Annotated in this window: 51 protein-coding genes, 2 tRNA genes and 1 pseudogene; 39 read left to right on the top strand and 15 right to left on the bottom strand. The window is 66.4% G+C overall.

The annotated features are described in order from the left end of the window. The first annotated feature begins 162 nt into the window (after positions 1-162). From rpoD to AOZ53_RS34945, 3 genes are all read left to right on the top strand, one after another. On the top strand, positions 163-2430 hold the full coding sequence (gene rpoD / locus AOZ53_RS06745; RefSeq protein ID WP_054434301.1) for an RNA polymerase sigma factor RpoD: 2268 nt from the start codon (positions 163-165) through the stop codon (positions 2428-2430). Between the two features lie 7 nt (positions 2431-2437). Further along, positions 2438-2516, top strand: a tRNA-Ile gene (locus AOZ53_RS06740). Between the two features lie 676 nt (positions 2517-3192). After that, the gene (locus tag AOZ53_RS34945; protein ID WP_306670182.1) at positions 3193-3846 is read left to right on the top strand and encodes a tyrosine-type recombinase/integrase; all 654 of its coding nucleotides are present in this window, start codon (positions 3193-3195) and stop codon (positions 3844-3846) included. Here AOZ53_RS34945 and AOZ53_RS34100 read toward each other — a convergent pair. After that, on the bottom strand, positions 3830-4144 hold the full coding sequence (locus AOZ53_RS34100) for a phage tail protein (protein WP_156333294.1): 315 nt from the start codon (positions 4142-4144) through the stop codon (positions 3830-3832). The two genes, AOZ53_RS34945 and AOZ53_RS34100, sit on opposite strands and share 17 nt — an antisense overlap. A 95-nt stretch (positions 4145-4239) precedes the next feature. Here AOZ53_RS34100 and AOZ53_RS33285 point away from each other — a divergent pair, with 95 nt between their 5' ends. The 5 genes from AOZ53_RS33285 to AOZ53_RS06720 all read left to right on the top strand — a co-directional run bounded on the left by AOZ53_RS33285 (position 4240) and on the right by AOZ53_RS06720 (position 8442). After that, positions 4240-4701: a GNAT family N-acetyltransferase gene (locus tag AOZ53_RS33285; protein ID WP_082380608.1), complete on the top strand. Its 462-nt coding sequence runs from the start codon at positions 4240-4242 to the stop codon at positions 4699-4701. Positions 4702-5022: 321 nt separating this feature from the next. Beyond that, positions 5023-5331: a hypothetical protein gene (locus AOZ53_RS06730; RefSeq protein WP_156333292.1), complete on the top strand. Its 309-nt coding sequence runs from the start codon at positions 5023-5025 to the stop codon at positions 5329-5331. Between the two features lie 450 nt (positions 5332-5781). Then, positions 5782-6336, top strand: a complete 555-nt coding sequence (locus AOZ53_RS35225; RefSeq protein ID WP_082385551.1) for a class I SAM-dependent methyltransferase — start codon at positions 5782-5784, stop codon at positions 6334-6336. 93 nt (positions 6337-6429) lie between these two features. Further along, the gene (locus AOZ53_RS06725) at positions 6430-6720 is read left to right on the top strand and encodes a hypothetical protein (protein WP_054432473.1); all 291 of its coding nucleotides are present in this window, start codon (positions 6430-6432) and stop codon (positions 6718-6720) included. 579 nt (positions 6721-7299) lie between these two features. Continuing rightward, positions 7300-8442, top strand: coding sequence for a glycosyltransferase family 4 protein (locus AOZ53_RS06720; protein ID WP_054432472.1), 1143 nt, complete (start codon positions 7300-7302; stop codon positions 8440-8442). Between the two features lie 124 nt (positions 8443-8566). On the opposite strand, the gene AOZ53_RS06715 is transcribed toward AOZ53_RS06720, so the two are convergent. Beyond that, entirely contained in the window at positions 8567-9487 is a 921-nt protein-coding gene (locus AOZ53_RS06715; protein ID WP_054432471.1) for a glycosyltransferase family 9 protein, read from the bottom strand. A gap of 121 nt (positions 9488-9608) precedes the next feature. Between AOZ53_RS06715 and mdtD the strand changes: the two genes are divergently transcribed. Then, a complete protein-coding gene (mdtD, locus tag AOZ53_RS06710; protein WP_054487339.1) occupies positions 9609-10997 on the top strand; it encodes a multidrug transporter subunit MdtD in 1389 nt (462 codons plus the stop codon). Between the two features lie 14 nt (positions 10998-11011). Here the strand turns inward: mdtD and AOZ53_RS06705 are convergent, their stop codons facing one another. Beyond that, complete coding sequence (locus tag AOZ53_RS06705) at positions 11012-12196, bottom strand: acyltransferase family protein (protein WP_054432469.1); 1185 nt, start codon at positions 12194-12196, stop codon at positions 11012-11014. 472 nt (positions 12197-12668) lie between these two features. Here AOZ53_RS06705 and AOZ53_RS06700 point away from each other — a divergent pair, with 472 nt between their 5' ends. From AOZ53_RS06700 to AOZ53_RS35220, 10 genes and pseudogenes are all read left to right on the top strand, one after another. Continuing rightward, a complete protein-coding gene (locus AOZ53_RS06700; protein ID WP_054432468.1) occupies positions 12669-12899 on the top strand; it encodes a hypothetical protein in 231 nt (76 codons plus the stop codon). Further along, positions 12896-14323 carry a hypothetical protein gene (locus AOZ53_RS06695; protein ID WP_054487337.1) on the top strand — a complete coding sequence of 476 codons (1428 nt, stop codon included), beginning with the start codon at positions 12896-12898 and terminating at the stop codon, positions 14321-14323. The genes AOZ53_RS06700 and AOZ53_RS06695 overlap by 4 nt, the downstream gene beginning before the upstream one ends. Next, positions 14320-14922, top strand: coding sequence for a pilus assembly protein (locus tag AOZ53_RS06690; protein WP_156333290.1), 603 nt, complete (start codon positions 14320-14322; stop codon positions 14920-14922). The genes AOZ53_RS06695 and AOZ53_RS06690 overlap by 4 nt, the downstream gene beginning before the upstream one ends. Before the next feature lie 86 nt (positions 14923-15008). After that, entirely contained in the window at positions 15009-15692 is a 684-nt protein-coding gene (locus AOZ53_RS06685) for a hypothetical protein (protein ID WP_231690581.1), read from the top strand. Further along, positions 15632-16507, top strand: a complete 876-nt coding sequence (gene cpaB, locus AOZ53_RS06680) for a Flp pilus assembly protein CpaB (RefSeq protein ID WP_231690580.1) — start codon at positions 15632-15634, stop codon at positions 16505-16507. Before AOZ53_RS06685 ends, cpaB begins: the two co-directional genes overlap by 61 nt. Beyond that, the gene (locus AOZ53_RS06675; RefSeq protein WP_054487331.1) at positions 16504-17865 is read left to right on the top strand and encodes a type II and III secretion system protein family protein; all 1362 of its coding nucleotides are present in this window, start codon (positions 16504-16506) and stop codon (positions 17863-17865) included. Before cpaB ends, AOZ53_RS06675 begins: the two co-directional genes overlap by 4 nt. A gap of 4 nt (positions 17866-17869) precedes the next feature. After that, entirely contained in the window at positions 17870-19525 is a 1656-nt protein-coding gene (locus tag AOZ53_RS06670) for an ATPase, T2SS/T4P/T4SS family (protein ID WP_054487329.1), read from the top strand. Beyond that, the gene (locus AOZ53_RS06665) at positions 19522-20367 is read left to right on the top strand and encodes a type II secretion system F family protein (protein WP_054432495.1); all 846 of its coding nucleotides are present in this window, start codon (positions 19522-19524) and stop codon (positions 20365-20367) included. Before AOZ53_RS06670 ends, AOZ53_RS06665 begins: the two co-directional genes overlap by 4 nt. Before the next feature lie 12 nt (positions 20368-20379). Continuing rightward, positions 20380-21123 carry a type II secretion system F family protein gene (locus AOZ53_RS06660; RefSeq protein WP_082385547.1) on the top strand — a complete coding sequence of 248 codons (744 nt, stop codon included), beginning with the start codon at positions 20380-20382 and terminating at the stop codon, positions 21121-21123. Beyond that, positions 21063-21353, top strand: a pseudogene (locus tag AOZ53_RS35220) (DUF192 domain-containing protein); the annotation flags it as partial. The gene AOZ53_RS06660 and the pseudogene AOZ53_RS35220, both read left to right, overlap by 61 nt. 6 nt (positions 21354-21359) lie before the next feature. On the opposite strand, the gene AOZ53_RS34940 reads toward AOZ53_RS35220, so the two are convergent. Together AOZ53_RS34940 and AOZ53_RS06650 are read right to left on the bottom strand one after the other, a co-directional pair. Beyond that, positions 21360-22163: a BPSS1780 family membrane protein gene (locus tag AOZ53_RS34940; RefSeq protein WP_054432462.1), complete on the bottom strand. Its 804-nt coding sequence runs from the start codon at positions 22161-22163 to the stop codon at positions 21360-21362. A gap of 65 nt (positions 22164-22228) precedes the next feature. After that, a complete protein-coding gene (locus AOZ53_RS06650) occupies positions 22229-23197 on the bottom strand; it encodes a homoserine kinase (protein ID WP_054474796.1) in 969 nt (322 codons plus the stop codon). Between the two features lie 185 nt (positions 23198-23382). Here AOZ53_RS06650 and dusA point away from each other — a divergent pair, with 185 nt between their 5' ends. Further along, on the top strand, positions 23383-24399 hold the full coding sequence (dusA, locus tag AOZ53_RS06645; RefSeq protein WP_082380353.1) for a tRNA dihydrouridine(20/20a) synthase DusA: 1017 nt from the start codon (positions 23383-23385) through the stop codon (positions 24397-24399). A gap of 118 nt (positions 24400-24517) precedes the next feature. Here the strand turns inward: dusA and AOZ53_RS06640 are convergent, their stop codons facing one another. Together AOZ53_RS06640 and AOZ53_RS06635 are read right to left on the bottom strand one after the other, a co-directional pair. Continuing rightward, positions 24518-24976, bottom strand: coding sequence for a CBS domain-containing protein (locus AOZ53_RS06640; RefSeq protein ID WP_006387928.1), 459 nt, complete (start codon positions 24974-24976; stop codon positions 24518-24520). 31 nt (positions 24977-25007) lie between these two features. Continuing rightward, a complete protein-coding gene (locus AOZ53_RS06635) occupies positions 25008-26321 on the bottom strand; it encodes a YihY family inner membrane protein (RefSeq protein ID WP_054487327.1) in 1314 nt (437 codons plus the stop codon). Between the two features lie 17 nt (positions 26322-26338). On the opposite strand from AOZ53_RS06635, the gene AOZ53_RS06630 reads away from it, so the two are divergent. Both AOZ53_RS06630 and AOZ53_RS06625 read left to right on the top strand, forming a co-directional pair. Continuing rightward, positions 26339-26710 (top strand): DUF2069 domain-containing protein, encoded by a 372-nt coding sequence (locus tag AOZ53_RS06630; RefSeq protein WP_054432458.1) that lies wholly within the window; start codon positions 26339-26341, stop codon positions 26708-26710. Continuing rightward, positions 26707-28194: a protein adenylyltransferase SelO gene (locus AOZ53_RS06625; RefSeq protein WP_054487325.1), complete on the top strand. Its 1488-nt coding sequence runs from the start codon at positions 26707-26709 to the stop codon at positions 28192-28194. Before AOZ53_RS06630 ends, AOZ53_RS06625 begins: the two co-directional genes overlap by 4 nt. On the opposite strand, the gene AOZ53_RS34935 is transcribed toward AOZ53_RS06625, so the two are convergent. Then, positions 28128-28562 (bottom strand): hypothetical protein, encoded by a 435-nt coding sequence (locus AOZ53_RS34935; protein ID WP_231689970.1) that lies wholly within the window; start codon positions 28560-28562, stop codon positions 28128-28130. The genes AOZ53_RS06625 and AOZ53_RS34935 overlap by 67 nt on opposite strands. On the opposite strand from AOZ53_RS34935, the gene AOZ53_RS06620 reads away from it, so the two are divergent. After that, the gene (locus AOZ53_RS06620) at positions 28476-29132 is read left to right on the top strand and encodes a response regulator transcription factor (protein WP_225856727.1); all 657 of its coding nucleotides are present in this window, start codon (positions 28476-28478) and stop codon (positions 29130-29132) included. The two genes, AOZ53_RS34935 and AOZ53_RS06620, sit on opposite strands and share 87 nt — an antisense overlap. On the opposite strand, the gene AOZ53_RS06615 is transcribed toward AOZ53_RS06620, so the two are convergent. Together AOZ53_RS06615 and AOZ53_RS06610 are read right to left on the bottom strand one after the other, a co-directional pair. Further along, positions 29114-30652 carry a sensor histidine kinase gene (locus AOZ53_RS06615; protein WP_054432456.1) on the bottom strand — a complete coding sequence of 513 codons (1539 nt, stop codon included), beginning with the start codon at positions 30650-30652 and terminating at the stop codon, positions 29114-29116. The two genes, AOZ53_RS06620 and AOZ53_RS06615, sit on opposite strands and share 19 nt — an antisense overlap. 8 nt (positions 30653-30660) lie before the next feature. Beyond that, on the bottom strand, positions 30661-32634 hold the full coding sequence (locus tag AOZ53_RS06610) for a bifunctional diguanylate cyclase/phosphodiesterase (protein WP_231690579.1): 1974 nt from the start codon (positions 32632-32634) through the stop codon (positions 30661-30663). 533 nt (positions 32635-33167) lie between these two features. Here AOZ53_RS06610 and AOZ53_RS06605 point away from each other — a divergent pair. The 13 genes from AOZ53_RS06605 to AOZ53_RS06545 all read left to right on the top strand — a co-directional run bounded on the left by AOZ53_RS06605 (position 33168) and on the right by AOZ53_RS06545 (position 48832). After that, positions 33168-34634 carry a putative bifunctional diguanylate cyclase/phosphodiesterase gene (locus AOZ53_RS06605; protein ID WP_054432454.1) on the top strand — a complete coding sequence of 489 codons (1467 nt, stop codon included), beginning with the start codon at positions 33168-33170 and terminating at the stop codon, positions 34632-34634. Positions 34635-34671: 37 nt separating this feature from the next. Beyond that, positions 34672-35739, top strand: coding sequence for a chorismate synthase (gene aroC, locus AOZ53_RS06600; protein WP_054432453.1), 1068 nt, complete (start codon positions 34672-34674; stop codon positions 35737-35739). Positions 35740-35781: 42 nt separating this feature from the next. Further along, positions 35782-36621, top strand: coding sequence for a M48 family metallopeptidase (locus AOZ53_RS06595; protein WP_054432452.1), 840 nt, complete (start codon positions 35782-35784; stop codon positions 36619-36621). Between the two features lie 260 nt (positions 36622-36881). After that, the gene (gene leuC / locus AOZ53_RS06590) at positions 36882-38285 is read left to right on the top strand and encodes a 3-isopropylmalate dehydratase large subunit (RefSeq protein WP_054487323.1); all 1404 of its coding nucleotides are present in this window, start codon (positions 36882-36884) and stop codon (positions 38283-38285) included. 22 nt (positions 38286-38307) lie between these two features. Beyond that, entirely contained in the window at positions 38308-38958 is a 651-nt protein-coding gene (leuD, locus tag AOZ53_RS06585; protein WP_006394018.1) for a 3-isopropylmalate dehydratase small subunit, read from the top strand. A 37-nt stretch (positions 38959-38995) separates the two neighbouring features. Next, on the top strand, positions 38996-40072 hold the full coding sequence (leuB, locus tag AOZ53_RS06580) for a 3-isopropylmalate dehydrogenase (RefSeq protein WP_054487322.1): 1077 nt from the start codon (positions 38996-38998) through the stop codon (positions 40070-40072). Between the two features lie 231 nt (positions 40073-40303). Then, positions 40304-41434, top strand: coding sequence for an aspartate-semialdehyde dehydrogenase (gene asd / locus AOZ53_RS06575; RefSeq protein ID WP_049075090.1), 1131 nt, complete (start codon positions 40304-40306; stop codon positions 41432-41434). Between the two features lie 251 nt (positions 41435-41685). Beyond that, a complete protein-coding gene (locus tag AOZ53_RS06570; protein ID WP_054487320.1) occupies positions 41686-43599 on the top strand; it encodes a type IV pilus assembly protein FimV in 1914 nt (637 codons plus the stop codon). Positions 43600-43602: 3 nt separating this feature from the next. Continuing rightward, positions 43603-44424 carry a tRNA pseudouridine(38-40) synthase TruA gene (truA, locus tag AOZ53_RS06565; RefSeq protein WP_054487318.1) on the top strand — a complete coding sequence of 274 codons (822 nt, stop codon included), beginning with the start codon at positions 43603-43605 and terminating at the stop codon, positions 44422-44424. 36 nt (positions 44425-44460) lie between these two features. Further along, positions 44461-45555: a TRAP transporter substrate-binding protein gene (locus AOZ53_RS06560; RefSeq protein ID WP_054432447.1), complete on the top strand. Its 1095-nt coding sequence runs from the start codon at positions 44461-44463 to the stop codon at positions 45553-45555. A gap of 101 nt (positions 45556-45656) precedes the next feature. Continuing rightward, positions 45657-46319, top strand: a complete 663-nt coding sequence (locus AOZ53_RS06555; RefSeq protein WP_082385546.1) for a phosphoribosylanthranilate isomerase — start codon at positions 45657-45659, stop codon at positions 46317-46319. Positions 46320-46494: 175 nt separating this feature from the next. Next, a tRNA-Val gene (locus AOZ53_RS06550) sits at positions 46495-46571 on the top strand. A 245-nt stretch (positions 46572-46816) separates the two neighbouring features. Next, positions 46817-48832: an acyltransferase family protein gene (locus tag AOZ53_RS06545; protein ID WP_054487314.1), complete on the top strand. Its 2016-nt coding sequence runs from the start codon at positions 46817-46819 to the stop codon at positions 48830-48832. 85 nt (positions 48833-48917) lie between these two features. Here the strand turns inward: AOZ53_RS06545 and AOZ53_RS06540 are convergent, their stop codons facing one another. Then, positions 48918-49451, bottom strand: coding sequence for a phosphonate degradation HD-domain oxygenase (locus AOZ53_RS06540; RefSeq protein WP_054474782.1), 534 nt, complete (start codon positions 49449-49451; stop codon positions 48918-48920). Between the two features lie 85 nt (positions 49452-49536). On the opposite strand from AOZ53_RS06540, the gene AOZ53_RS06535 reads away from it, so the two are divergent. Next, on the top strand, positions 49537-50298 hold the full coding sequence (locus tag AOZ53_RS06535; RefSeq protein ID WP_231690578.1) for a tetratricopeptide repeat protein: 762 nt from the start codon (positions 49537-49539) through the stop codon (positions 50296-50298). 123 nt (positions 50299-50421) lie between these two features. On the opposite strand, the gene AOZ53_RS06530 is transcribed toward AOZ53_RS06535, so the two are convergent. Beyond that, the gene (locus AOZ53_RS06530) at positions 50422-50628 is read right to left on the bottom strand and encodes a hypothetical protein (RefSeq protein WP_054432380.1); all 207 of its coding nucleotides are present in this window, start codon (positions 50626-50628) and stop codon (positions 50422-50424) included. 191 nt (positions 50629-50819) lie between these two features. On the opposite strand from AOZ53_RS06530, the gene AOZ53_RS06525 reads away from it, so the two are divergent. After that, on the top strand, positions 50820-51203 hold the full coding sequence (locus tag AOZ53_RS06525) for a YbaN family protein (RefSeq protein WP_231689929.1): 384 nt from the start codon (positions 50820-50822) through the stop codon (positions 51201-51203). A 158-nt stretch (positions 51204-51361) separates the two neighbouring features. Further along, positions 51362-52309, top strand: a complete 948-nt coding sequence (locus tag AOZ53_RS06520; RefSeq protein ID WP_054432379.1) for an alpha/beta hydrolase — start codon at positions 51362-51364, stop codon at positions 52307-52309. Positions 52310-52319: 10 nt separating this feature from the next. Here AOZ53_RS06520 and AOZ53_RS06515 read toward each other — a convergent pair whose 3' ends face one another. The 3 genes from AOZ53_RS06515 to AOZ53_RS06505 all read right to left on the bottom strand — a co-directional run. Further along, positions 52320-54101, bottom strand: a complete 1782-nt coding sequence (locus AOZ53_RS06515; RefSeq protein ID WP_054487309.1) for an IlvD/Edd family dehydratase — start codon at positions 54099-54101, stop codon at positions 52320-52322. A gap of 71 nt (positions 54102-54172) precedes the next feature. Then, positions 54173-55189: a TRAP transporter substrate-binding protein gene (locus AOZ53_RS06510; protein ID WP_054432377.1), complete on the bottom strand. Its 1017-nt coding sequence runs from the start codon at positions 55187-55189 to the stop codon at positions 54173-54175. A gap of 58 nt (positions 55190-55247) precedes the next feature. After that, a partial coding sequence (locus tag AOZ53_RS06505) for a TRAP transporter large permease (protein ID WP_082385544.1) occupies positions 55248-56403 on the bottom strand: 1156 nt, incomplete at its 5' end.

Genomic DNA, 56403 nt, shown 5'->3' with positions numbered 1-56403 from the left:
CCAGGCGGGCTCGCAAGAGCCGGTGCTGCGAACAACGCAGCCGCGGGGCTTCCGCCGATTCACCTGATTTACCCGTAGGGATGCCGCGAAAGGCCTTTGCCTGGCAGCGGCGTCATGCGGTGCAACATGCCCGAACGGGTTGCGACGACCACGGAAGCGACTATGACCAAATCCACCGGCAAATCCTCCTCTGCAATTGATGCGACCGACGCCCTGGCCACGAAGGCCAAGCGCGTGGTCAGCATGGCAGCGGAAAAAGCGCCCGCCAAGACGGCGGTGAAGGTCGCCAAGCCTGCCGCGAAGACGGCCGCCAAGAAGGCGGCTGCCAAGACGGCGGCGGCAGACAAGCCCGAGAAGGTGACCAAGGCTCGTGCCAAGAAGGCCGAGGACAAGCTCGCCGACCTGGTCGGCAGCGCGCGTCCGGTCCCCAGCGGCCGCCGCCCCGGTCGCCCGGCCAAGAACGCCAACAATGATTCCGACGGTTTCGACGACACCATGGACGGCGAAGGCGAAGTCCTGCCGGACCTGAAGCCGCCCAAGCGCGGCGGCAAGCGCGGCAAGGCTGATCCCAAGGATCTGATCGCCCGCGGTCCCGTCTCGGCCGAAGAATACGAAGCCCGCCGCAACCGCCTCAAGCAGCTGATCAAGCTGGGCAAGGACCGCGGCTATCTGACCTACGGCGAAATCAACGACCATCTGCCTGATGACCTGGTCGACGCCGAAGCCATCGACGGCATCATCAGCACCTTCAGCGACATGGGCATCGCGGTCTACGACCAGGCCCCCGACGCCGAAACGCTGCTGATGAGCGAAAACGCGCCGGTCGCGTCCAACGACGACGACGTCGAAGACGAAGCCGAAGCCGCGCTGACCACCGTGGACTCCGACTTCGGCCGCACCACCGACCCCGTGCGTATGTACATGCGCGAAATGGGCTCGGTGGAGCTGCTGACGCGCGAAGGCGAAATCGAGATCGCCAAGCGCATCGAAGATGGCCTGAAGCACATGGTCATGGCCATCTCGGCCTGCCCGACCACCATCAACGAAATCCTCGCCCACGTCCTGCGCGTGCGTGAAGGCCAGGCGCAGATCGACGAAGTGGTCGACGGCCTGGTCGATCCGGAAGACGGCGAGGAATACGCCGGCGCCGGCGTCACCGCCGACGAAGACGAAAGCGACGACGGCCCCGCCGGCGGCATGTCCAGCAAGCAGCTGGAAGACCTGCGCATCAAGGCGCTGGCAAAGTTCGACGAGGTCGGCAAGCAGTTCGACAAGATGCGCCTGTCGTACGAGAAGGACGGCTACAAGTCGGACGTCTACGTGCGCGCGCAGGAGTCGATCCAGAACGAACTGATGGGCATCCGCTTCACCGCCAAGATGGTCGAGAAGCTGGCCGACACGCTGCGCAACCAGGTGGAAGAAGTGCGCCAGCTCGAGCGCGCCGTCCTGCACACGTGTGTGGACCGTGCCGGCATGCCGCGCACGCATTTCATCAAGGTGTTCCCGGGCAACGAAACCAACCTGCAGTGGGTCGTCGACGAAGTGGCCGCCGGCCATCCGTACGCCGAAACGCTGGAGCGCCAGATCCCCGCCGTGCAGGAACTGCAGCAGAAGCTGATCGACCTGCAGACCCGCGTGGTGCTGCCGCTCAAGGACCTGAAGGACGTCAACAAGCGCATGGCCACCGGCGAAGCCAAGGCTCGCAAGGCCAAGCGCGAAATGACCGAGGCCAACCTGCGCCTGGTGATCTCGATCGCCAAGAAGTACACGAACCGCGGCCTGCAGTTCCTGGACCTGATCCAGGAAGGCAACATCGGCCTGATGAAGGCCGTGGACAAGTTCGAGTACCGTCGCGGCTACAAGTTCTCGACCTACGCGACGTGGTGGATCCGTCAGGCCATCACCCGCTCCATCGCCGACCAGGCGCGCACCATCCGTATCCCGGTTCACATGATCGAAACGATCAACAAGATGAACCGGATCAGCCGCCAGATCCTGCAGGAAACCGGCGCCGAGCCGGATCCCGCGACCCTGGCGCAGAAGATGGACATGCCCGAGGACAAGATCCGCAAGATCCTGAAGATCGCCAAGGAGCCGATCTCCATGGAAACGCCGATCGGTGACGACGACGACTCGCACCTGGGCGATTTCATCGAGGACACCTCGACCCTGGCGCCTTCGGACGCCGCGCTGCATGGTTCCATGCGCGACGTGGTCAAGGAAGTGCTAGACTCCCTGACCCCGCGGGAAGCCAAGGTTCTGCGCATGCGTTTCGGTATCGAAATGAGCACCGACCAGACGCTGGAAGAAGTGGGCAAGCAATTCGACGTCACGCGTGAGCGCATCCGCCAAATAGAGGCTAAAGCGCTGCGCAAGCTGCGTCACCCGAGCCGGGCCGACAAGCTGAAGAGCTTCCTGGAAGGGCAGTAAGTTTCCTGGGCCTCTAGCTCATGCCTGGTTAGAGCAGCGGACTCATAATCCGTTGGTGCCGAGTTCGACTCTCGGGGGGCCTACCAAAGAAACTCAAGCGGGTCTCGGAGCAATCCGAGGCCCGCTTTGTTTTGCGCGTCGTTTGCGTGGCGCGTGTCGTTCATTCCGCTCCCAGCGGCAATGATGCAGAATGCTTCTCAAGCGACGATCGCAATCGTGTAGCGCGGCGCGTCGTTTGAGACGGATCGGCGCGTCATTTGATACTGCTGGAGCGTGCGAGAACGGCCAGGATGCGGAATCGGGCAATAGGGCGGCCTACCTGCCCGTCGCCTCGGGGCGGGTCTGCGGCAAGGCCGTAAATAGGGGATACTGCCCGGTCTTAACGCTCCTCCCTCCGAGCCATGAAACGCGGGACCCGCCGCCAGCCCCGCCGTAAACCTGCACCGATCCTTGCCGAGGCACTGGACCGCTACCTGGTCGAGGTGTCTGCGACAAAAAAGGGGCGGGCGGCCGAACAGTCGATTGCGCGCATCTAGCGTGCGACCAGGCTGGCCATTCGCCCCGTCGACTGGATACGCAGCTCGGACCTGAAGGAGCTGCGTGACGAATGGCTCAAAGACCGAGCGCCGGCCACGGTTGCACGCCGTATTGCGTTCCTCTCCCATGTTTTCACGGTCATTCGGAAAGATTGGGGTTTGAGCAGTTGGCCAACCCGGTCCAGCTCGTCCGCCGGCCGGCGGTCGATGACGCACGCGACCGCAGATTGTTCGACCGATTACCCTGCGGGGCATATCCGGCGACGAATGCCCACGGGGTGAGCTTGAATGGATCATCCGGGCGACCAGGTCGGCCGAGCTTCCCACCGTCCTCACCGTCGCCAAGGAAACCGGCAGGCGCCGATCCGAGGTCGTAGGCATTCAGCGGGAGAACCTGGACCTAATGCATGGCGTGGTGCATTTGCCACATACCAAGAACGGCCGCGCGCGGGATGTCCCGTTGACGCCGCTTGCCCGTGAAGCGCTACGCCGTTGGGTCACGGGAAAGCCTATGCGTGGCCGGATATTCACGATGCAGCCAGGCTCTGTTACGCGGGCCTTCATTCGCGCTCGTCGTCGTGCTCGCCAGCGCTACGAAGGTATGTGCTGGCACTACGGTCGCCGCCCCAGTGCCGCGTACTTCCGTGATCTGCGCTTCCATGATCTACGCCACGAGGGCACGTCACAGATTGCCACGGTGTTTGAAATTCATGAGCAGGCCAAGGTAAACGGCAATGTCGATACCCGCATGCTCCTGCGCTACTTCCATCCACATGGCCGCGAGCTGGCCCAAAAGCTGGCGCGCAGCCCGCTGGGCAGGCGGCAGCAAGACCAACTGCGCCGCGCACGGGAAGAAGCGGCCCCTACCCCGGGTAGCTGACCGGACCATCCGCCCCTGGATGCTCGCTGCCAACCGAATACGGCATGCCCGTTTCCACCACCAAAGCGGCGTGGTGCGGTAGTCGTCGACCAGGGCCCAGGCATTGCCTAAGCGCTGCGGCCATTTCCCGACCGGGCCGGGGGGGCATATCCTTGTATGGGCCATAGGGGAAGTTGAATGCGCCAGGCGTCAACGCCAGCTCGTTCGCCATGGACTCGTACAGGAACAAACCATCATCATTGGTTTGAAATACTGCTCTCCTAAAAAATGAAATTTGCACTGCAAGGGAGAAGTTCATGCGTAAGGCCTATCCCATATCGTGTAGACAATTTTTTAAAGCATCCTTATCATATAAATCGGCATTATTAAGTGTTTCCGCTGGAGGTGGCTGCCATGCTAACTGTACGTAACGCAACAATTGGAGATGCAACGATGCTTTATGAGTGGCGAAACGACCCTGCCACTCGTTTTAGTAGCCGCAATTCTGATCAAATATTGCTCGAGTCCCACATCGCATGGCTTACTGCCACCTTGGCCAATCCTGTTCGCCAGTTGCTAATTGCTGAAATTAACGGTGTGCCGGTCGGGACTGTGAGAGTTGATGAAGAGTTAAGCGGAAACGCAGAACTGTCTTGGACTGTGGCGCCTTCCGCTCGCGGACGTGGAATTGCAAAAAAAATGGTGCGACTTGTAGCAGATCAAGTATCCGAGACCTTATCCCTAAGAGCAGAAGTAAAAGCCGGTAATGAGTCATCTATCAAAGTGGCTTTGGCCGCAAACATGCAGCTAATGCGGGAAGTTGATGGTGTCCTGCACTTTTTTCGCCCATCATCACGCCTCCCGAAAATTTTATAAACACCGCATCCCAGCCGAGACGTTACCGCAACCGATGAATGCCCTGGATTGGATAGTTAAGGGGGCATCGCCGCACCCTAAAGGTAATCGTCCAATCGTCCGGCCCTGACCGTGTAGACGCTGGAGGTCCGAAGGGCGAAGATCGCGATTGTGTTGGGCATCTTAAATTTGAGCCCACAAATAGAATTTTTTGGGCACAGCCGATCAAAAGCCCGGCGCATTGCGGCGCAGTCGCCTGCATTCTGGCGTATTCAAGCTCGGTCTGGTCGATTGGGCGGGGCAATCCGGGATATCGGAGCGCAGGTGGCCCGCTAAGCGGGCGTGAACGCCAATCAGGTATTCGCCTGGATCAAGCAGCACCGTGAAGGAACACTGCGGGTGCAGGGTGAGGTCGGCCCGACGCTATTGGCGGTGCGCGTGGTGGAGTCGGAAGTGGCCTCTGTTACCGCCTCGCCACTTGCTCCGATCCGGCCGGCCGTGGAGGTGTCGAAAGTCCCCGCGGCTGGGGTGGCCATCATGACGAGGCCTTCAGGCACGCTGGCTCTCCAGCTGAAACACGGGGAGCTGAAGATCGAAGGTTCCCCCGATCGGCAGGCGCTGGAGGCGGCGCTGCGATGGCTGACGCGTTGATGGGGCCGTCGATTAACACGCGCGTGTGGGCCGCAGCAGGGGTGACCGACATGTGGTGTGGCTTCGATACCCTGGCGGCTTAGGTGCAGATGGCGTTGGCTGGGGATCCGTTCTCGGGCCGGATTTTCTTATTCCGCGGGGGCGAGTCCACGCCATTGACAGAGACGCATCCAAAGAGGGCCAACACAGTTGGAATTGACGAAATTAACGAATAAATGGGAGTGCCAGAAATGAGATCTATACAGAAATCGGTATTTACAGACGGCCAAGAGGGGGGGTATTTCATCCGTAACGAAGACGCATATGCTCCCATGGAAGAGGGGGGCAGAGTTAAGTGTGCCGAATGCTCTGTACGCAAAATATATTACAGCTGGAACTTCAGTTCTTGAAATTGGAAGTTCCAACGGTAGAAAATTAGAAGCTCTACGCATGGCCACTGCGTGTGTCTGAATTGGTATCGACCCGTCAGTAGAAGCGATCTCTCGGGGTTCCAAGCTATATCCAGATCTGACACTCCGCGTAGGGACCGCTGGCAATCTGGAATTCGATGACAACTCCCGTGGCTTCATACTCTTTGGATTCTGCCTCTATCTTGTGGATAGAGACTTGCTAAGTCGTGTGGTAACAGAGGCAGATCGATGCCTAAAAAATGGCGGGTTCATAGGAATCACAGACTTCGTTCCCGACTTGCCCACAAAGCAGCAATATATACACCGAAAAGATGTCTTCACTTATAAATTTCAGTATGAGCAGATGTTCGTTGCTTTCCCCCATTTTTTCATGATTGAAAGGCAGCCCTTTAGCCATTCTGCATCTGGCTTCCATTTAGACCCTCAGGAGCGATTGGCCACCACTGTTATCTACAAGAATCTCGAAATGCCGAGCTCGACTCTCGGGGGGGCTGCCAAAGAAACTCTCGCGGGTCTCGGAGCAATCCGAGGCCCGCTTTGTTTTGCGTGTCGTTTGCGTGGCGGGCGTCGTTCATTCCGCTTCCATCGGCAATGATGCAGAATGTGCTCCTCAAGCGCCGATCGCGATCGGGGCTGGGGAGGCCCATCTCCCTTACTGCGGATCCCTGTTTCCCGGAAAACGACATCCATGACCGGCTCCCCCTCCATCAAGCCCGGCAATCGCCTGACGATCCTCATCTTCGTGATTCTCGCGGCAGTTGTGCTGTTGCTGATGCGGGTTGACTGGCTGACGGTGGGGCTGGGACCGTATTTCCCGGCGTATTGGACCGCCGTGCTGGTCTGGCTCGTCTGCGTCGTGCTCGTCATCCGGCGGCAGCGACGCTGGTGGGTGCTGGTGACCGCGCTGGTCGTGCTCTATCCGGCGGTCATGGTGGGATACTTCTTGATCGAGTGTTCGCGCAAGGCCTGCATTTTCTGAGCCAGGTTTGCTGTTCCGCCGGATGATCTGATCCGGCGCTTCCGGCGCGCGCATCCGAGCCGCCCATTTCCCTTTCTTCATTTCGCACCATCCGACGGTGGGCGGTCGTTCGCGCGCGTCGGCGTCCTGTCGGTCGGTCAGGCGTCGGCGCGCCCGTTGTTTGTCCGTGACATGAAAGCGGCTTCTGAAGCGCCTTCGAGGCGCTGGCGCGAGTGCCGTTTCGATGGGGGGTGGGCTGGCGTCATTGGCTTGACTTATTTAGTTACATAAATAGTAAAGAAATTAACAATGGTTAAAAGATTTCTCCAACTCTGGTCGTACCGCACGCCTATATTTCTGACTCGTAGCTAAAATTCACAAAAATGGCGTTTCAGTCGGTTTCGACGATGCAACAGCCTCGTCCGGCAAACAATTAGAACCCATCTATTAAGCCGCCGCCCCTGCGATGCTGCCCATTTTTGTTTCCTCGCCGCTCCTGCCGCTGCGCGCCGCTCCCGATATGACTCGGATCCGGCTTCCCATGCATGTCGTTGTCGCCTGCCTGGCGGGCCGGTTTGTGCTTCTCAGTACCTGATTCCCATGCAAATTCTGCACACGCTTTCTGGCCTCAATCTGGGCGGATTGGAGTTTCGCGTCCTGGATCAGTCGCGATGGCTCCAGAAACAAGGCCATTCCGTGGCAATTGCCGCACCGCCCGGGAGCGACACCCTGAAGCTGGCGCGTAGTTGGGGGTTGGCCACGATCGGCATGGATTTCAGTTCCCCCTACTCGTGGTCGGGCGTGCTCACGCTGCGGCAACTCGTGAAGGATCTGCGCATCCAGGTCATTGACGCGCACGGCACGCCTGACGCGAAAGCCAGCGCGCTTTGCCGCGATCTGTGTTCGCTGGTGCGGACCTGGCACTTCTCCAGGCCCCTGCGCACGTCGTGGCGGCGGCGGCTGGAGTGGCGCCTGGGTTGCCATCGCGTCATCACCACCAGCCAGGGCGGCGCCCAGGATATCGTCACGGCGGGTTTTGCCGGGCAGAAGCGTATCAGCGTGGTGGGCGAGTGGGCCGACCACGGATTCTTCGCCGACGTGGACAAGCAGGCGATACGCCATGCCATGCGGCAGGAGCTGAGGCTGGATCCGGCCGCGTTCGTGGTGGCCACCATCGGTATGCTGCGGCCCGACAAGCGGCAGGAGGATCTGTTGCGCGTGGTGCAGGTGCTGCGCCAGCGTGGCGTGCCCGCGCACGCGCTGGTGGTCGGCATGCCAACGCGCGCGACGGCCGCCTATGGCCAGAAGCTGCATGACCTGGTCGCGGAACTGGGGATTGGCGACTACGTGACCTTTGCCGGGCACCGGGAAGATATCTCGAACATCATCCACGCCGCCGATGCGGTGCTGGTGCCGTCGATCAACGAGGCTTGGTCGCGCGTTGTGCCGGAAGCCTACGCGTCGCGTTGCCCGGTGGTGGCCAGCGCGGTCGGCGGGCTGCCCGAGATCGTGCAGCCGGGCGACACCGGCTGGCTGGCGCCGGCGCAGGATGTCGCGAGTTTCGCCGATCACCTGGCCTGGATCTGGTCGCATCCCGAGCAGGCTGCCAGGATCGCCGAGCGGGCTCGCATGTTCGCCGACCGGCACTTGATGCTGTCCCAGAAAATGGCGGAGACGCTCAGCGCGTACCAGGCAGCGATGGAGGATGCGCGCTCGGCCGGGAACGTGGAAGCGATGGCCTGATATTGCGCGCGATCACGCGCGTCGGGAGGGCGGCCCCGGCCGCCACCGCCGTTTCCTGTGGACGGGCCGGTTGCCGATAGGTCGGTAGCCGGCCCGCGTCGTTTCCAGTCCGGGGATATTCCGGTCAGCGATCGCGTCGCCGCACCATGCGGCTGAAGCAGCGCATGACCGCCGCGACCGTGGTGGCTTCGCGCCAGTATTTGCGGCGCAGCGAGCGCAGCGGCAGCCACCAGGGCTGGACCACCACGTTGTCGGCCCAGGCCGGGCGCCAGCGGGGCATGTTGCGGGGGCGGTCGACGATGGTGACCGTCGACAGGCCGCAGCAGGAGGCCAGGTGGCCGATGCCGGAGTCGGTGCCGATGAACCAGCCGGACTCGTAGACCTCGGCGGCGACGCCATCGATGGATGGCGCCTCGACCAGGCCGACATGGGCCTGTTCCAGCAGCGGCAGCCAGTGGGCGCGTTCAGCGGGCGCCAGCACGAAGACCGGCTCGTAGCCCATGGCGCGCAGGCGGCGGGCGACGATCACGTATTTGCCGGGCGTCCAGCAGCGCTCGGCTTCGCTCGAGGTCGGATGCAGGATCACGCGCTTGTCATGGCGGCGGGCTTTGAAGCGGGCAGGGGCCCGCAGGCCGTTGTCGTTGCTCCATTCGGTCAGGCCGAAGGCGTCGACCGAGAAACGGCGGAATTCGTCCAGGATGCCGTTGGGCGAAGCGTGCCTGCGTGGCGCCGCGTGGATCTGGCCCCACTCCTTGGTGCTCAGGAAACGTGGGCAGACGCGGGTGAGGCCGTCGAAGGGGCTGTCCGGATCCATCTGCACGATGGTGTCGTATCCCGCCAGGCTGGCCGTGTCCGCCGGCAGGGGCTGGATGTCGAAATCGGGAAACCATTCGCGCAGGGCGTAGCCATGCACGCCGTACACGGTGATGTCGCGGCCGGCCTTGCGCAGATTGTTGGCGAGCGTCATCTGGTACAGCGAGTCGCCAAGACGGTTGGAGAGGACCAGCGCCACTTTGCCGGTCTGGAAGGAATGAGCGGTGCTCACGTTCGATTCATCCTCGTAGCTTTTGCAGCGGAGAATAACCGATTGTTTCTCCGGTTTTCGGAGGCCGCGTGCTGGCAGGCCTGTCAGCGGCGCGTGGGCTGGCCGGGAGTACGATTTCGGCATGCCTACGCCACCTTCTCAGCGAGCCCTGCTCTGGGTCGTTGCCGCCTGTTTCTTCATGCAGACGCTGGACACCACCATCGTCAATACCGCCTTGCCCGCGATGGCGCGCAGCCTGGGCGAAGACGTGCTGGCCCTCAAGCCCGTGGTGGTGGCCTATACGTTGACGATGGCGATGCTGACGCCCGCGTCGGGCTGGCTGGCGGACCGGTATGGCACGCGCCGCGTCTACCTAGCCGCGATCCTGGTGTTCGCGGTCGGCTCCGTGTTCTGCGGGCTGGCGCAGACCCTGACGCAATTGACGATCGCGCGCGTGGTGCAGGGCGTGGGCGGCTCGATGCTGCTGCCGATCGGACGCCTGGCGGTGCTGCGGCGGGTGCCGGGCGACCAGTACATCTCGGCCCTGGCGTTCGTCTCGATCGCGGGGCAGGTCGGGCCGATCTTCGGGCCGACGCTGGGCGGACTGTTGGTGCAGGTGGCCAGTTGGCACTGGATCTTCATGATCAACGTGCCGATCGGCCTGTTGGGATTGATTGCGGTGCGCCGCTACCTGCCCGAGGATGCGCTGGCCGATGTGGCGCCGTTCGACGTGCTCGGTTGCGGGCTGCTGTCGTTGTGCATGGTGTCCTTTTCCCTGGCGCTGGACCTGCCCGCCAGCGAGGGCCGCATGGCCTGGTCGTCGGCGCTGTTCGCGTTGAGCGCGCTGACCGTGCTGCTGTATGTGGCGCATGCCCGGCGGCGCGACAACCCGCTGTTTCAGCTGCGCCTGTTCCGCGAGCCCAATTTCAGCGTCGGGCTGGTCGGCAACCTGGTGTGCCGGGTCGGCAGCAGCGCGGTGCCTTTCCTGCTGCCGCTGCTGTTGCAGTTGCAGCTGGGCTATACGCCGTTGCAGTCCGGCCTGATGATGCTGCCGGCCGCCATCGCGGGCACCATCTCGAAACCCTGGATCGCGCCGCTGGTGCGGCGCTTCGGCTACGACACCTTCCTGCTGGCCAACACCGTGCTGGTGGGCGCCGCCATCATGTCATTCGCCGCGATCTCGCATGATTGGCCATTGCCGCTGCAGATCGCGCAGCTGGCGCTGTTCGGCGCGGCCAATTCCATGCAGTTCGCGGCCATGAACAGCGTCACCCTCAAAGGCCTGAGCACGCGCGATGCGGGCAGCGGCAATAGCTTGTTCTCGATGGTGCAGATGCTGGCCATCGGGTTGGGGGTGACCATCGGCGGCGGGCTGGTCGGCGTGTTCTCGGGCGCGGACAATGCCATGCTGGGGCGCGCGTTCATGCTGACGTTCCTGTGCGTGGGCGCCATCACACTGCTGTCGGCGCTGGTGTTCCGGCGCCTGGACGCCGAGAGCTTGAACGGCGCCGGCCGGCGCGCGGTTGGCTAGCGCGGCCAGGCCGTTCATCGCGCCCCGGCTCCTATCAGCCAACGGCGCAGGGGCGTCGAGTAATAACGCGCCACCAGTCCGCCCAGCATGGCCGACAGCAGGATCGCCAGCACGCTGGCGGCGGTCAGCGCGCCGGCGCGCCACCAGGTCGAGACGACGCCGCCGGAATTGCGGCAGGACGCGGCGGCCAGCAGCAGGACCGGGAACATGTGCGTCAGGTAGATCTCGTAGCTGTTGTGGCCGGCCCATCGCAACGCGGCGAGCAGCGGGTTGGGGCGGGCCGGGCGAGGGTGGCGGCTCCAGCCGATCAGCAGGCAGGCCACGCCGATTTCCAGCACCGTCACGTTCAGTCCCAGCGCGGTCAGCCCCAGCATGCTGGTGGCCTTGCGCAGGAAGAACACCAGCACGAACAGCGCGGCGCCGACCAGCAGCAGCTTGCGGCCTGCCTGGCCGCAGGCGGGCCGCGCGGCATACAGCGCGGCATACAGCGCGGCCAGACAACCGATGGCGATGCCGTCCATGCCGGCCAGGTAGGCGTGGTCGGCCCAGATCTCGTTGCGGGTGAAAGCGACGCGGGCGAACGGCCCGAGCGCGACGAACAGCAGCAGGGCCAGGAGCAGCGCGCGCTGGCCGGCTGCCAGCGACAACAGGCAGATCAGGGGGAATGCCAGGTAGAAGGCTTCCTCGATGGACAGCGACCACAGCACGTTCCAGGCCGCCGGCAGATAACCGACCTGGGCTTCCAGCCAGTTCAGATGCAGCGTCAGCGCGCTGATGGTGGCGTGCGCCAGGCTGGTGTTCTCGAGGACGAAGCCGGGCATCTCGATCGCGTGCAGCGTGGCCAGGATCGCCAGCAGCAACAGCAGGCAGGGATAGATGCGGGCGAAACGGCGGCGCAGGAACTGGCCCCAGGGCACGGCCTCTAGGCTGCCCCAGCGCTCGATGGCCGCGCGGGTGATGAGAAAGCCCGAGATCACGAAGAAGATGATGACGCCGTAGTAGCCGCTGCGATAGACGATATTGAAGAGGGCGGCGGGCAGCACCTTGCCCAGCAGGCTTTGCTCCTGCGGAATGTGGATCTGCACGTGCAGCAGCACGACACACAGGATCGAGATGCCGCGCAGGGCATCGATGGCGGGGTTGCGGTGGGCGCCCTGCACGGGGCGCGCGGCCCTGGGTGGTGGGGCGAAAGCAGGCATCGGTCAGTCCGGGTATGGAAAGACGCCATGCTAGCCAGCGCCCTGTTAGGGGATTGGGCGACTGTGTATAGATTTTGTAATGCCAGGGGCGAAATCCATCCGGCCCGCCGCGGCCCGCAAATGGAAGAGCGCCCCAGCTCGAGATGAGTCTGGGGCGCTCCTGCCCGGCTTCGCACGCGATGGGTGTCAGACAGCCCGGCAAGTCCAATCTACTGCCGCCCCAGAGGGTCGGCAATAGGGAAAACCCGATAGAAATTAGGGGGTTACAACATTTTCCAGCGTGCCGCTCCCGCTGGGGGCGGCGCGGCGATGACCGCTGCCAGGCGCATCGTCAAGGCCTTGGGATGAATTCATCCAGCTCGGCATCTGCGAATTGTGGCGTTTTTCCCGTGCGCTGACACTGGATCCCTCATTTCATCGCGAGCGGAGATCGGCAGTGTTGGGATATCTGAAGCGTCAAGCCGGACAAGGCATGACGGAATACATCGTGGTCGTGGCGCTGGTGGCGGTTGCGGCGATCGCCGTCTACCAGGCCCTTGGCCAGGTGGTGCGGTCGCAGACGGCGGCCATGGCGCGCGAGCTGGCGGGCGAGGATGGCAGCGCCCAGTCGAACGCCGCGAGACTGGCGGTGCAGAAGGCAGCGGGCCAGACCAAGGCGCGTTCGCTCAAGTCCTTTACCGGCAACGCGGCGGCCGATCAATGACGGGCCCGGTAACGCGCGCCCGGCCGCGCATCACCCAACGCGGCCAGGCGCTGGTGCTGGGCATGATGCTGGCGGCCACGGTCTCGGCGGCGCTGGCCATGCTGTACGCGCTGGGGCGCACGGTCGAGGCGCGGGCGCGGCTGATCCACGCGGCGGATGCCGCGGCCTACAGCGGTGCGCTGGAGCAGGCCCGTCAGTTGAATTTCCTGGCTTATGCGAATCGCACGCAGATCGCCCATCAGATCGCGATGGCGCATCTGGTCACGCTGGGGGCGTCGTTGTCGTTCGAGCGCACACTCGCCGGCCAGCGCCGACGCAACAATCCGCCCGCGCGCTTGCTGTCCTCGCTGTTTGGCCGTGACGTCGCGCTGGCCTATGGCGCGGCGCGCACCGAGCCCGGAGCACAGGTCGAGTTGATGCGCGCCTACGCGGAACATGATCGTATCGTGCATGAGGTGCTCGAGGCGGGTGCGGATTCCGCGGTGGCGGGGGTGCCGGCCGCGCGTGAGCGTCTCATGCGGGCAGTGCTGCGGGCAAACTATCCGGCCACCGGCGCGTCGGGGCGGACAGATTCAGCGGCCGCGGCGGCCAACGCGCCGACGATCCGTCTGCTGAGCGATGGTTGGCCGGAATTCCTCCTGCACCGTGCGGCGTTGCCCGGTAGCGCCCTGCGCCTGGCCGTCGAGCGGGCCGCCGGGCGCTACGGCTTTCTCGGCAACCGTGATGGGACGCGCGCCAATCTCACGACCGTCAATGCGCAGTGTCCGCTCGCGCGGCATCGACTGCGTCGCCGTGGCGCGACCTGGCTCGGCGCGGACGGGCGTTGGGGGGCGCTGGATACGCAGTCGTTCCATTCCCAGCGCTTCAACCGTTGGGCGGGATGCTACTACCGGGAATATGCGATGGGTTGGGGCGTGGTGTCGGGGCCGGGATCCGCAGGCCCGGATGGCCTGGAATATGTCGAGAATCCCCCTGGTGATTTCACTTCCCAGGACTTCTGGCAGTGGGTGCGGCGGTCCACCGCCTGGGATGTCCGTGACGGCACGGGCAATCCTCTGGCCAATTCCTACGCCATGGCGCAGGTGCAGCCTTGGCCCGGCTTGGGCTTGCCCGGCTACTACGACGTGGCGAGCGTGCATGGCGCCGATCCGCTGCGATTCGCCTTGGCGGTCAGCGTGGCGCACGATGGGCTTGGCGATACGGTGGCTGCGGGCGCTGCCGCGTCTGTACGCGGGCCTCGCGGCGGGGAAGCGGGTCTGGGCGGGCCGTTGGTGGTCACCAGTGCTGCCGAGACCTACTACGCGCGGCCCGAGCCGCGTGCCGACGGTCGCGAGGAACTGCCGACGTTGTTTCGTCCGTACTGGCAGGCCCGGCTGGCCGCGGTAAGGCCAGAGGAAGCCCTGTGGGCCCGGGAGGCGCCATGAGCATCCTCCGTGCATGGCAACGCGGCCAGGCGCTTGTCGAGGCGTTGGTGCTGTTGCCCTTGTTGATCTTGTCCTGCATGGCTGTGGCGTGGCTGGGCCAGTTGCTGTTCATCGCGCAGGCGGCCGGCGTGGCCAGCCGCTCGGCCGCGATGGTCGCTGCTGCGGGTGGGGGCATCCCCGCACGATCTGGCGCGCTGGTGTTGGCTCGGTCGTCCGTCGATGCGGAGGACTCTCGCCTGGCGCCCCGGCTGGCGGAGTGGCTGGGCGCCGATGTCCGTCAGGTGTCGGTCACGGCGCATGCCGAGGTGGCGGGCGCCGGACCTTGGGGGGCATTGCGTATCGAGCGGCGCACCCGCGTCGCGGCCGGCGCCGGTAACGCGGATGGCGATGAGGATGTGAGCCGCCGTATCGGGGCGGCGGCGATTTCCTGGGCGCAAACGGCGCAACGTTCCTTGTCGCTGGCGCGCGAGATCAGTGGTCAGGTGATGGTTGCGGATAGACCCTGGAGTCGGCCGGCGCTTTCTCAGGACTGGTTGTCTTCATGGGCCGACGTGGCGCCAGAGCAAGGATTGGCGCGAAACGGGAGGGCGACGCGATGAATGCGCGGTCATTCTTCGGCGGGCTGCGGCAGAGCCCCTCAGTCCACGGACAGCCGCGCGCGGCGCAGCGGGGCTCTGCATCGCGCGTGCTGGCCGCTTCGGCATTGACCGTGTGGGTGGCGCTGGCCTGGCCGGCGGCCTTGGCTGGAGCCGCCACGCAGGCCTCCCGCGCATCGTCGAGCCCGGTATCTCCGGCCGGTTTGCGGTTTCCTCCCGGCTCTCGGGTCGAACCCTTGGCGGATCGCATGTGGCTGAATGGCGCCGCGATGCAGGCATTGATGTTCGATGCGCCCGTCGATGTGCCGGAACTGATCCGGGTTCTGTCGCGCCAGCAGTCCGCGTTCAGCGATCTCCTGATATTGCCGGGGCAGGCGATCCTGTCCGGTTGGGTTGGCGATGCCTTGTGGGTGGCGCGCATGGCCAGCCCCGGGGGCGGTCGTAGCGTCGGCAGCGTGTCGTCGATCACGCCAGCGGCCAAAGCTGTTACTGACATGTCCGCCTGGTTGCCGGCCGATGCGCGGCTGATGCTGGACTTCGCGGTCGAGCAGGCAAGCGGGACCGTGGCCGAGTCGATCTGGTGGCATCTTCTTGCGCCGTCGCGGTTGGCGCCGTTGTTGCGGCAAGGATTGCTGCGCGCGGGTTGGCGGGATCTCGACAGTGATCGGGCCGTGGCCTGGCAATCATGGCGGCGGCGCGACGAGCGCCTGCAATGGATGTTGACGCCGCTCGATGCCGGCAGTGGCCTGTGGATCCGGCGGTGGACGCCATGACGCGCAGGCTCGTCCCCGGCCCACGGCAGATTGCCGTCTTCCTGCTGGCTCTGGCGGCCGGCCTGTTGTCCGCATGGGCGGTGCGTGAGCATGTGCGGCAGCGTGTCGAGACCCTGGAAGCCGAGGGGCGTGTGCCGCTGGTCAGCCGTCTGGTCGCCGCTCACGACCTGGCGGCCGGTACGGTGCTGGAAGACCGACATTTGGCGGTGCGCGACATGCCCGCGCAATGGGCGCCGGCGAGCAGTCTCGAGCCGGGGGCCGTCGACAGTGTGTTGGGCATGCGACTGGCGGCGGCGCTGCCTGGCGGCGAACTGGTGCTCAATGCCTGCCTCGCGGCCGCTGATCCCATGGCCAAGCCGTCGTTGGCGTCGCGGCTCGAGGCGGGACAGCGCGCCTTCGTGGTGCCGGCCGCCGACCTTGGGAGCCTGGCCGCGGCGTTGCGGGTGGGAGATGCCATTGATGTCTATCTGACGCTGCCGCGTCATGGCCAGGAAGCTGTTGTGCCCGTGTTGCGAGGCGTGCGGGTGCTGACCGCGGCCGATGGGCTCCTTCCGATCACATTGGCGGCATCGGTGGATCAGATCACCAGCTATCTCATGGCCAGGCGGGCAGGCGCGTTGACCGCCGTGTTGCGTGATGCTGCAGACGTCTCGGATAGCGCTGCCCTGGCGCCCGCTGAATTGATGTCGTTGCTGAATGGCGATCGCCAGTCCCGGCCCGCGCCGCGGGTGGTCATCCTGTACGGCGACCGGCTGGGTGATCAGGCGCAGGCATCGAGTCTGCCCCCGACGGATCCTGAATCGGAGTTTCCATGAACATCGGAATGATCGCGGCGTGGTCCGCAATGTGCCTGGGGGCAGCCGCGTTACCCGCATGGTCCGCGGGGCAGACGCTCGACATGCAGGTCGGAGAGAGCCGCGTGTTGGCGGCGCCGGGCGTGACGCAGGTGGCCATCGGCAACGGCGAGGTGCTCAGCGCCGTCGCCACCGAGGGCCGCGAGGTCGTGGTCTTCGCGCGCGCCGAAGGCATGTCGTCGGTGCAGGTGTGGGCCGACGGCGGCGTCAGGACCTACTCGGTCGAAGTGGCGCCGGCGGGCGCCCCGCGGTTGCGGGCGGAAATCGAATCCTTGCTGGCGCGCATTCCCGGGGCGCGCAGTTCGGCGGTGGGCGGACGCATCGTGATCGAGGGCGATGACCTGTCCGATGACGACCGCGACCGGATCGCCGCGCTGGCGCAACGTTATCCCGAGGTCGTCGATTTCACGGGCCAGGTGGGCTGGGACAGCATGGTGCTGCTGGATGTGCAGGTGGTGGAAATCCCCTCGTCGAGGTTGCGCGAGATCGGGGTGCGGTGGGATGGCATGACGCAGGGCGGCCTCAATGCGGCGCTGGCATGGGATGCCGGGTCGCTTGGCCGCATCGCGCGGCCGGGTGAACAGGGGGTCGATGCGCCGGGGGCGCTGTCGTCCGCCGCCGGCTATTTCGGCGTCAATGCCCTGTTGTCCGCCCGCATTGCGGCGCTGGCCCAGAGCGGCGAGGCCGTCATGCTGGCGCAGCCGCAATTGCTGGCCCGCAGCGGCGCCAGCGCGACGTTCCTGGCTGGCGGAGAAGTGCCCTATGTCTCGACCGATTCGCGCGGCAATCCCACGACGCTGTTCAAGCCCTACGGCGTATCGCTGCGGATCACGCCGCGCATCGATCGCAACGGCGTCATCCGCTCGCTGATCGAGGTCGAGGCCAGTTCCGTCGACATGGCGCTGACAGCGGCCGGCGGGCCGGCGCTGCGCACGCGCCGGGCATCCACCGAATTCAACGTGCGCTCCGGTGACACGCTGGTCATCGGCGGCTTCCTGTCGCGCGAGCGCGCCGACGATGCCAGCGGCATTCCCGGCTTGAAAGACATCCCCATTCTCGGCGCGCTGTTCTCGTCGCGGCGCTACCAGCTGCGTGAGACCGAGCTGGCCATCTTCGTGACCCCGCGGATCGTGTCGCGTAACGAGTCCGCGATGGCGGATCGGGTGCGGCGCGCGCGCGCCGTGGTCGATGTCGCCTTTCCGCAACCGTCCCGGTTGGGAACCTCACCACTCATGGACGCGGGTTGGAGCACCCGCGCCGGGGCGGGTTCGCAATGGGACAACGACAGGTCGGCGTCGGCGCCGGCCAACCAGGAGTAGCGCCATGCTTGAAATCCAGATGACCCTTGAAGATGCCGCCGTGCGGACCATTGTGGCTGCGATGCCGGTGTTGATCGGCCGCGGCGTCCATTGCGACCTGCGTATCGCCAATTGGCGCGTGGGCCGCCAGCATGCGCGGCTGCGGCGCGAGGCGTCGGCGATCGTGCTCGAGGACCTCGGCGCGCTTGGCGGCACCTTTGTCAACGGCTTGCGGGTGGCGCGCCATGTGCCGGTGGGGCCGGATGACGAGATCCTGATCGGTCCCTGCCGCCTGAAGGTGGCGCCCGCGCGGCGGGACGGCGGGAGCAACGCGGCGCTGCCGGCCGCGCCACCGTCGTTTCCCGTGCAGGAGGTGGCGGCGACCCCGCAGCCTGTCTCGTCGTTGCCCTCCCTGCAATGGCGTCGCCGGCTGCATGCCGCGCTGCTGGGCGCGCTGGACCTGCGCCGGCGCGACGTGGCGGGCATGAGCGACGCGATGCTGCGCGCCGAGGCCGCGCGCCTGTTGTCGCTGATCGTGGCCGACGATGCTGGCTTACCGCTGGCCGTCGACCGGGAGGCCCTGTGCCGCGAGGTGCTGGACGAAGCGGTCGGGCTGGGGCCGTTGGAACCGTTGCTGGCGGCGGCGGACGTCAGCGAGATCATGGTCAACCGGCATGACGAAATCTACGTCGAGCGCGACGGCCGGCTGTGGCGCCATGCCGGCGCCTTCACCGGTGAACAGTCGGTGCGCCGGGTCATCGAGCGCATCGTCACCCCGCTGGGACGCCGCATCGATGAAAGCTCGCCCATGGTGGACGCGCGGCTGCCCGACGGTTCCCGGGTGCACGCCATCATTCCCCCGATCGCGTTGAAAGGCGCGAGCCTGACCATCCGCAAATTTCCGACGCGCCGGCCCGGGATGCCGGATCTATTGGCGACGGGCGTGCTCAGCGATGCCATGGCGCGGTTCCTGACCCGATGCGTGCGCCTGCGCAAGAACCTGGTGATCTCGGGCGGCACGGGGACGGGCAAGACCACGTTGCTGAACGTCCTGTCCAACGAAATCCCGGAAGGCGAGCGCATCGTCACCATCGAGGATGCGGCGGAACTACGGTTGAGCCACGAGCATCTGGTGTCGCTCGAGGCCAGGCCGTCCAACCAGGAGGGGCGCGGGCGGATCGATATCCGCGAATTGGTGCGCAATGCGCTGCGCATGCGGCCGGACCGGATCGTGGTGGGGGAATGCCGCGGCGCCGAGGCCTTCGACATGTTGACGGCCATGAATACCGGGCACGAAGGTTCATTGACCACGTTGCATGCCAACTCCGCCAGGGATGCGCTGGCGCGCCTGGAGTCGATGGTGCTGATGGCGGGGCTGGACCTGCCGCTGGCCGTCGTGCGCGAGCACATCGCGGCCAGTATCGACATCATCGTGCAGCAGGCGCGATTGTCCGACGGGCGGCGCGTGGTGGTGTCCGTCGCGGAAGTCACCGGCATGGAGAGCGGGCGCATCCAGCTGCAGGAGCTGTTCCGGCATGAGCGCCATGGCGGATTCGCCGGGTGCGGCGTCGTGCCCAGCTTCGCGCAGGCATGGCAGGAGGCGGGCCAGGGCCTGGATGTGTCCTGGTTCGCCGTTGATCACGTGGCCGCGGGCGCCGGTTGTGCGGCGAGGCCGGCGTGATCTGGCTCGCCGCGCTTGCCGCCACGGTGTGCGTCACGGCATTGGCCTGGGGCGCGCAAAGCTGGCTCGCGCCCGCGCTGCGGCGCTACCGCGAGCATTACACGCACGAGGCGGAGGGGCGCCTCGGAGAGTTGTTCCTGTTTGTCGATCCGGCATGGCTGTGGGCGGGGCCGATGGCGCTGTCGGTCCTCGCGGCGGCGTTGGCCTTTATCGCCACATCCAGCGCCGCTGGCGCGGTACTGGCGGTCGCCTTGGCCCTGCGGACGCCACGCGTGCTGATGAACGCCTGGCGGCGACGGCGCATCCGGCGCTTCGAGCGCCAGCTGCCGATGGCCTTGCTGATGCTGGCGTCAGCCCTGCGCGCGGGCATCGCCCTGACGCCCGCGCTGCGGCAGGTGGTGGCGCAGGGCGATTCGCCGCTGGCGCAGGAATTTGAACTGGTGCTGCGCGAGCAGCGGCTGGGGGTGCCCTGGGACGAGGCGCTGGAGCATCTGAACACGCGGATGGCGGCCGACTCGACCACGCTCGTGGTGGTGGCGATGCGTGTCGCCGCGCAATCGGGCGGCGGTCTGGCCGAGGCGCTCGACGGCATCGCGCGGGCGGTGCGGGCGCGGCTGCAGTGGCAGGCGAAGGTGCAGGCCCTGACCTCGCAGGGCCGCATGCAGGCCTGGATCGTTGGCGGGCTGCCGGTGTTGCTGTTGGCGGTGCTGAGCCGCCTGGAGCCGGACGGCATGGCGTTGCTGTGGCATACGAGGCAAGGCTGGATGGTGCTGGCGTTGCTGGCAACGCTGGAAATCGCCGGCATCCTGCTGATCCGGCGCATCGTCCGGATCGATTTCTGAGGGAGGACGGCGATGGGGCTGTATCCGCAAGCCTGGCGCATGCGTCTTGCGGCGACGGCCGCCAGGGCGGGGTTGCCCGCGACCATGCTCGGCGAGGGCATCGTGATACTGAGTCTGTTGGCCGCGATGGCGGGCACCGCACTCGCGGGCCTGGCCGTGTCGTTGTTGCGAGGCAGCGGCATGTTGACCGGGCCATCGCCGACGGATTCAGGGGCCGCTGGCTACGTCGCGTGGGGCGTCGTCGGCGCGCTGATGGCGGGCGCTTTGCCGGGAATATGGCTGCGAGGCCGGATACGGAAACGTCGGCGGCGGATCGAACAGGGCTTGCCGTTCGTCCTCGATCTGATGACCTTGTGCGTCGAGGCTGGCCTGAGCACGCATGGCGCCCTGCGAATGGCCGCCACGAATGGCCCTCCCGGACCGTTGCGCGACGTTCTGGGCGAGGCGCTGGCGGACATGCGGGCCGGCCTGTCCAGGGCCGCCGCCCTGCAGGCCCTGGCGGATCGTTGCGGCAGTCCTCTGGTGCGTCAGTGGACCGCGGCCCTGGCCCAGGCGGACGCCCTGGGTATCAGCCTGGGGCCGGTATTGCGGGAGCAGGGCAGGCTATGCCGCAGCGAACGCGCGTGGCGCGCCGAACGGCTGGCGTTGCAGGCGCCGGTGAAGATGCTGTTGCCGTTGATCGGCTGCATCTTCCCATGCACTTTCATCGTGCTGGCGTTTCCGATTGCCGTGCGATTGCTGCAGGGGGGCTGGTGAGCGCCCGCCTGCCTTTGCCGCGGGCGCGATTGCGGCTGCTGCGGGTCCGGAGCTGGCCGGGCCGGATGCGCGGATTGCTGGGACGCCGGCCGCCGGGACCGCGTTCGGGCCTGTTGCTGGCACCTTGCCGGGCGGTGCATACCTTTGGCATGCGCCATGCCATCGACGTGGTGTTCGTGGCGCGCGACCGGCGGGTGGTGAAGGTGTGCAGGGCGCTGGCGCCCTGCCGGGTGGCGTTATGCCTGGGCGCCGTGGCCGTTGTCGAGGTTCGGGCTGGGGCTGTTGATGCCGAACACGGAGGTATACGACGGATAGAAGCTGCAATAGAACACGCCTGCCGCGGCGATCGTGAACGGGATCTGCAGCGTGCTGGCCAATTGCGGCGACAGGCCGAGAGCGACCAGCAGCCCGGAGCACAGGTCCAGGAACAGGGCGATCAGGACCCAGGTGGCGGCGTAGACCAGGAACGCCCACTTGTTGCGCCAGCAGGCGATGCCGGAAAAGAACAGCGCCTGCGTCAGCCGCAAGCCATGCCAGGCGACCAGCACCGGCGCATACCAGAACAGCGCCGCGATCACGATATAGAGAATCGTGAAAATGATGAGCGGCGCGCGCAAGGCCATCAGGATGGGTTCCATGCTGTTCTCGATGGACGCGATGCGCATGCCTTCGTTGAACGCGGCCGAGAACGGCAGGAAGGTGGCGAGCCCGGCCGCCAGGCTGACGGCCGCGTACAACAGGCCCATCAGGAACAGTTTGCGGAACACCCCAGGCTGCTTGAGTGGCTTGGCCCACATGGAGGGCAGCATGACCCGGTCCGCCTCGACATGCTTGCAGGCCGCCAGGCTCATCAACGTGATCGACGGCATCAGCGCGATGAACAGGATCGGGCCGACGATCTGTGCGGCGAAGGCGAAAATGACCAGGAGACTGTTGACCAGCGCCCAGGTGTACATGGCCAGGGGTTGCTTGCGGAACAGACGGAAGCCGTCTCGGACCCATTGCCAGCCGGAAGACGCGGGTAGGAATGCTGCTTGCATGGCTCTCTTGGGGAGTGATCTCTCAATAAGGGACGTGCTACCCCCAATTATGGGGGGCGTAACGATTACGGCAATACCGGCAGGCCCGGGCGGTGGCGCGCTTGCAACACTCTTTCGAAATGGCGGGGGTCGTGCGGCTTGAGCGTCTGGGCCGGGCGCGGCAGGAAAAAGTCGTACAGGCGCGACAGCCAGAAGCGCAGGGCGGCGGCGCGCAGCATCAGCGGCCAGGCCTGGCGCTCGGCGTCGGTGAACGGGCGCACGCGGGCATAGGCGTCGAGCCAGGAGTCGACCAGTTCGGGGACGAATTCACCGGTGTCGCGTTCGATGCACCAGTCGTTGACGCTGACCGCGACGTCGAACAGCCAGGTGTCGCAGCCGGCGAAGTAGAAGTCGATGATGCCGCCCATGAGCGGATCCTCGAAGGTGCCGGCGAACAGCACGTTGTCGCGGAACAGGTCGCAGTGGGCCGGACCGGCGGGCAGCGTTTGCCAGGCGGGGCTGGCGGCCGCGGCCTGCTGTGCGGCCAGTTCGGATTGCAGCAGCTGCGCCTGGCCGGCTTCGAGGAAGGGCAGGACCTTGGGCGCGGTCTCGGTCCACCAGGACAGGCCGCGCAGGTTGGGCTGCTGGATCGGGAAGTCCCGCGCCGCCAGGTGGGCGCGGGCCAGGGTGGCGCCGGCCAGCGCGCAATGGGCGGCCCCCGGGGCGGGTTCGTAGCCGCCGGGCAGGCGCGAGACGATGGCGCAGGGCTTGCCGTGCAGCGTGGTCAGGCGGGTGCCGTCGCGCAGCGTTTGCGGTTGCGGCACGGGGATGCCGCGGCTGGCCAGGTGGTACATCAGTTCGATGTAGAACGGCAGCTGGGCGTGCGTCAGCACTTCGAACAGCGTCAGCACGTACTCGCCGCGGCTGGTGTACAGGAAGTAGTTGGTGTTCTCGATACCGGCCGTAATCCCGCGCAGCGAGACGAACTCGCCCAGGTCGAAATGCGCCAGCAGGGCGCGTGCATCGTCATCGGATACGGGGGTGAATACGGCCATTGATCTACGAGAAGAGGGGAGTTGACGGACGTGTGCCACGGACGCGGGCGCGTGCTTGCGCGCGGCGGCGGCGCAATTTTAGACCACATGGCCCGGGGCGGTGGCGCCGTCGTTGGCCAGCTTGCCGGGCAGAATCCCGCCAAGCACCGTAAAATACCGCATCCCCTTGTTTTGACGAGTGATTCTTGGACTCCCCCGACTGGCGGCTGTGCGTCGCCCCGATGATCGATGTGACCGACCGGCATTGCCGCTATTTCCACCGGCTGCTGGCGCCGCGCGCGCGTCTGTATACCGAAATGATCACCACCGGCGCCTTGCTGTACGGCAACGTCGCGCGCCACCTGGACTTCGACGAGGCCGAGCATCCGGTCGCGTTGCAGCTGGGCGGCAGCGAGCCGGATGCGCTGGCGCAGTCGGCCAGGCTGGGGCGGCAGTGGGGCTATGACGAAATCAACCTGAACTGCGGTTGTCCGTCGGAACGGGTGCAGAAGGGCGCGTTCGGCGCCTGCCTGATGGCCGAGCCCGACCTGGTCGCCGACTGCATCAAGGCGATGCAGGACGCGGTCGACATCCCGGTGACGGTCAAGCACCGCCTGGGGCTGGACTATGACGAGTCCTACGCCTTCGTGCGCGATTTCGTCGGCAAGATCTACGACACCGGCTGCCGGGTTTTCATCGCCCATGCGCGCAATGCCGTGCTCAAGGGCCTGTCGCCCAAGGACAACCGCGAGATTCCGCCGCTGCGCTACGACGTGGTGCGCCAGCTCAAACAGGATTTCCCGGACTGCGTCTTCGTGTTGAACGGCGGGCTGGCCGATGCCGGGCAGTCGGTGCGCGCGGCCGCCGATTTCGACGGCGTGATGCTGGGCCGCGCGGCCTGGCATACGCCCCGGGTGCTGTCCGAAGTGTCGCTGCAGCTGTGGCCGTCGGTGCGCCTGCCCAGCGATGCCCAGGTGGTCGACGCGATGATGGAATACGCCGCGCGCCAGGTGGCGCAGGGCGTGCCGCTGCGGGTCATGACGCGGCCGATGCTGGGCCTGGTGAATGGCCAATCGGGCGCGCGGCGCTGGCGCCGCATGTTGTCGGATCCGGCGCTGCTGGCCGCGAACGATCCTGCCCTGATCTATGACGCCTGGCGCAGCCAGCGGCATGCGCCGCCGGAGCGCGGCGCCGCGCTGGCGGCGGCGCCGGCGGGCGCCTGAACGCGCATCGTCCCTGAATGCAACAACGCCCAGACGGCCGCGAGGCCGCCTGGGCGTTGTCCATTGGTCGATCGCCGGGCCCCGGCGATGACGCCGCCGCCCGGCAACCGCCGGTGGCTCAGGACTGGGTCGATTCCGCGCTTTCGGCGGGCCAGTCGCGGATGTAGGCCTTGAGCATGTTGTTTTCGAACTGCTGTGCCGCCACGATGGCCTGGGCCATGTCGTAGAACGAAATCACGCCCATCAGCGTCGGACCGTCCATGACGGGGATGTAGCGCGCGTGCTTTTCGAGCATCAGGCGCTGCACTTCGTCGGCGCTGGTGTTGGGCGACACGCTGACCGGCGCGTCGTCCATGATGGAACGAATGGTGGTTTCGCCCGCGCCGCCATGCGCGTGCATGTGGCGGATGATCTCGCGGAACGTCAGCATGCCGACCAGCGTGCCGAATTCCATGATGACGAGCGAGCCGATATCCTGCTCGCTCATGGTTTGCACGGCCTGGGACACGGGCATGTCCGGCGATGCCGTGTAAAGCGTGTCTCCCTTGACGCGCAGAATCTCGCTGACCTTCAACATCGGTTTCTCCTGGGCGGTGGTGCCCTGATTGCTATTTCTTGTTCGCTTCCAGCTGCAATACCGGGGCGACGCCATTTCCGGTATTTTGCGCTTCTCCGCAGAGTTCTTCCAGCACGGGCGTATTTTCCCGGGAAATCACGGCCGCCGCGACCCGCAGGATTTCGCCGTCGTCGCGCACTCGCGGCTGGCCGCGATCCAGCAGGAAACGGTCGACCACCGGCTCCAGCGAGGTCTCGCGGGCGTCGCAGGTCAGGACCCAGAGGTCGTCCGGGGTGCGTGTGACGAGGTTCATGTCACACAGGGTTTCCAGGACGTCGTTCAATTCATCCTGGTGCAGTTTCAGCTTCGAGGCCAATTGGCTGGCCGGCAGGCCGGGGGGCGTGCGGGACTGGGCGCGGCGCAACGTGCGCAGGACCTCCACCGCGTCGACGAAGGGGGCGCCCGCGTAGCGGTTGAATTCCCAGCGTCCCAGGCGGATCAGCGGGGCGCTGGCGGCCAGGGTGGCGCCCAGCAGCACCGCCAGCCAGGACAGGTAGATCCACAAGAGGAAGATCGGCAGCGTGGCGAACGCGCCGTAGATGACGGTATAGGTGGGGAACCGCGTCAGGTAGTAGGCGAAGGCGGACTTCATGACCTCCAGCGCGAGCGCCGTCACGCAGCCGCCGATGAGGGCATCGCGCCACAGCACCTGGCGGTTCGGGACCACCACGAACAGGGCGGCGAAGCCCAGGGCGGTCAGCACCAGCGGAATGAACGAAATGGCGACACTGACGATCTCGGGCACGTCGCGCACCAGTCCCAGCGATTCGCGCGCCACGAACGAGGTGGCCCAGAGGCTGGCGCCCGCCACCACCGGCCCCAGCGTGATGACGGCCCAGTAGACCAGCGCCCGCTGCGGCAGCGGCCGCTGCCGCGTGACATGCCAGATGTCATTGAAGGCCGTGTCGATCGTCATGATCAGCAGCAGCGAGGTCACCAGCAGGAACGCGCCGCCGATCGCGGTCAGGCGCGAGGCCTGGCGGGCGAACTGGTTCAGGTATTCCATGATGTTGTCCGAGACGGACGGCGGCATCAGGCTGTTGGCGAGGAAGTCCTCGAGCGCGACCCGGAATTCCTGGAACACGGGAAACGCGGTGAACAGCGACAGCACCACGGCCAGCATCGGCACGATCGCCAGCACCGTGGTGAAGGTGAGGCTGGAGGCGACCTGCAGCAGCTTTTCTTCGTCGGCGCGCTGCGCGGTGAAGACAAAGGCACGCCCGACCCGCACCGCCCACGATGCGCGCGGGTGCGGGGGCTCGGGGGCCGCCGTCGCGGCGGCGGCGGGCTCGGCGGGGCGGTTCATCAGGCGATAATAGCAGCATGAACCCTGAACTCAACCCCCGCTTGCGCCTGGCGGCCTCGCTGTCGCTGTTCGCCCTGATCGTGCTGTGCGTCACCTGGGAAACGCTGGTGGCGCCGCTGCGCCCGGGCGGCTCCTGGATGCTGCTCAAGGCGCTGCCGCTGGCGCTGCCGCTGCGCGGCATCGTGCGCGGCAACCTCTATACGTATCAGTGGGCCTCGATGCTGTCGCTGCTCTACCTGATGGAGGGCGTGGTGCGCGCCATGTCGGATCCGGCGCCGCTGTCGGTGCTGATGGCGTGGGGCGAGATCCTGCTGTCGACGGTGTTCTTCGTCAGCGCCATTTTCTACGTGCGGCCGGCCAAGCGGGCCGCCAGGAGCCAACGCGCATGAGCGCCCATTCCCTGTCCGAACTGCAAGCCGTCAATTCGTTCGCGGCGCTGCCGGCCGCGTTCTACACGCGGCTCGAGCCGCAACCGTTGAACCAGCCGCGGCTGTTGCACGCCAACGCCGAGGCCGCCGCCTTGATCGGGCTGGACCCGGCCGTGCTGCGGACGCCGGAATTCCTGCGGGTATTTTCCGGCGCGCAGCCGCTGCCCGGCGGCGATACGCTGGCCGCGGTCTACAGCGGCCACCAGTTCGGCGTGTGGGCCGGACAACTGGGCGATGGCCGCGCCCATCTGCTGGGCGAAATCCAGGGGCCGGCGGGCGCCTGGGAATTGCAGCTCAAGGGCGCCGGCAAGACGCCGTATTCGCGCATGGGAGACGGCCGCGCGGTGCTGCGCTCGTCGGTGCGCGAATACCTGGCCAGCGAAGCGATGCACGGCCTGGGCATCCCGACGACCCGCGCGCTCGCGCTGGTGGCCTCGGACGATCCGGTGTGGCGCGAAACCGTGGAAACGGCCGCCATCGTGACGCGCATGTCGCCCAGCTTCGTGCGCTTCGGTTCGTTCGAACACTGGTCTTCGCGCCGCCAGCCGGACCTGCTCAAGACGCTGGCCGACTACGTGATCGACCGCTATTACCCCGAATGCCGGGCCGTGCCCGCCGGCGAAGCGCCGAGCGACACCGCGCCCTACGTGCGCCTGCTGCGCGAGGTCACCCGCCGCACCGCATTGCTGATGGCGGACTGGCAGGCGGTGGGGTTCTGCCATGGCGTCATGAACACCGACAACATGTCGATCCTGGGTCTGACCCTGGATTACGGCCCCTATGGTTTCATGGACGGTTTCCGGCTCGGCCATGTCTGCAACCATTCCGATTCCGAAGGCCGCTATTCCTGGAACCGCCAGCCTTCCGTGGCGCTGTGGAACCTCTACCGCCTGGGCGGCAGCCTGCATACGCTGGTGCAGGATGTCGATGCCCTGCGCGCGGTGCTGGACGAATTCGAGGGCGTGTTCACGCGCGCCTTCCATGACCGCATGGGCGCCAAGATGGGCCTGGCGGCCTGGCTCCCGGCGGATGAACCGCTGCTGGATGACCTGCTCAAGCTGATGGACGCCAATCAGGCCGATTTCACCCTGACCTGGCGGCGGCTGGCGGACGCGGTGTCGGGCAACCGCGCGTCGTTCCAGGACCTGTTCATCGACCGCGAGGCCGCCGCGGCCTGGCTCGACCGCCTGCTGGCGCGCCAGGGGCAGGACGGACGTCCGGCGGCCGAGGTGGCCGAGGCCATGAACCGGGTCAATCCCCTATATGTATTGCGCAACCACCTGGCCGAGGAGGCGATCCGCGCCGCCAAGGCCGGCGACGCCAGCGAAATCGAGACGCTGATGACGTTGCTGCGCGCGCCGTTCACGGCCCGGACTGGCTACGAAAAGTACGCCAGCCTGCCGCCGGACTGGGCCAATGGCATCGAGGTCAGTTGTTCGTCCTGATGTTCGTTGTGCGCGCGTATTGATGGCAAAGCGGCATTTTGAGTGCGGAAAATACGGAAAATTGGCGCATTGAGACGAAAAATCGCGGTTTTTTTCTCTGCAATCATTCGTTTCCATTGTAAAAGTCGTAAGATTGTCGCCTGCGGGACACTCAGGATGGCATGCCTGTCACTGGGGCATTTGTCGACAATTTTCAATATAAAAGCACTCTGAATATGCCTGGCGCAGATGGTTTGCTGTGTATCGGCCTGCTTGAGGATGATGCGGACTTCCGGGAGGAGTTGGCGTTGGGCCTGGGCGGGTACGGTTTCCGTGTGGCGTTCGCCTGTGACAATGCCGCGGCGTTCTACCGCCGCTTGCAGGAACAACCCTGCGATATCGTCATACTCGACGCCCATCTTCCTGGAGAGGACGGTTTTTCCGTGGCGACGCGCCTGCGCGCGCTGAGCCCGGTGGGGATCGTCATGCTGACGGGCCGCAGCGCGCTCGAGGACCGGGTGCGCGGCCTGGAAGGCGGCGCCGATGTCTACATGACCAAGCCCGTCGACCTGCTGGAACTCAGTTCCGTCATCCGCAGCCTGGCGCGCCGCATGCGCCTGGCCAAGTCGCCGCGTCCGGCCGATGCCGAGACCCGCGCGGCGGCGGCTGACACCTCCTGGTCGTTGCAGGATGGCGGCTGGATCCTGGTGGCGCCGGATGGCGCGTCGCTGCACCTGAGCGCCCAGGAACGGACCTTCCTCATGGCGTTGATGGACGCGGCCGGTTCGGCGGTCAGCCGCCAGGCCCTGGCCGAGCTGTTCCTGCCGGATAGTCCGGGCGGGTTCGAATTGCGCCGGATCGACGTGCTGGTCAGCCGGCTGCGCGCCAAGGCGCAGAGCGCGGGCCTGAAACTGCCGGTGCTGTCAGTGCGCGGCCAGGGTTACGTGTTCGCGGCCTGAGCCTGCGTGTCCGGCCCGGGAGGCCGGGCGGGCAGGGTGATGACGAAACGCGTCCCCACGCCCACTTCGCTGTGCATCGCCAGCGAGCCGCCCTGGCTCTGGCAGATGCGCCGCGCCAGATACAGGCCGATGCCCATGCCCTGGGTTTCACGATGGGCCGCGCGGCGAAAGCGCGGCTCGAAGATGCGCGCCTGTTCCTCCACGCCAATGCCGGGGCCGCGATCGGTCACGGCCACCCACGCCATCGGCACGCCCTGTTCCTCGGCCTGGCCGGTTTCGATCCGGATCGGCTCGCTGGCGGGCGAGTATTTGACGGCGTTGTGGATCAGGTTGCGCACCACCACGCTGGTCAGCGCGCGGTCGCAATAGACCGGCAGCGCCGCGCCGCTGGTCTGCAGCCGCAACGCGTGGGCGGTATCGGGTTGCATGGCCGCGACGACGTCGCCGGCCAGCTCGGACATGTCGGTCTGTTCGCCGCGCGGGGTCCAGGCCTGCTCGCCGAGCCGGTCCTGGTTGAGCAATTGTTCCATCAGTTCCGTCATGCGGGTCACCGACCGGTGGATCCGCGCCAGCCGGTTGTCGACGGCCTCGCCGCTGCCGGACAGGATCATGTCGAGCGATTGCGCCGCGGCGCTGATGGTGGCGAGCGGGGCGCGCAGTTCGTGTGAGATCAGCGCGTTCATTTGGCGTTGCGCGTCCAGCGCGCCGGTCATTTCCACCAGCCGCAATTCGCCCTGGACCAGTTGCTGGGCGTCATCCGCTTCCTGGCGCGCGGGCTCCGTCTGAACCCGCCGTTCCAGTCCCGCCAGCAGCAGGGTGGCCAGCGCCAGCAGCAGCCGCGCCAGCGGCACCAGCGGACCGCCCTCGGCGGGGGCCGACCAGGCGTCGTGGGCCAGGATCCAGACCGATGACAGATGCACCGCGCCCAGCGCCAGCGTCGCGGCGCGGCGCGGGGAGGGGCGGGCGGCGGCGGCCAGGAACCAGGCCGCCAGCACCGCGCTGGCGGTCGCGCCGGCGCCGGCGATCAGCGTGGGCATCAGGCCGCCATCGGTGTCATAGACGAAGATCAGCGCCAGCGCGGCCAGGCCGGTCAGCCCGATGCAGGCCCAGCGGCAGGCGGTGGCCAGCCGCGCCGCGGCCGGTTGGCCGGCCGTGATGAGGGGCACGGAAAGGGCCAGCAGCGCCGCGTACGAGCCCGCCTGCAGCGCGCCCGCGGGGAACAGGGTGGGTTGGGTGCGCAGGATGCCCTCGACCAGCGCGAAGGCCAGGCCGGCGCCGTAGATCGCGGCGCGGGTGTAGAACCAGGCGATGAGGCAGGCCACGGCGCAGGCCAGCGCGATGCCGGCCGTGAGGCCGATCAGCAGATCGGCGGATGCGTGACCGGGCGCGTCGGCCAGTGCGGCGCCGGGCCACGCCAGCAGGCCTGCCAGCGATCCGGGCCATGCGCGGCGCGCCGCGCGCGGGGCGGCCGCGCGGTCGGCGCGGCGTTGGCGCGAGCGCCAAAGGGTGCGAAGAAACAATCCTTCCGTCAACTAGGAACCCATTGTTGGTCAGGCGCGTGGTCGTGCGCGCGGGCGAAGTTTACGACAGCGCCGCGAATCGCGTGGACCCCGATCTTCTCCAGGGTGGCGCGGGTGGCGTCGTCGGGGACGTCTTCAGCGTACACCGACATGCCGAGCGAGGCGGCGGTCGCCACGACGGTCGCGGCCAGGTGCTGGCTGCCCGGGCTGTGCAGGATGCCGGTAATGAAACCGCCACACAGCTTGACGTATGACAGGGGATATTCGTGCAGGTGTTCCATCGCGCCGAATTGCCGCGACAGGCGCGACAGGCCGACACGGCCGCCGGCGGCGGTGACGATGCGGCACAGCTGGCGCATCTCGTCGCCAAGCTCGACCAGCGCGGCCGCGTCCATCTCGACGATCAGGCGCGGGGACAGGGCCGGCCGGTCGGCCAGCATGCGTTCCAGCCGCGACAGGAACGCGCCCTGCGCCAGGGAAGCGCGCGACACGTGGACCGTCAGCCCGGCGTCGTGGGTGTACAGCCAGTCCAGCCCCAGGCGGATGGCCTGGATGTCGCATTCGGCGGACAGGCCCAGGCGCACCGCGGGCGGCATGAAGATCGCGGCCGGCACCGGATCGGCGCCGCGGCTGTCGTGCAGCGTCAGGCTGGCTTCGTAATGCAGCAATGCCCCGCGCACGTCCGCCAGCGCCTGCACCGTCAGCGAGAACCGGTGTTGTTCCAGCGCCGTGGACAGCGCGTCGTGCCAGCTGTATTCGCCGATGCGGGTGCTGTCGGGCGCCTGGCTGGCCGGCGCGATCTGGTCGTCGTCGGCGCTTTCGGCGCACATCAGGGCGTGGTCGAGCCGCGCCAGCGTGTCGCTGACGTTGTCGCCCGGCGTGAAGGCCGCCATCGCCAGCGCCCAGCGGCACCAGCCGTGCTTGTCCATCGGCACGCGCAGCGAGCGCAGTTCATGCCGGATCCGCTCGGCCAGCAAGCCCGCCTGGGGGGCGGAGGTGCGCGGCATCAGCAGGGCAAAGTCGGAACCGCCGATGCGCGCCAGCGTCATGTCGGCGCCGCCGTTGGCGTCCACCAGTTTGCGCAGCCGGTCGGCGGACGAGCGCAGCCACTGGTCGGTGAAGGCGCGCGACAGGTGCCGGTTGATCTGGGCCAGGTCGCGTTGCCGGAACATCAGGATGTGGCCGCCGGTGTCGGCCACCCGGCCGGTCAGCGCCTGGCGGAAATGGTCGATGAAATACTTGCGGTTGGGCAGCCGGGTGACGGCGTCGCGCTGGATTTCGCTTTCGAGCGATTCGATGCGCGCGTTCTGCTGCTGTACCGTGGCGGCGGCCTGGCGCTGGGCGTCGGCCAGCGCCGCGTCGACGCCGTCCGGTTCACGCGCGCGCCGGGCGTTCGCGCCGTCCTCTGCCCGCGCGCGGTCGCGGCCCAGGCCGTCGCGGCTGGTTCGCGCCTCCAGCCAGCGCATCAGGTTGGCGGCGAACAGCGTCCAGAACACGCCGGCGGCCAGGGTCAGGCCGATGACGCGGACGCCGCCTTGCCACAGGGTGTCGCGCGCCAGCCGGGCGTCGGCCTGCACGGTGACCGTGCCCAGCCGCCGCCCATCCGGCCCCAGATAGGGGCGGGTGGCGGCCGGCGCGTCCATGGAGAGCCAGGCGTCACGCCAGTCGCGCGGCGCGCCCGCCTGCCCGTTTTGGGCGGGCTCGCGGCGTTCGGCCTGCGTGTCCCCGTTTTCACCGGCGATGCGCACCAATGCATACATGCCGGCCCCGAACAGATCGTCGGCCAACTGCCGCTTGTCCTGCACGCCGCCCGGGTCGTGCGACAGGACCCAGGCCAGCGCGCTGGCGCCAGCCTGGCCCTGCTGGGCCAGCTGGGTGTTCAGATAACGGTGGGCGGCCAGCATCCCCAAGGCCTGTGCGCCAAGCAAGATGAAGGCAATCAGGAGAGCGGTACAGAGGATCAGCCGGCGTAATGTGGACATGGATTAGAGGTTCCCTTCGTGGCCCGCACCGTTGCCGGTGCCGTGCAATGCCGGCCTGCCAGTGAAAGGGGAGACGTCGGGCAGCGCAAGTGCCCTGACGGGAAAAATGCTGGATAAGAAACGTGACACACGTTACTAATACCTCAGTGTCGCCGCGTACGCTGTAATTCCGCATGTCACAGAACATACAGAATATTACGAAATCACCTGCGATATCAGACAACCTGTGCAATTATTTCGTTCGTGATAATTGCCCGGATGATAACTATTGAGACAGGCCGTATTAATTTTCCGGTTCCGGCTGTCGTAGTAAGGGCACGGCATGGCGCAAAGGACCGGCCAGCGACTGCTATCCAAGGACCGTCATGACCCCCAACGAGCAACCAGATCAGGGCAGGAATCGAAGGAAAGGGAGCGCGTTGCTCCTGAAGTGTGGCGTTTTTTTGCGAAAATAATGCATAATTTAAAAAATGTTACAGCCCTTGGGTTTCTTTCCGGACCACAACGCCAAGGGTTTCTAGATAGGGGGCTCCGTGCGTGAGAGTTACCTGCTCGCACTGTGCCTGACGCTCGTGGGCGCACTTGCAGCGATAAGTTTGTTTTTCGTCCGCCGGGAACGCGTCCTGCGCGGGCGATTGACGCGTGATGAATTGACCGGCGTCCTGAGCCAGCGGGAGCTGCATCGCCGCGCGCGCGCGTGGTTGAACCAGGCTGAACGACAGTCCGGCAGGGGCGCGTTCGGTCCTGGCGGACCGGTGCAGGATAACCAGGAATCCCTGGGCATTGCGCGCGCCCGCTCGGGCACGCGCGGCATTGGCGCGTTTTTCCTGGTCAGTTTTGACCAGTACGCCGAGATCAGCGCGATGCTGCGGGCCGGCGAAGACCAGACCTTGCTGGTGATGGTGGCCGACCGCCTCAGCCTGCTGACCCGCGCGCTGGGCGGCATGGTCGCCCGCACCGGCACCGACACCTTCACCGTGTGCATTCCGGACGTGGACGAGGAGGGCGCCGCCCAGGTCTCGGCCAAGCTGCTCGAAGACCTGTCCGTGCCCTACGAACTGGGCGGCCGGCCCCTGATCGCGGTGTTCCGCGTGGGCGCGGCGTTGTATCCGGACCACGGTCGCAGCGTCGAGGAACTGCAGCGTTGCGTGCAGGTGGCCATGGTGCCGCTCAAGGAGCGCGGCGGCCCCGGCTGGAACATGTTCGACTTCCGCATGCTGGCGCGCCAGCGCGACCAGCAGGGCCTGGAAAACGACCTGCGGCTGGCCCTGACGACCGCGTCGATGGACCAGTTCGAGTTGTACTACCAGCCGGTCTGCGACAGCGGCACGGGCGTGGTGCAGGGCTGCGAGGCGCTGTTGCGCTGGCACCATCCCGAACTGGGCAGCGTGTCGCCGGCCGTGACCATCGAGCTGGCCGAACGCAGCGGCCTGATCGTGCCGCTGGGCGCCTGGATCCTGGAGCGCGCCTGCTCGCAGGCGGCCTTGTGGCCGGCGGCGTGGCGCGTGCACGTGAACCTGTCGGTCAAGCAGATGAACGAGGACGGCCTGGTGCAACTGGTCTCCGACGTGCTTGCCTCGACCAAGCTGGCGCCGCGCAAGCTGGTGCTGGAGATCACCGAATCGATCTTCATCCTGCACTACGAGCGCCACGTGAAGATCCTGAACACCCTGAGGGCCAAGGGCATCGGCGTGGCGCTGGACGATTTCGGCTGCGGCTATTCCAGCCTGAACCATCTGCGGCACCTGCCCATCGACTGGGTCAAGATCGACCGCAGCTTCATTTCCGCGCTCGAGTCCGACGCCGGCAGCCGCGAGGTGGTGTCGGCGCTGTTCGGGCTGTGCCAGGCGATGCACCTGCCGGTGGTGGCCGAAGGCGTCGAGACCGAAGGGCAGCGCGAGATCCTCAAGTCGCTGGGCTGCCGCGTGATGCAGGGTTTCCTGCTGGGACGTCCCGCGCCCGCCGCGGAAATTCAGGCTTTGGCGTCGGCGGTGTCATAATCGGGTTTGCTCGCAAACCCCCACCTGTTGACTTCCTATGCCCGGCAATACCCTTGGTACTCTGTTCACCGTCACGAATTTTGGCGAATCCCACGGGCCGGCCATCGGTTGCGTCATCGATGGCTGTCCGCCCGGGCTGCCGCTGGAAGCGGCCGACATCCAGCACGAGCTGGACCGCCGCCGTCCCGGCACCTCGCGCCACGTCACCCAGCGCCAGGAAGCCGACCAGGTCGAGATCCTGTCCGGCGTGTACGAGGGCCTGACCACGGGCACCCCCATCGGGCTGCTGATCCGCAATACCGATGCGCGCAGCAAGGACTACTCCAACATCGCCGACACCTTCCGGCCGGGCCACGCCGACTACGCCTACTGGCGCAAGTTCGGCCTGCGCGACCCGCGCGGCGGCGGCCGGTCGTCGGCGCGCCTGACCGCGCCAACGGTGGCCGCGGGCGCCGTGGCCAAGAAATGGCTGGCCGAGCAGTACGGCGTGAAGGTGCGCGGCTACATGAGCCAGCTGGGCCCGATCCCGATTCCCTTCGTCTCGTGGGACGAGGTGCCGAACAACCCGTTCTACGCGCCGAATGCCGACGTCGTGCCCGAACTGGAAGCCTACATGGACCAGTTGCGCCGCGATGGCGATTCGGTCGGCGCGCGCATCGAGGTGGTGGCCGAGAACCTGCCGGCCGGCTGGGGCGAGCCCATCTATGACCGCCTGGACGCCGACATCGCGCACGTGATGATGGGCCTGAACGCGGTCAAGGGCGTTTCCATCGGCGCCGGTTTCGACTGCATCGCGCAGCGCGGCTCCGAACATGGCGATGAACTCACCCCCGACGGCTTCCTCACCAATCACGCCGGCGGCGTGCTGGGCGGCATTTCGACCGGCCAGCCGGTGACGGTGTCGCTGGCCATCAAGCCGACCTCCAGCATCCGGGTCGAGCGCCGTTCCGTGAACCGCGCTAACGAGCCGGTGATGGTGCAGACGCTGGGCCGCCACGATCCCTGCGTCGGCATCCGCGCCACGCCGATCGCCGAAGCCATGCTGGCCCTGGTGCTGATCGACCACGCCCTGCGCCACCGCGGCCAGTGCGGCGATCCGGCCTGAGACCCGCGCACGTCCCGTTGTTCCTGACTGTTGGAGGCTGGCATGAGCCGTAATCGCTATCCCTTGCGCCGCGTTGTGGCCGTCCTGTCCCTGGCCGCCCTGGCGGGCTGCACCGGGATGAACACCACCCAGTCGGGCGCCATCGGCGTCAACCGGACGCAGTACATGTCCAGCATGGTGCCGTCGCAGGCGCTGGAGCAGGAAGCGAACCAGCAGTACGCCGACATCCTCAAGCAGGCCCAGGCCAAGAACCTGCTGGACCGCGACGCCCAGCTCGTGTCGCGGGTGCGCGCGATCTCGCAGCGCCTGATCGCGCAGACCGGCGTGTTCCGCCCCGACGCCTCCAACTGGAAGTGGGAAGTGCACGTCCTGACCAGCGACGAGGTCAACGCCTGGTGCATGCCGGGCGGCAAGATCGCCGTCTACACCGGCCTGGTCAACAAGATCAAGCCGACGGATGACGAGCTGGCGGCGGTGCTGGGCCACGAGATCTCCCACGCGCTGCGCGAGCACGCGCGTGAACGCGTATCGCAGCAGATGGCCACCAATCTGGGGCTGCAGGTGCTGTCGATCGCGACCGGTTCGAGCGCCGCGTCGGACCTGGGCGGCAAGCTCAGCGACGTGATGTTCACGCTGCCCAACAGCCGCACCCACGAAACCGAGGCCGACCGCATGGGCGTGGAACTGGCCGCGCGCGCCGGCTTCGATCCGCGCGCCGCGGTCACGCTGTGGCAGAAGATGGGGGCCGCCGACAACGGCAACGCGCCGCCCGAGATCCTGTCTACCCACCCGTCGGCCGCCTCGCGCATCACCGACCTGCAGGCGGCGGCGCAACAGGTGCTGCCGCTGTACGAGCAATCCAAGGGCCGCGCGGCGCGCTAGGCGGGGCCGCCCCGGGTCCAGCCGCACGCCGTCCGTGGCGCAGCTTCCTTTTTGAGACTGTCTTCCTGCCTCGATGCCGCGGCCGTTTGCGGCCATTCCAGCCATTCACCATGGTAGTGGTAGTACTAGTATATTGGGTGTAGTTGTACTAGGTTCAGAGGCTGGGCATAATCCTTCACATGCCGCAGCGGCCGGCGTGGAAGCGATGGATTCGCCCCACGCGAGGCACGAGCCGGATTGTCTATTTGCAGAGCGCATCCATGGCCCAAACCCTTTACGACAAACTCTGGGACGCCCACATCGTCCACCAGGAATCAGACGGCACCTGTCTGCTCTATATCGACCGCCACCTGCTGCACGAAGTGACCAGCCCGCAGGCGTTCGAAGGCCTGGCCATCGCCCAGCGCAAGCCGTGGCGCAACGGCGCCAACCTGGCGGTTGCCGACCACAACGTGCCGACGATGAATCGCGCCCAGGGCATCGATGATCCGATCTCGCGCCTGCAGGTCGACACGCTCGACGCCAACTGCGACAAGTACGGCATCACCGAATTCCGCATGAACGACCTGCGCCAGGGCATCGTCCACGTGATCGGACCGGAACAGGGCGCGACCCTGCCGGGCATGACCGTGGTCTGTGGCGACTCGCACACCAGCACGCACGGCGCGCTGGGCGCGCTGGCATTCGGCATCGGCACCTCGGAAGTCGAACACGTGCTGGCCACGCAGACGCTGCTCATGAAGAAAGCCAAGAGCATGCTGATCAAGGTCAAAGGCGAACTGCCGTTCGGCTGTACGGCCAAGGACGTCGTCCTGCACATCATCGGCATCATCGGCACCGCCGGCGGCACCGGCCACGCCATCGAATTCGCCGGCAGCACCATCCGCGCGCTGTCCGTGGAAGGCCGCATGACGGTCTGCAACATGGCCATCGAAGCCGGCGCCCGCTCCGGCATGGTCGCGGTTGACGACAAGACCATCGAATACTTCCGCGGCCGTCCGTTCGCGCCGTCCGGCGTGCTGTGGGACCACGCCGTGGCCTACTGGCGCACGCTGCGCACCGACGAAGGCGCCAAGTTCGACACCGTGGTCGAAGTCAATGCCCGCGACATCAAGCCGCAGGTCACCTGGGGCACCTCGCCCGAAATGGTGCTGCCGGTCGACTCGCGCGTGCCGGACCCCGACCGCGAAAAAGACGACGTGCGCCGCAGCGGCATGGAACGCGCGCTGGAATACATGGGCCTCAAGCCCAACACCCCGCTGACCGACATCCGCGTGGACCGCGTCTTCATCGGCTCCTGCACCAACTCGCGCATCGAGGACCTGCGCGCCGCCGCCGTCGTGGCGCGCGGCAAGCACGTGGCCTCCAACGTGCGCCAGGCCATGGTGGTGCCGGGCTCCGGCCTGGTCAAGCAGCAGGCCGAGCGCGAAGGCCTGGACAAGATCTTCATCGAGGCCGGTTTCGAATGGCGCGAGCCGGGCTGCTCGATGTGCCTGGCCATGAACGCCGACCGGCTCGAGCCGGGCGAGCGTTGCGCCTCGACCTCGAACCGCAACTTCGAAGGCCGCCAGGGCCAGGGTGGCCGCACCCACCTGGTGAGCCCGGCGATGGCCGCCGCCGCCGCCGTGGCCGGCCATTTCGTCGACGTCCGCACGTTCCGTTAAGCGCCCACCGAGTACCGACATCATGCAAGCATTCACCACTCACGAAGGCCTGGTGGCTCCGCTCGACCGCGAAAACGTCGACACGGACCTCATCATCCCCAAGCAGTTCCTCAAGTCCATCAAGCGCACCGGCTTCGGCCCGAACCTGTTCGACGAGCTGCGCTACCTGGATCACGGCGAACCGGGCATGGACAACAGCAAGCGTCCGCTCAACCCCGATTTCGTGCTGAACCAGCCGCGTTACCAGGGCGCCTCGGTGCTGCTGGCGCGCAAGAACTTCGGCTGCGGTTCGAGCCGCGAGCACGCGCCCTGGGCGCTGACGCAGTTCGGCTTTCGCGCCATCATCGCGCCGTCCTACGCCGACATCTTCTTCAACAACAGTTTCAAGAACGGTCTGCTGCCGATCGTGCTGTCCGAGCTCGAAGTGGCGCGCCTGTTCGACGAAGTGAAGGCGTTCCCGGCCTACAAGCTCAACATCGACCTGGACCGCCAGGTGGTGGTGGCGGCCGACGGCCGCGCCATGAAGTTCGACATCGAGCCGTTCCGCAAGTACTGCCTGCTCAACGGCTTCGACGACATCGGCCTGACGCTGCGCCACGCCGACAAGATCCGCGCCTTTGAAGCCGAGCGCCTGGCCCGCCATCCCTGGCTGGAAAGCCGGCCGATCGCCTGACCCGACCTTTCCTATCGACCACAGGACCGTTTTTTCCATGACTCACAACATCGCAGTCTTGCCGGGTGACGGCATCGGCCCCGAAATCATCGAACAGGCCGTGCGCGTCCTGAAGGCGCTGGACGTGCCGTTCGACATCAAGCAGGCCGCCGTTGGCGGCGCCGCGTTCGACGCGTTCGAGCATCCGCTGCCGCCGGCCACCCTGAAGCTGGCCAAGGAATCGCACGCCGTGCTGTTCGGCGCCGTCGGCGACTGGAAGTACGACAGCCTGCCGCGCGAATTCCGCCCCGAGCAGGCCATCCTGGGCCTGCGCAAGGCGCTCGGCCTGTTCGCCAACCTGCGTCCCGCCATCCTGTATCCCGAGCTGGCCAGCGCCTCGTCGCTCAAGCCCGAGATCGTGTCCGGCCTGGACATCCTGATCATCCGCGAGCTGACCGGCGACATCTATTTCGGCACGCCGCGCGGCGTGCGCTCGTCGCCGGACGGCGCCTTCAGCGGCGAACGCGAAGGCTACGACACGATGCGCTATGCCGAATCGGAAGTGCGCCGCATCGCCCGCATCGGCTTCGAATCCGCCAAGAAGCGCAACAAGAAGCTGTGCAGCGTCGACAAGGCCAACGTGCTCGAGACCTCGCAGTTCTGGCGCGACATCGTCATCGAAGTGGCGCGCGAGTACCCGGACGTCGAGCTGTCGCACATGTACGTCGACAACGCCGCCATGCAGCTGGTGCGCAACCCGCGCCAGTTCGACGTGATCGTCACCGGCAACCTGTTCGGCGACATCCTGTCGGACGAAGCCGCCATGCTGACGGGTTCCATCGGCATGCTGCCGTCGGCCTCGCTGAACGCCGGCGGCCAGGGCCTGTACGAGCCCAGCCACGGTTCGGCGCCCGACATCGCCGGCCAGGGCATCGCCAATCCGCTGGCGACCATCCTGTCGGCCGCCATGCTGCTGCGCTACTCGCTGAATTTGGCGCCGCAGGCCGACCGCATCGAAGCCGCCGTGCGCCGCGTGCTGGCCGATGGCCTGCGCACCGCCGACATCTTCGAACCCCGCACCACCAAGGTCAGCACTTCGGGCATGGGCGACGCCGTCCTCAAAGCCCTGGCCTGATGCCTGCAAGGGACGTGCCCTTGCGGCGCGGTCCCGATTCCAGGGGGCCGCCCGCAGGGCGGCCCTTTTTCATGCCGATGTTGCCGCGGCGCCGCGAAAGCGGGGCGGCTTTGATTGTGGCCCCGTTTTTTCAAGGTGCGCCGCAACATCTATGCGTGCATTCTGATAAATTGTTGGGTTCTTGCACGTTTTTTCACCACACCTTGTCCCCACCTTTAAAGAGCGATTGAAATGAATCAAGCAGTAGGCCTTGTCGGCTGGCGCGGTATGGTCGGCTCGGTGCTCATGCAACGCATGCGCGACGAGAACGACTTCGCACTGATCGAACCGGTGTTTTTCTCCACCAGCAACGCTGGCGGCGCCGCCCCCACTTGGGCGACTGGCGCGGGCCCGCTGCAAGACGCCTACAACATTGACGCTCTGAAAAAACTGCCGATCATCGTGACGGCGCAAGGGGGCGACTACACCTCCGAGGTCTACCCGAAGCTGCGCGGCGCGGGCTGGAACGGCATCTGGATCGACGCCGCCAGCACGCTGCGCATGGCCGATGACGCCATCATCGTGCTGGACCCGGTCAACCGTCCCGTGATCGACGCGGCGCTCAAGCGCGGCGTGCGCAACTTCATCGGCGGCAATTGCACGGTCAGCTGCATGCTGATGGGCCTGGCCGGCCTGTTCAACAACGACCTGGTCGAGTGGATGACCACCATGACCTACCAGGCCGCTTCCGGCGGCGGCGCGCAGCACATGCGCGAACTGCTGACCCAGTTCGGCGAGCTGAACCACGCCGTCAAGCCGCTGCTGGACGATCCGGCCTCGGCCATCCTGGAAATCGACCGCGGCATCCTGGCCAAGCAGAAGGACGCGGCGCTGCCCCACGAGCACTTCGGCGTGCCGCTGGGCGGCAGCCTGATCCCCTGGATCGACAAGGACCTGGGCAACGGCATGTCCAAGGAAGAGTGGAAGGGCGAGGTCGAGACCAACAAGATCCTCGGCCGTGGCGCCGCCTTCGGCACCGCCGCCACCCCGATCGACGGCCTGTGCGTGCGTATCGGCGCGATGCGCTGCCACAGCCAGGCGCTGACCATCAAGCTCAAGCGCGACCTGCCGCTGGACGAGATCGAAGCGCTGATCGCGCAGGGCACGCAATGGGCCAAGGTGATCCCCAACACCAAGGAAGAGACCATCCGTGAACTGACCCCGGTCGCGGTCACGGGCACGCTGGACATTCCGGTGGGCCGCCTGCGCAAGATGTCGATGGGTCCGCAATACCTCAGCGCCTTCACCGTCGGTGACCAACTGCTGTGGGGCGCCGCCGAGCCGCTGCGCCGCATGCTGCGCATCGCGCTGGCCGAAGCCTGAGGCCCGGCGGGCGGCGCAGGCCGCCCGGTCGCGAAGGCAGGTTCGACAAAGGCACCCGCGGGTGCCTTTGTCGTTTGCAGCGTGTCGGACTGGGCGTCAATGTGCCCGCCAGCCAACGCCGATGCGCCTTTCAGGTTTGTGAAACGCGCTCGATCCATTACACTTTTCCGGTGAATTGAGGCTTGTTCTCACGCGATCGCCACGAACAGGCCCCCGCCCGAAAATCGACGATAAGAACGGAATTCCAGCTTATGACCCAGCGTTCGCGCCAAGTGAAGCATGCCCGCCGTTTGAAGGCCCTCCAATGGGCGATCGCGCTGGCGATCGGCGCGGGCGCTTGCAGTCCGGCGTTGGCGATGCGGGTGGGGCATTCGCGCGTGGTGTCGGCGCCGGGCACGCCGTTGCAGGCGTTGGTCGGGCTGCAGGAACTCACGCCCGACGAAGTGTCGTCGCTGCGCGTGTCGGTGGCCGACGAGGCCGCCTGGCAGCGCGCCGGCTTGAAACCGCCGGCGCCGCTGGCCAGCCTGGTGGTGCGGGTCGAGGACGGCATGGATCCGACCCGCAAGAACCTGCGGGTGCGGTCGACGCAGGCGCCGGTCAGCGGCGCGGTCGATTTGCTGCTCGATATCAGTTCCAGTTCGGGCCAGCGCCAGGTGCAGGTCAGCATCCTGGTGCCGCTGCGCGGCGCGGGCGCCGACGTCACGCCGGCCGCGGTGGGCACGCCCGGCCGCGCGGCAGGCGTCGCCGGGTCGGTGAACGTCAAGTCGGGCGACACGCTGTTCGCCATCGCCCAGCGCAATGCCGTGCCGAACGCCTCGATCTACCAGATGCTGGTGGCGTTGTGGCGCGCCAACCCCGAGGCCTTCATCCAGAACAACATGAATCTGGTGCGCTCGGGGCAGAAGCTGGTGATTCCCGACGCGGCCACGGTGCGCGCGGTGGATCCGGCCGAGGCGCGCCGCATCTTCAACGAACATGCCGAGGCGTTCGCCCGCTACCGCGCGCGCATCGGCGCGGCGGCCGGCGCCAATCCGTCGGTGGTCAAGGGTCAGGACGCGGCGTCCGGCACGGTGACCAAGCCCGGCGACGCCGGCGTGGCCAGCGCCTCGCAGCCGCAGGACCGGGTGCGCCTGTCCTCGGGCCAGGCCCAGGATGGCGCGGCGGCGCGGGCCGACGCGCAGGCGGATCAACGCACCTCCAACGAGCGCGCCATGGCGGATGCCGAAGGGCGCGTGAACCAGTTGCAGAGCAACGTCGATGAATTGAACAAGGCCGTGGGCGGGCAGGGCGCGTCCGGGTCGGGCGCCGGTGCAGCTGGGGCCTCTGGCGCTGCGGGTGCATCGGGCGCCGCCGGGGCGACCGGCGCTTCCGGGGCCACCGGCGCTTCCGGGGCCACGGGTGGCGCCGGAGCGGCTGGCGCTGCGGGTTCGCCGGGTGCAACAGGCGCAGCGGGTGCTGCGGGCGCGACCGGCACGCCGGGCGCAGCGGGTACCGCCGGTGCGCCGGGGGCAGCAGGTGCAAGCGGTGCGGCAGGCGTCCCGGGAGCGGCAGGCGCAGGCGGGGCAGCAGGTGCTTCGGGCGCGGCAGGCGCAAGCGGGGTAGCAGGTGCTTCGGGTGCGGCAGGCGCAACGGGCGCAACAGGCGCAACAGGCGCAACAGGCGCTGCGGGCGCTACGGGTGCAGCGGGTGCGACCGGCGCCGCCGGGGCAGCTGGCGCCACAGGAACCACAGGGGCCACGGGCGCAACCGGTGCCACGGGGGCGGCAGGCGCCCCGGGAGCGGCGGGCATGCCCGGCGCCTCGGGCGCTCCGGGCGCCAACGGCGCCGCCGGCGCCTCGACGGCCGCCACGCAACAAGACAAGGCCGCCGCGGATGCGGCGGCGAGCAACACCAAGGATAAGGATTTGACTTCTTCCATGCCGGCCTGGCTGGCCGACAATCTACTCGTCATCGTCACCGCCGTCCTGGCGCTGATCGCCTTCGCCATCGCCTGGGTGCTGCGGCGCGCGGGCGCGCGGCGCGGCGACGACGATGAGGAAACCTATGCCTACAACGAGCCGGCGCTGGACACGGCGGCGCTGAATCGCAAGCTCGATTCCATCAGCCTCGACCTGGATGAACCGCCCACGGACGAACCGCGCCCGGTCGGCGGTCCTCGGGTTTGAGCGATGTCTAGAGTTGCATTGGGGCTGGCCTATGACGGCTCCGCCTGGCAGGGTTGGCAGACCCAGCCGCACCGGCAGACGGTGCAGGACACGCTGGAAGCCGCGCTGGCGCAGTTTTGCGGGGTCGCGGAGGCGGTACCCACCATCTGCGCCGGCCGCACCGATACCGGCGTGCATGGCGCGATGCAGGTGATTCATCTGGACACGCCCCTCGAACGCCGCATGGAATCGTGGGTGCGTGGCGTCAACGCGTTCCTGCCGCCGACCATTTCCGTACAATGGGCCAAGGCGGTGCCGGACGATTTTCACGCCCGTTTCTCTGCCCGTGCCCGCACCTACGTCTACCTGCTGTGGCGCGGGCGCGTGCGGCCCGCGCTGTGGGCCGGCCGCGCCGGCTGGTGCCATCACCCGCTGGATGTCGAGGCGATGCGCGCGGCCGCGGGCGCGCTGCTGGGCGAGCACGATTTTTCCAGTTTCCGTTCCTCGCAGTGCCAGGCCAAGCATCCGGTGCGCGTGATGTACCGGCTCGATATCGAAGAGCGCGGCCCGTTCCTGGTGTTCACGCTGCGCGCCAACGCGTTCCTGCATCACATGGTGCGCAACATCATGGGGGCGCTGCTGCAGATCGGGCAGGGCCGCGAGTCGGTGGACTGGATGGCACAGTTGTTGTCATGGCGCGACCGCCGACGCGGCGCGCCCACGTTTTCTCCCGATGGCCTGTATCTGTCGGCCATCGACTATCCGGACGAATTCGGCCTGGACGAATTGGATGGCGGGGCCGTGCTGCTGGCGCCCTTTACCCAAGCGCCGGGCAGCCCGTCCTAGCCGGACGCTTGCCGGCGCCCACTGGAGGCCTGTCTCATGCAACGCCGTGCGTTTTTGAAACGAACCGCCCTGGGGGCCGCGAGCGGCGCCGCGATCGCCGCGCCGGTCTACGCACAGGAAGCGCCCGCCGTGTCGTGGCGGCTGGCTTCCAGCTTTCCGAATGAGTCGCCGACCCTGTTCGCCGGCGCCGAGGACGTGGCGCGCTACGTCAGCGACGTCACCGACGGCAAGTTCCGCATCGAGATCTTCTCGGCCGGCGACCTGGTGGACGCTGGCCAGGTGCTGGACGCGGTCCAGCATCGCATCGTCGATTGCGGGCACACCGCATCGACGCGGTTCTTCGATACCGATCCCGCGCTGTGTTTCGATGCCGGCGTGCCGTTCGGCCTGAACACCCGGCAGATGAACGCCTGGATGCTCCAGGGCGAGGGACTGGCGCTGACGCGGGTGTTGTTCGACAAATACGGCATCCTGAATTTTCCCTGCGGGTTCACCGGCGCGCAGATGGGCGGCTGGTTCCGCGGCGAGGTCAAGACGCTGGACGACCTGCGCGGCCTGAAGATCAAGGCCGGCGGCTTCGCCCGCCAGGTGCTGGCCCGCATGGGCGCCGAGCCCGTCGACCTGCCTATCGCCGATACCTACGCGGCGCTGGAGCAGGGCGGCGTCGACGCGGTGGCCTGGATTGGCCCGCACGACGATGAGAGCCTGGCGCTCTACAAGGTCGCGCGCAACTACTACTTTCCCGGCTGGTGGGCGGGCACGCTGCAGCTGTCGCTCTATGTGAACCAGGCCGCGCACGACGAGTTGCCCAAGCCCTACCAGGCGGCGCTCGGGCTGGCCGCGCGCATGGCCACCGCCAACATGATCGCCAAGTACGACGCCGGCAACCCCGACGCACTGCGCCGGCTGGTGCAGCGCGGCGCGCAGCTCAAGGCCTTTCCCCGGCCGATGCTGCAGGCCGCGCACGAGGCCGCGCTCAAGCTCTACCAGGAACTGAGCGCGAAAGACCCCATGTTCAAGAAGCTGTACGAGAGCATGACTGCCTTTCGCGACAAGGAAATCCCCTGGTTCCGCGTGGCCGAGGGCGGATTCGATTCGCTCATGGCCAACCTGGGGCAGCCGCAGGCGTGAAGCCTGGCGCGTTGCCCTCGCCGGCCGCGCGCCGGGGGACGCAAGCGCGGGGCGGGCTCGCCTTATACTGATTGCATCCGTCGCGCTGGGCGACGCAAGCGATGAATTCCATGCGCACACGCATCAAGATCTGCGGCCTGACCCGCGAAGAAGACATCGACGCCGCCGTCTCGGCCGGCGTCGATGCGATCGGCTTCGTCTTCTACCCCAAGAGCAAGCGCTACGTCACGCCGACCCGCGCCGCCCAATTGCGCCGCGCGGTGCCGGCATTCGTCGACGTGGTGGCGTTGTTCGTGAACCCCGAGCCGGCGGAGGTGCAGGCCGTGCTGGACGAGGTTGGTCCCGAGTTGCTGCAGTTCCACGGCGATGAGACGCCGCAGGCCTGCGCCCGCTATGGCCATCGCTACCTGCGCGCATTCCGCGCGGGCGCGCCGGGCCTGGCGACGGCCGAAGAACTGGCCTCGTATTGCCGCGCCTATGGCGAGGCGGCCGGCTGGCTGTTCGACAGCTACAGCGCGGGCTACGGCGGCAGCGGCCATGGTTTCGACTACAGCCTGCTCGCCGACGTGAAGGCCGATTCCGTGTCGCGCCCGCTCATCCTGTCGGGCGGCCTGACCCCGGACAATGTTGCCAGCGCGGTGCAATCCGTGCGTCCGTGGGCGGTCGATGTGAGCAGCGGCGTCGAGGTCGAGCAAGGAATAAAAAGTTCTGATAGAATCTTGTTCTTCGTTGCTGCGGTGCAAGCCGCAGACGCGAAGAGATAGGGAAGTTTGTGGTGCTTGGCCGGTGTGGGGAATGCGTTTTCAGCCCCGGTCGTTGCGGCAAAAGAATAATGTGAATGAAAGTTCGCAAAATTCTGGAACGCAACAAAAACAGCAAAAAATCTGAAAAGACGATTTGCAGAGTTTAAAAAAGCACTATATAATTCTTCTTCTTTGCAGGCGGTTAGCTCAGCTGGTTAGAGCGCCACGTTGACATCGTGGAGGTCGTTGGTTCGATTCCAATACCGCCTACCAAATTCCTGCAAAGTGAGTGCTTGATCGAGCTAATCAAGCATCACCTGAAAAGCCGCGACAGTCTATGACTTTCGCGGCTTTTTGCTTTGTGTCACGCGCAATGTGTGACACGCTGGAATCTGGCACACCATTCGCCACCAGTCTACGAATCAGCGATTCGTTGCAAGACACGGTTGCGGCAAGGGAGTGTCGTTACTTGACGACACAATGTAGAATCGCTGCCCTGAGAAGACAACCGTGCGGTGATGATGTTTAGCTATAGACGTGAACTTGATGGCATACGCGCCATTGCGGTACTTGCCGTGCTGCTGTTTCACGCGGGGTTTCATGCTTTTCCGGGCGGTTTTGTCGGTGTCGACATATTTTTCGTATTGTCTGGCTATCTGATAACGTCCATCCTCTCGGAGGAGGCCCGGTCGGGTGCGTTCTCGTTCAAGGCGTTCTATGAACGCAGGGTTCGACGCTTGTTGCCGCCCCTGGTGCCCGTATTGCTGCTGAGCACTACGGCGGGCTTTATCCTCCTTGGCAGTAAGCAGTTCGTTGACATGACCGAGAGCCTGCTGGCTTCTCTTGGTCTGGCTTCCAACTGGTATTTTCTTTCGAGCGTGGGCTACTTCGACGGTCCTGGCGAATTCACGCCGTTGCTCCATATGTGGTCGTTATCCATCGAGGAACAGTTCTACCTGGTATTTCCCTGCTTGTTGGTGTTAAGCCGTCATTGGAAGAGACAATGGTTGTTGCTCGCGTGCGGGGTGCTGCTGCTGCTTTCCATAGGACTATCGGAAATGCTGCTGCGCGTGAATCAAAAAGATGCCGCGTTCTACAACTCTTTCGGTCGATTCTGGGAGCTGCTGCTGGGTGCCTTTGTGGCATTGGCAAAGTGGTCCGAGCCACGGCGCCTTCTGGCCAACTTGCTGGAACTGATTGGCATCAGCATGATTTTCGCCGGAGTGCTGTTGTATGCACCGACCACGCCTTTTCCTGGTATTTTTGCTCTGTTACCCACTGTGGGTACGGTGCTGCTCATTGTTGCCGCGGGTCGGGGGCATATCGTCTCGCCACTGCTCAAATCGAACGCCGCAGTGGCCGTCGGATTGATTTCCTACGCATTGTATCTTTGGCATTGGCCGATTATTGTTTTCCTTAGGATTGTGAATCCCGTGGCGGGACCGAAAGCGATGGCTATCGCACTCGGCGCGACCTTCCTCTTGGCCACGGCTTCCTATTTCCTGATTGAAACGCCAATTCGTCGCAAGCGCGTTTTCACGAGTCGACGAGTGGTCTATGCCTCGGCGGCGACTGCGATCGCCATGATGGCGATTGTGGCAGTCGTCGCCAGCAGCGAAATGCTCAATCCGGTACGAGCTGTGGTGGCGGAGAAAGCACTTGGGGCCATGTATGACACGAGGCGATCGGCCGCCATTTCGACTCTCAAAGCAGCAGAAGAGTTCTACCAGAAGAATCTCAATCTGAATTACACGGGGCGTTCGGGACCCTACGACGCCAAAGCATTTGCCGGACGCCATACTTGCAGTTATGACGAGGGCAATACAATCTCACGCCTCTATGACTGCCTGGTCGGGCAAGCCCAAACGCATAATGTACTGGTGCTTGGGGACAGCATCGGGCGTGATACGTTGTGGGCCTTGCGGAGGGCCTATCCAGAACAGAGTTTCCTGATGCTGCACCAGTCCGGATGTCCGCCGAGTGATTGGCATCGAGCAGGCGATGCCATTGGCTGTTTTACGGGCGCGGCTGACTTGTTGGCCCGTGTCCGTGACAAGGTTCAGATTGATGGTGTGATCGTAGCATTCAGATATCGACCCTCTGACTGGGCCGAGGTGGAGGCTGGCTTGGATATGGCAAAAACGATCAGCCCGAACGTCATCCTGCTGGGGGTGTCGGCTGTTTTTACACAACCTGTAGCCAGTTTCCTCAAGTCTCTTCCGAAGGGAACGCCCGTCCCGCGGGCGATCAGCAAAAGCGATGCGAGTATGGTGGAGTGGGACTACAGCGCTATCGCCGAACAAGCAAAGCTAATGGCGGATCGGCATAGTGTTGCATTTGCAAACACTTCGTCTTTCTACTGCAAGGCGCAAGAGTGCGCGCTTTGGAAGGAAAACTCGTACAAGATGCCGATATATTGGGACAACCAGCATCTCACGGATTTCGGTATAGACGCCTTTGCCCAGTTTCTGGGCACACAGGCAGATATGGCGCATTTTTCTGCGCGGGTAGACATGACCAGAAGGGCTAACTAGCCTAGAAGGCCGCCGTCGTGCGTGGCTTTTTCCTTGCCTGTCTTCTTGATGGCGACGTGGGCGTTGAGCGGGGGAGTCGGCGGGCTCAATCCGCCCGCAGGCAGCGCCCCGCCATTTCCATATAGTGTCCCAACCCTGGCGTCGACAAACCGACCACCTTGGCCAGGTCGTCATAGCGGCGCAGCCGCACCGCCGCCAGCGCGTGCGACTGGGTGGCGAAGGCGTCGGCCTGCGCCGGCGTGAAGACGCCGCCTTGCAGTTCCAGGCTTTGCACCGAGGCGGGCGACAAGGTGTCCAGATAGGCGGGTTCGATCGCGCCCAGGTAGCGCTTGGCGGCGACGTGCAGGCGCACCGGGGTGGTGACATCGTCGCCGAACAGGTGGGCCAGGGCGTCGGCGGCGACTTCCTGGTGACGCATGTCGGTGGTGATGCTTTCGGCGAGCATGAGGTGGCCGATGTCGTGCAGCAGCGCGGCGACGATCACGGCTTCCGGCTCGCCGGCCTGTTCGGCCAGCTGCGCGCATTGCAGCGCGTGCTCGGTCTGGCTGATGGCTTCGCCGCCGTAGTAGGCGGCGCCATGGTGGGCGAACAGGTTCTCGATGGTGGGCAGGGTGAGCATGGGATGCCTTCGTGGACAGGGACCGTCAGCGACGATATCGCCCCATGGTGACATCTAGATGACTAGAGCATATTCGGCGCGATCCGTGCGTGCCGGTTTCGGTGATAGTCTTGGGCCTCACCTGGGAGAATCGATGCGCGTCCTACCGTTCAAGCTTGCCGTCGTCAGCGCCTGCCTGTCGCTGGCGGGATGTCTGGCCACCGCGCCGGTCGAGCAGCGGCCGCGCGCGGACGAGATTCCAATGTATGGCGGCGCGGACCGTTCCGCGCCGGCCGTGCAGGCGGCGGACGACAAGCTGATCGCGGAGGCGACGAGCGCCTTCGGTTCGCGCGCCAATGCGGCGCAGGCGTGGGTGGAGCAGGGCTTCCGGTTCTACCAGGCCGACCAGCTGGGCATGGCCACGCGGCGGTTCAACCAGGCGTGGCTGCTGAACCCGGACAACCCAAGCGTCTATACGGGCTTCGCGGCGGTGCTGCACGACCAGGACAAATTCTGCGATGCGATGAAGATGATGGAGAACGCGCTGAGCCTGAAGCCGCCGTCGTTCCAGGGCATCTATGCCGATGCCGGACGCATCGCCGCGCGTTGCGCGGCGCAGGACACGACGCTGACCGGCCCCGAGCGCGCGGCCATGATCGCGCGTTCGGACGCGCTCTATCGCAATGGCGAGCGGGTGGAGCCGGACAAGGCCTATCTCTACAACTCGTGGGCCACGGCGTATTACTGGAACGGCCAGTATGCGGATGCCTGGACCATGATCGGCAAGGCGCGTCAGGCCGGCGGGCGCGGCAGTCCGCAATTCCTGGAGATGCTGCGGGCGAAGATGCCGGAGCCCGCGCAGCATTGACGGCGTCGCGTTGTGGCGCTTTGCGTCGTGGCGTGTCGCGTTGCGTCGCGTCGCGGCCAGCCGAACTGAACTGAACTGAGGTGAGGTGAGTTGGTCCCGCTCCATCCCGCCAAGGAAAGGCCGTTAGCTGCAGGTCAGGATATTGATCCAGGCGATGGCGCTGGCCAGCAGGCCCGCGGCCTGGATGCGTTCCGGCGTCTGGCGGCCGGCCTGCAATTGGGCCAGGGCTTTTTTCATGTGGGTCAGCGGCGTCATTTCCGGGGCGGCGGGCGTGGCGACGAGCGCGGTGCCGGGCCGCGGCGGCTTGGCGTGGGGCGTTTCTTGGGTCAAGGGTGTCTCCTGGGGCAATGCCGGTCGTGGCGCGAGGGGATCTGACCGAAGGCGGCGGCAAATGTTCCGGGTGCCTTGGTATCCGGAAGGCGGCCTGGGCCGCGCGTCGGTGGGATCCACGGTACGCGCGCGCAACTGCTATCCTGCACCCCATCATGATGAGAGCACTGTGGCTGATCCTGGGTTGCGCGATGCTGGCGCTGGGCGTGATCGGCGCCTTCCTGCCGGTGATGCCGACGACGATTTTCCTGATCCTGGCGGTGGGCTGCTTTTCGCGTTCGTCGCCGCGGCTGGAGCGCTGGCTGCTGGACAGTCCGACCTACGGGCCGTCGCTGCGCGCCTGGCGCGAGCAGGGCGCGGTGTCGCGTAAGGGCAAGTGCTATGCGTCGCTTGGCATGGCGGTGGGCTATGGCCTGTTCTGGTGGGGCGCGAAGCCGTCGCTTTTGCTTGCATCTGGGGTGGGGCTGTTTTTCCTTGCAAGCGCGGCTTATGTGCTGACGCGTCCCAGTCCGCAACCGCTTGATTCCGAAACGAAAACCCGGGCGGAGCGGGACGATCCGGCGGCAGGCGCCTGAAGCCTGATCGAAAGGCCGCGACGCGCGTAACGCGTCGAAACCAACGTGACTCTGCCGCTTGCCTTGGCGGGCCTCTTTCTCTGCTTAAATGGCCTGCAGCGCGGCTGGGCCGGCGGGTGTATCGCCCGCGCGGCGCTGCGGGCCCGCGAGGAACAACCATGCATATCAAACGACGAGAACTCCTGTTCGCCGGCCTCTCGAGCGCCGCGCTGGGCATGATGACCGAGCCGGCGATGGCCATCGCCGCGCCCAGCGGCCAGCAGAGCATCGACCTGTGGCCGGACAATCGCGCGCCCGGCGGCCCCGGTCCGCAAGAGGCCGAGAAGGTCAGCGCCAAGGGCTCGGTCACGCGGGTGTCGCGGCCGCGGCTGGTGGTGTACCGGCCGGAGCGTCCCAACGGCAGCGCGATGCTGGTGATCGCCGGCGGCGGTTATGCCCATATCGAGCGCGGCACCGAGAGTACGCCGGCCAGCCTGTGGCTGCAGTCGCAGGGCGTGACCGCGTTCGAACTGGTGTATCGCCTGCCGGGCGAGCACTGGCCCGCGGTGGCGCCGCTGCAGGACGGCCAGCGCGCCATGCGCGTGATCCGCGCGTCGGCGCAGGCGTTCGGCCTGGACACCGGGCATATCGGCGTGCTGGGGTTTTCCGCGGGCGGGCATCTGGCGGGCATGACCGCCACCACCCCGGGCGTGGCGCGCTACCAGCCGGTCGATGAGGCCGACAAGCTGTCGTCGCGGCCCGACTTCGCCGGGCTGATCTATCCGGTGCTGACGTTCATGCCGCCGTTCGATCACACCCATGCCCGCCGTTCGATCGTCGGCGAGCACCCCTCCGCCGAGGAGAGCGCGGCGTTCTCGGTCGACCATCTGGCGACGGCGCAGATGCCGCCCACTTTCCTGGCGCAGGCCCAGGACGATCCGATCGCGCCGGTGGACAACAGCCTGCTGATGTTCGGCGCGCTGCGGCGCCTGGGCGTGCCGGCCGAGATGCATATCTTCGCGGCCGGCAAGCATGGCTGGGGCATGGGCAAGCCGGACTCGCTGGTGCATGCGTGGCCCGGCCTGTTCACACAGTGGGCCGCCTTCAATCAGTTTTTCAAGGCCTGACCCCTCGCGGTCAGTGCGAATGGCGCGGGTCGCCGCGGGTCTCGACCACCTTCAGGTACAGCGTCGCGGGCTCCAGGCAGCCGCCGGTGGACAGCTGTCCGACCAGTTGCCGGTAGAGCTCCTGCCACGGGGTCTGCGCCGGTGGCGGCTGGTAGGGCGGGTCCAGGCGGCGTCGCGCCAATTCGGCCTCGTCCACCAGCGCGACCACGCTGCGCTGGTTCAGGTCGACGCGGATGCGGTCGCCGGTGCGCAGCAGCGCCAGGCCGCCGCCCACCGCGGCCTCGGGCGACATGTTCAGGATCGACGGGCTGGCCGAGGTGCCGCTCTGGCGGCCGTCGCCCAGGCAGGGCAGCGAGTCGATGCCGCGCTTGATCAGGTGCGACGGCGGCGCCATGTTGACGACCTCGGCGCTACCCGGATAACCGACGGTGCCGGCGCCGCGGATCACCAGGATGCAGTGTTCGTCGATGTTGAGCGCGGGATCCTCGATGCGCGCATGGTAGTCCTCCGGGCCCTCGAACACGATGGCGCGCGCCTCGAACGCGTTCTCGTCGCCGGGCGCCGACAGATAGGCGCGGCGGAACGCCTCGCCCACCACCGACATCTTGATGACCGCGCTGTCGAAGAAGTTGCCCGACAGCACGATGAAGCCGGCGCGGTGCTTGAGCGGCGCGTCGCAGCCGCGGATGACATCCGCGTCGCGGGTCTTGGCGGTGGCCGCGATCTCGCCGATGGTCTTGCCGGACACGGTGGCGCAGCCGGCGTGCAGCCGGCCGGCGACGAGCAGTTCGTGCATCACGGCCGGGACGCCGCCAGCGCGGTGGAAGCCTTCGCCCAGGTGTTCGCCGGCGGGCACGCAGTTCACCAGCAGCGGCACGTCCTCGCCCAGCCGCTGCCAATCGTCCAGGCTGAGATCGATGCCGGCGTGGCGGGCCATGGCGATCAGGTGCGGCGGACAGTTGCTGGAGGCGCCCAGCGCCGAGGCGACGACGATGGCGTTTTCGAACGCCTCGCGCGTCAGGATGCGTGACGGTCGCAGGTCCTCGCGCACCATGTCGCAGATGCGCATGCCGGTGGCGTAGGCCATCTGTCCGCGCTCGCGGTAGGGCGCGGGGATGCTGGCGCAGGTGGGCAGCGACATGCCGAGCGCCTCGGCCAGCGAATTCATGGACAGCGCCGTGCCCATGGTGTTGCAGTGGCCCACCGAGGGCGAGGAGGCCGTGGCCAGCGTCATGAAGCCTTCGTAGTCCAGCTTGCCCGCGGCCATGAGGTTGCGGGCATGCCAGATGACGGTGCCCGACCCGACCCGCTGGCCGTCGTGCCAGCCGTCCAGCATCGGCCCGCCCGACAGCACGATGGCGGGGATGTCGACGGTGGCGGCCGCCATCAGGCAGGCGGGCGTGGTCTTGTCACAGCCGGTGGTCAGCACCACGCCGTCCAGCGGATAGCCGTGCAGGATCTCGACCAGGCCCAGATAGGCCAGGTTGCGGTCCAGCGCGGCGGTGGGGCGCCGGCCCTGCTCGGCCAGCGGATGCACCGGGAACTCCATCGGGATGCCGCCGGCGTCGCGGATGCCGGCCTTGATGCGCTCGGCCAGCGTCAGGTGGTGGCGGTTGCACGGCGCCAGGTCGCTGCCGGTCTGGGCGATGCCGATGATGGGGCGGCCCGATTGCAGTTCCTGCCGCGTCAGGCCGTAGTTCAGGTAGCGCTCGACGTAGATCGCCGTCATGTCGGCGTGGGAGGGATCGTCGAACCATTTCTGGCTGCGCAGCTTGCGGGGAGTGTCGCTCATGGGTGCCTCTCGTGCTTCCTGTGCTCTCGGTGCTTCGGCCGCCGGCGGCGCGCCGCCGGCCTTGGCCGGGCCTAATTGCGTGCCTTGCCGATCTCGGCGTTCAGTTGCTGGATGAGTTCCGGGCCCAGCTCCTGGGTGTACTTGTCGACCACGGGCTGCACTTTTTCGCGCATGCGGGCGACCTCTTCGGGCGAGACGGTGTTGATCTTCATGCCGGCTTGCTCCAGCGTGCCCATGGCCTTGAGCGAGTCGGCGCGGCTGTCCTTGCGTTCGAAGTCGCGCGAGGCCTCGGCGGCCTGGCGCACCAGTTTCTGCTCGTCGGGCGAGAGCTTGTCCCACCACTTCTTGGAGGCCAGCACCACCCAGGGCGTGTAGACGTGGCGGGTGATGGTCAGATAGGGCTGCACTTCATAGAACTTGCTGCTCTGGATCGTGGTGATGGGATTCTCCTGGCCGTCAACGGTGCGGGTTTCGAGCGCCGTGAACAGTTCCGAGAACGGCATCGGCACGGCATTCGCGCCCAGGGTGTTGAACACGCCCAGCGCGATCTGGTTCTGCATCACGCGCAGCTTGATGCCCTGCATGTCCTCGGCGCGCACGATGGGGCGCTTGGAGTTGGTCATGTTGCGAAAGCCGTTTTCCCAATACACCAGGCCGATCAGGCCCCGGGCTTCGAGCTTCTTGAGCAGGTCCTGGCCCAGTTGGCCGTCGAGCACGGCGTCGGCTTCCTTCTCGCTGTTGAACAGGAACGGCAGGTCGAAGACGCCGAATTCCTTGACCATGCCGGCCAGCGGCGCGGTGGACCCGACCATCATTTCCTGCACGCCGCCGACCAGCGCGCTCTGCATCTGCTCGTCGGAGCCGAGGTTGGCCGAGCCGAAGGTCTTCATCTTGAGCTTGCCGCCGCTGAGCTTCTCCAGCTCCTGCGCCAGGTGGCGCGCGGCGCGGCCCTGCACGCTGTCGTCGTTCAGGCCGTAGCCGAAGCGGATCAGCCGCGGCTTGACGTCGGCGGCCGCGGCCACGCCGGCGAAGGCGCAGGACAGGGCCGCGGCCAGCAGGATGAGGCGGGTCTTGAAAGGCTTGTTCATGGTGTTCCTCCTTGGCTTCTTCTGTGTGGCGTCGTGCCGACGCCGCTGTTGGCGGGCCTCAGTGCATCCAGCTCGCGGGGACGGTGATCAGTTCCGGGAAGATCACCAGCAGTACCAGCAGCAGCGTGTAGGCCACGACATAGCGCCAGACGCCCTTGCAGATGGTTTCCATGTTGATGCGGGCGACGCCGCAGACCACGTTGAGCACCGTGCCGACTGGCGGCGTCAGCAGCCCGACGCAGCCCACCATGACGAACATGACGCCGAAATAGACGGGGTCGATGCCGGCCTGCGTGACCACCGGCATCAGCACCGGCGCCAGGATCAGGATGGTGGGAGTCAGGTCCATGACGGTGCCGACCAGCGTCAGCAGCACCAGCAGCGCGAACATCAGCAGCTTGGGCTGGTCCAGCACCGGCTCCAGCAGCGCGATCAGGTCCTGCGGCATATCGGCCAACGTGATCATGTAGGACGACACCATGGCGGCGGCCACCAGGAACATGACCACGGCGGTGGTGCGGGCGGCGTTGATGAACAGCGGCAGCAGGTGGCGCAGGCCGATCTCGCGGTAGACGAACAGGCTGACGATGAGCGCGTAGACGGCGGCGACCACCGCCGCCTCGGTCGGCGTGAAGATGCCGCCGCGCAGGCCGCCGATGATGATGACCGGCAGCATCAGCGCCCAGGCCGATTCGCGCAGCGCCCGCAGCCGGGCGCGCCAGGGCTGGCGCGGCATCGGCTTGATGGCGCCGTGCTTGCGCGCCACCCAGGTCCAGACCGCCACCAGCGTCAGGCCCATCATCAGGCCGGGCGCGATGCCGGCGAAGAACAGCTTGGTGATCGAGACGTTGGTGGCGACGCCGAAGATGATGAACGAGATCGACGGCGGGATGATCGGGGCGATGATGCCGCCGGCGGCGATCAGGCCCGAGGCCTGGCCGGCGTCGTAGCCTTTTTCGCGCAGCATCGGAATCAGCAGCGAGCCGAGCGCGGCCGCGTCGGCCACGGCCGAGCCGGACAGCGCCGCCAGCAGCACGCTGGCGAAGATGGCGACGTAGCCCAGTCCGCCCTGGATGTGGCCGACGAACATGCTGGCCAGGTTGACGATGCGGCGCGAAATGCCGCCCGCGTTCATCAGTTCGCCGGCCAGCATGAACAGCGGCACCGCCATCAGCGTGAAGCTGTTGGCGCCGGACAGCATGTTCTGCGCCAGG

Source organism: Achromobacter sp. 2789STDY5608621 (genome assembly GCF_001299375.1).
Classification (GTDB): Bacteria; Pseudomonadota; Gammaproteobacteria; order Burkholderiales; family Burkholderiaceae_B; genus Achromobacter; species Achromobacter insuavis.
The sequence above is the reverse complement of the archived record's forward strand: the minus strand, read 5'-3'. Positions and strand labels throughout refer to the sequence as shown.

Excerpts from the sequence above, each read along its gene's own strand:
- leuC (WP_054487323.1), top strand. The coding sequence starts at position 36,882 with ATGGCCCAAACCCTTTACGACAAACTCTGGGACGCCCACATCGTCCAC.
- AOZ53_RS33285 (WP_082380608.1), top strand. The coding sequence starts at position 4,240 with ATGCTAACTGTACGTAACGCAACAATTGGAGATGCAACGATGCTTTAT.
- AOZ53_RS06630 (WP_054432458.1), top strand. The coding sequence starts at position 26,339 with ATGAACCCTGAACTCAACCCCCGCTTGCGCCTGGCGGCCTCGCTGTCG.
- AOZ53_RS06725 (WP_054432473.1), top strand. The coding sequence starts at position 6,430 with ATGACCGGCTCCCCCTCCATCAAGCCCGGCAATCGCCTGACGATCCTC.
- AOZ53_RS06595 (WP_054432452.1), top strand. The coding sequence starts at position 35,782 with ATGAGCCGTAATCGCTATCCCTTGCGCCGCGTTGTGGCCGTCCTGTCC.
- AOZ53_RS06675 (WP_054487331.1), top strand. The coding sequence starts at position 16,504 with ATGAACATCGGAATGATCGCGGCGTGGTCCGCAATGTGCCTGGGGGCA.
- AOZ53_RS06610 (WP_231690579.1), bottom strand. The coding sequence starts at position 32,634 with ATGTCCACATTACGCCGGCTGATCCTCTGTACCGCTCTCCTGATTGCC.
- mdtD (WP_054487339.1), top strand. The coding sequence starts at position 9,609 with ATGCCTACGCCACCTTCTCAGCGAGCCCTGCTCTGGGTCGTTGCCGCC.
- AOZ53_RS06540 (WP_054474782.1), bottom strand. The coding sequence starts at position 49,451 with ATGCTCACCCTGCCCACCATCGAGAACCTGTTCGCCCACCATGGCGCC.
- rpoD (WP_054434301.1), top strand. The coding sequence starts at position 163 with ATGACCAAATCCACCGGCAAATCCTCCTCTGCAATTGATGCGACCGAC.
- leuB (WP_054487322.1), top strand. The coding sequence starts at position 38,996 with ATGACTCACAACATCGCAGTCTTGCCGGGTGACGGCATCGGCCCCGAA.
- AOZ53_RS34100 (WP_156333294.1), bottom strand. The coding sequence starts at position 4,144 with ATGAACTTCTCCCTTGCAGTGCAAATTTCATTTTTTAGGAGAGCAGTA.
- aroC (WP_054432453.1), top strand. The coding sequence starts at position 34,672 with ATGCCCGGCAATACCCTTGGTACTCTGTTCACCGTCACGAATTTTGGC.
- AOZ53_RS06660 (WP_082385547.1), top strand. The coding sequence starts at position 20,380 with ATGGGGCTGTATCCGCAAGCCTGGCGCATGCGTCTTGCGGCGACGGCC.
- AOZ53_RS06695 (WP_054487337.1), top strand. The coding sequence starts at position 12,896 with ATGACGGGCCCGGTAACGCGCGCCCGGCCGCGCATCACCCAACGCGGC.
- AOZ53_RS06720 (WP_054432472.1), top strand. The coding sequence starts at position 7,300 with ATGCAAATTCTGCACACGCTTTCTGGCCTCAATCTGGGCGGATTGGAG.
- AOZ53_RS06525 (WP_231689929.1), top strand. The coding sequence starts at position 50,820 with ATGCTGGCGCTGGGCGTGATCGGCGCCTTCCTGCCGGTGATGCCGACG.
- AOZ53_RS06510 (WP_054432377.1), bottom strand. The coding sequence starts at position 55,189 with ATGAACAAGCCTTTCAAGACCCGCCTCATCCTGCTGGCCGCGGCCCTG.
- AOZ53_RS06670 (WP_054487329.1), top strand. The coding sequence starts at position 17,870 with ATGCTTGAAATCCAGATGACCCTTGAAGATGCCGCCGTGCGGACCATT.
- truA (WP_054487318.1), top strand. The coding sequence starts at position 43,603 with ATGTCTAGAGTTGCATTGGGGCTGGCCTATGACGGCTCCGCCTGGCAG.
- AOZ53_RS06705 (WP_054432469.1), bottom strand. The coding sequence starts at position 12,196 with ATGCCTGCTTTCGCCCCACCACCCAGGGCCGCGCGCCCCGTGCAGGGC.
- AOZ53_RS06635 (WP_054487327.1), bottom strand. The coding sequence starts at position 26,321 with ATGAACCGCCCCGCCGAGCCCGCCGCCGCCGCGACGGCGGCCCCCGAG.
- AOZ53_RS06570 (WP_054487320.1), top strand. The coding sequence starts at position 41,686 with ATGACCCAGCGTTCGCGCCAAGTGAAGCATGCCCGCCGTTTGAAGGCC.
- AOZ53_RS34940 (WP_054432462.1), bottom strand. The coding sequence starts at position 22,163 with ATGCAAGCAGCATTCCTACCCGCGTCTTCCGGCTGGCAATGGGTCCGA.
- AOZ53_RS06555 (WP_082385546.1), top strand. The coding sequence starts at position 45,657 with ATGAATTCCATGCGCACACGCATCAAGATCTGCGGCCTGACCCGCGAA.
- cpaB (WP_231690580.1), top strand. The coding sequence starts at position 15,632 with ATGGATGTTGACGCCGCTCGATGCCGGCAGTGGCCTGTGGATCCGGCG.
- AOZ53_RS06520 (WP_054432379.1), top strand. The coding sequence starts at position 51,362 with ATGCATATCAAACGACGAGAACTCCTGTTCGCCGGCCTCTCGAGCGCC.
- AOZ53_RS06700 (WP_054432468.1), top strand. The coding sequence starts at position 12,669 with ATGACGGAATACATCGTGGTCGTGGCGCTGGTGGCGGTTGCGGCGATC.
- AOZ53_RS06625 (WP_054487325.1), top strand. The coding sequence starts at position 26,707 with ATGAGCGCCCATTCCCTGTCCGAACTGCAAGCCGTCAATTCGTTCGCG.
- leuD (WP_006394018.1), top strand. The coding sequence starts at position 38,308 with ATGCAAGCATTCACCACTCACGAAGGCCTGGTGGCTCCGCTCGACCGC.
- AOZ53_RS06640 (WP_006387928.1), bottom strand. The coding sequence starts at position 24,976 with ATGTTGAAGGTCAGCGAGATTCTGCGCGTCAAGGGAGACACGCTTTAC.
- AOZ53_RS06690 (WP_156333290.1), top strand. The coding sequence starts at position 14,320 with ATGAGCATCCTCCGTGCATGGCAACGCGGCCAGGCGCTTGTCGAGGCG.
- AOZ53_RS06650 (WP_054474796.1), bottom strand. The coding sequence starts at position 23,197 with ATGGCCGTATTCACCCCCGTATCCGATGACGATGCACGCGCCCTGCTG.
- AOZ53_RS06560 (WP_054432447.1), top strand. The coding sequence starts at position 44,461 with ATGCAACGCCGTGCGTTTTTGAAACGAACCGCCCTGGGGGCCGCGAGC.
- AOZ53_RS06545 (WP_054487314.1), top strand. The coding sequence starts at position 46,817 with ATGATGTTTAGCTATAGACGTGAACTTGATGGCATACGCGCCATTGCG.
- asd (WP_049075090.1), top strand. The coding sequence starts at position 40,304 with ATGAATCAAGCAGTAGGCCTTGTCGGCTGGCGCGGTATGGTCGGCTCG.
- AOZ53_RS06515 (WP_054487309.1), bottom strand. The coding sequence starts at position 54,101 with ATGAGCGACACTCCCCGCAAGCTGCGCAGCCAGAAATGGTTCGACGAT.